Origin of the sequence: Pseudomonas arsenicoxydans (assembly GCF_006438915.1) — a bacterium.
GTDB lineage: Bacteria > Pseudomonadota > Gammaproteobacteria > Pseudomonadales > Pseudomonadaceae > Aquipseudomonas > Aquipseudomonas arsenicoxydans_A.
In genome coordinates, this window is the sequence record NZ_RCZE01000012.1 from 171,854 (window position 1) to 228,452 (window position 56,599).

General features: G+C 52.8%; 56 protein-coding genes, 3 pseudogenes and 1 riboswitch (2 of these 60 cut by a window edge). Of the genes and pseudogenes, 25 read left to right on the top strand and 34 right to left on the bottom strand.

The features are described 5' to 3' along the window. From EAH78_RS23790 to EAH78_RS23800, 3 genes are all read left to right on the top strand, one after another. Nucleotides 1-357: the 3' portion of a VPA1267 family protein gene (locus EAH78_RS23790; protein ID WP_140669699.1), read on the top strand. It extends 84 nt beyond the left edge of the window; 357 of the gene's 441 nt are visible here — the last part of the coding sequence; the start codon falls outside the window, past its left edge; the stop codon is at nucleotides 355-357. A 56-nt stretch (nucleotides 358-413) separates the two neighbouring features. Beyond that, nucleotides 414-2,609, top strand: coding sequence for an AAA family ATPase (locus EAH78_RS23795; RefSeq protein WP_240051926.1), 2,196 nt, complete (start codon nucleotides 414-416; stop codon nucleotides 2,607-2,609). 356 nt (nucleotides 2,610-2,965) lie between these two features. After that, nucleotides 2,966-3,373: a hypothetical protein gene (locus EAH78_RS23800; protein WP_140669701.1), complete on the top strand. Its 408-nt coding sequence runs from the start codon at nucleotides 2,966-2,968 to the stop codon at nucleotides 3,371-3,373. Between the two features lie 18 nt (nucleotides 3,374-3,391). Here EAH78_RS23800 and EAH78_RS23805 read toward each other — a convergent pair whose 3' ends face one another. Beyond that, a complete protein-coding gene (locus EAH78_RS23805; RefSeq protein ID WP_140669702.1) occupies nucleotides 3,392-3,853 on the bottom strand; it encodes an antitoxin Xre/MbcA/ParS toxin-binding domain-containing protein in 462 nt (153 codons plus the stop codon). Between the two features lie 906 nt (nucleotides 3,854-4,759). On the opposite strand from EAH78_RS23805, the gene EAH78_RS23810 reads away from it, so the two are divergent. Then, nucleotides 4,760-5,638, top strand: coding sequence for a hypothetical protein (locus EAH78_RS23810; RefSeq protein ID WP_140669703.1), 879 nt, complete (start codon nucleotides 4,760-4,762; stop codon nucleotides 5,636-5,638). Between the two features lie 76 nt (nucleotides 5,639-5,714). On the opposite strand, the gene EAH78_RS23815 is transcribed toward EAH78_RS23810, so the two are convergent. Then, nucleotides 5,715-6,338: a hypothetical protein gene (locus EAH78_RS23815; RefSeq protein ID WP_140669704.1), complete on the bottom strand. Its 624-nt coding sequence runs from the start codon at nucleotides 6,336-6,338 to the stop codon at nucleotides 5,715-5,717. Nucleotides 6,339-6,666: 328 nt separating this feature from the next. On the opposite strand from EAH78_RS23815, the gene EAH78_RS23820 reads away from it, so the two are divergent. Both EAH78_RS23820 and EAH78_RS23830 read left to right on the top strand, forming a co-directional pair. Then, nucleotides 6,667-7,284 carry a 3'-5' exonuclease gene (locus tag EAH78_RS23820; RefSeq protein ID WP_140669705.1) on the top strand — a complete coding sequence of 206 codons (618 nt, stop codon included), beginning with the start codon at nucleotides 6,667-6,669 and terminating at the stop codon, nucleotides 7,282-7,284. Between the two features lie 1,342 nt (nucleotides 7,285-8,626). After that, the gene (locus tag EAH78_RS23830; RefSeq protein WP_140669707.1) at nucleotides 8,627-9,079 is read left to right on the top strand and encodes a hypothetical protein; all 453 of its coding nucleotides are present in this window, start codon (nucleotides 8,627-8,629) and stop codon (nucleotides 9,077-9,079) included. Between the two features lie 350 nt (nucleotides 9,080-9,429). On the opposite strand, the gene EAH78_RS23835 is transcribed toward EAH78_RS23830, so the two are convergent. Then, entirely contained in the window at nucleotides 9,430-10,584 is a 1,155-nt protein-coding gene (locus tag EAH78_RS23835) for a hypothetical protein (RefSeq protein WP_140669708.1), read from the bottom strand. A 183-nt stretch (nucleotides 10,585-10,767) separates the two neighbouring features. Here EAH78_RS23835 and EAH78_RS23840 point away from each other — a divergent pair, with 183 nt between their 5' ends. Further along, nucleotides 10,768-11,055 (top strand): hypothetical protein, encoded by a 288-nt coding sequence (locus EAH78_RS23840; RefSeq protein WP_140669709.1) that lies wholly within the window; start codon nucleotides 10,768-10,770, stop codon nucleotides 11,053-11,055. A gap of 137 nt (nucleotides 11,056-11,192) precedes the next feature. Here EAH78_RS23840 and EAH78_RS23845 read toward each other — a convergent pair whose 3' ends face one another. The 9 genes and pseudogenes from EAH78_RS23845 to EAH78_RS23885 form a co-directional block, all read right to left on the bottom strand. Further along, a complete protein-coding gene (locus EAH78_RS23845; protein ID WP_240051927.1) occupies nucleotides 11,193-11,723 on the bottom strand; it encodes a GIY-YIG nuclease family protein in 531 nt (176 codons plus the stop codon). A 33-nt stretch (nucleotides 11,724-11,756) separates the two neighbouring features. Then, nucleotides 11,757-12,566, bottom strand: coding sequence for a TIGR02391 family protein (locus EAH78_RS23850; protein ID WP_140669710.1), 810 nt, complete (start codon nucleotides 12,564-12,566; stop codon nucleotides 11,757-11,759). A gap of 95 nt (nucleotides 12,567-12,661) precedes the next feature. Continuing rightward, entirely contained in the window at nucleotides 12,662-13,447 is a 786-nt protein-coding gene (locus EAH78_RS23855) for an aldo/keto reductase (RefSeq protein WP_140669711.1), read from the bottom strand. Continuing rightward, on the bottom strand, nucleotides 13,444-14,028 hold the full coding sequence (locus EAH78_RS23860) for an AAA family ATPase (RefSeq protein ID WP_140669712.1): 585 nt from the start codon (nucleotides 14,026-14,028) through the stop codon (nucleotides 13,444-13,446). Before EAH78_RS23860 ends, EAH78_RS23855 begins: the two co-directional genes overlap by 4 nt. Then, nucleotides 14,022-14,636 carry a 3'-5' exonuclease gene (locus tag EAH78_RS23865; protein ID WP_140669713.1) on the bottom strand — a complete coding sequence of 205 codons (615 nt, stop codon included), beginning with the start codon at nucleotides 14,634-14,636 and terminating at the stop codon, nucleotides 14,022-14,024. Before EAH78_RS23865 ends, EAH78_RS23860 begins: the two co-directional genes overlap by 7 nt. Further along, nucleotides 14,636-15,772, bottom strand: a complete 1,137-nt coding sequence (locus EAH78_RS23870) for a radical SAM protein (RefSeq protein ID WP_140669714.1) — start codon at nucleotides 15,770-15,772, stop codon at nucleotides 14,636-14,638. The genes EAH78_RS23865 and EAH78_RS23870 overlap by 1 nt, the downstream gene beginning before the upstream one ends. Before the next feature lie 258 nt (nucleotides 15,773-16,030). Continuing rightward, nucleotides 16,031-16,208: pseudogene (locus EAH78_RS32435) on the bottom strand (OprD family outer membrane porin); the annotation flags it as partial. Nucleotides 16,209-16,460: 252 nt separating this feature from the next. Further along, entirely contained in the window at nucleotides 16,461-17,039 is a 579-nt protein-coding gene (locus EAH78_RS23880; RefSeq protein ID WP_140669715.1) for a hypothetical protein, read from the bottom strand. Continuing rightward, nucleotides 17,036-17,413, bottom strand: coding sequence for a DUF2513 domain-containing protein (locus EAH78_RS23885; RefSeq protein WP_140669716.1), 378 nt, complete (start codon nucleotides 17,411-17,413; stop codon nucleotides 17,036-17,038). Before EAH78_RS23885 ends, EAH78_RS23880 begins: the two co-directional genes overlap by 4 nt. A gap of 875 nt (nucleotides 17,414-18,288) precedes the next feature. Here EAH78_RS23885 and EAH78_RS23890 point away from each other — a divergent pair. The 5 genes from EAH78_RS23890 (at nucleotide 18,289) to EAH78_RS23910 (ending at nucleotide 26,166) form a co-directional block, all read left to right on the top strand. Then, on the top strand, nucleotides 18,289-19,113 hold the full coding sequence (locus tag EAH78_RS23890; protein WP_140669717.1) for a DUF2971 domain-containing protein: 825 nt from the start codon (nucleotides 18,289-18,291) through the stop codon (nucleotides 19,111-19,113). A gap of 308 nt (nucleotides 19,114-19,421) precedes the next feature. Next, a complete protein-coding gene (locus EAH78_RS23895) occupies nucleotides 19,422-20,039 on the top strand; it encodes a 3'-5' exonuclease (protein WP_140669718.1) in 618 nt (205 codons plus the stop codon). 193 nt (nucleotides 20,040-20,232) lie between these two features. Beyond that, nucleotides 20,233-22,656 carry a TerB N-terminal domain-containing protein gene (locus tag EAH78_RS23900; RefSeq protein ID WP_140669719.1) on the top strand — a complete coding sequence of 808 codons (2,424 nt, stop codon included), beginning with the start codon at nucleotides 20,233-20,235 and terminating at the stop codon, nucleotides 22,654-22,656. After that, nucleotides 22,653-23,948, top strand: coding sequence for an ATP-binding protein (locus EAH78_RS23905; protein ID WP_140669720.1), 1,296 nt, complete (start codon nucleotides 22,653-22,655; stop codon nucleotides 23,946-23,948). The genes EAH78_RS23900 and EAH78_RS23905 overlap by 4 nt, the downstream gene beginning before the upstream one ends. Beyond that, a complete protein-coding gene (locus EAH78_RS23910; RefSeq protein WP_140669721.1) occupies nucleotides 23,923-26,166 on the top strand; it encodes a DEAD/DEAH box helicase in 2,244 nt (747 codons plus the stop codon). The genes EAH78_RS23905 and EAH78_RS23910 overlap by 26 nt, the downstream gene beginning before the upstream one ends. Before the next feature lie 194 nt (nucleotides 26,167-26,360). Here the strand turns inward: EAH78_RS23910 and EAH78_RS23915 are convergent, their stop codons facing one another. From EAH78_RS23915 to EAH78_RS23930, 4 genes are all read right to left on the bottom strand, one after another. Beyond that, the gene (locus EAH78_RS23915) at nucleotides 26,361-28,136 is read right to left on the bottom strand and encodes an ABC-three component system protein (protein WP_140669722.1); all 1,776 of its coding nucleotides are present in this window, start codon (nucleotides 28,134-28,136) and stop codon (nucleotides 26,361-26,363) included. Continuing rightward, entirely contained in the window at nucleotides 28,133-28,381 is a 249-nt protein-coding gene (locus tag EAH78_RS23920) for an ABC-three component system middle component 6 (RefSeq protein WP_140669723.1), read from the bottom strand. Before EAH78_RS23920 ends, EAH78_RS23915 begins: the two co-directional genes overlap by 4 nt. Next, nucleotides 28,378-29,325, bottom strand: a complete 948-nt coding sequence (locus tag EAH78_RS23925) for an ABC-three component system protein (protein ID WP_140669724.1) — start codon at nucleotides 29,323-29,325, stop codon at nucleotides 28,378-28,380. The genes EAH78_RS23920 and EAH78_RS23925 overlap by 4 nt, the downstream gene beginning before the upstream one ends. Nucleotides 29,326-29,919: 594 nt before the next feature. Further along, nucleotides 29,920-30,957, bottom strand: coding sequence for a GGDEF domain-containing protein (locus EAH78_RS23930; RefSeq protein WP_193560099.1), 1,038 nt, complete (start codon nucleotides 30,955-30,957; stop codon nucleotides 29,920-29,922). A gap of 419 nt (nucleotides 30,958-31,376) precedes the next feature. Here EAH78_RS23930 and EAH78_RS23935 point away from each other — a divergent pair, with 419 nt between their 5' ends. Then, a complete protein-coding gene (locus tag EAH78_RS23935; protein WP_140669726.1) occupies nucleotides 31,377-31,688 on the top strand; it encodes a hypothetical protein in 312 nt (103 codons plus the stop codon). 47 nt (nucleotides 31,689-31,735) lie between these two features. Here the strand turns inward: EAH78_RS23935 and EAH78_RS32855 are convergent. From EAH78_RS32855 to EAH78_RS32860, 5 genes and pseudogenes are all read right to left on the bottom strand, one after another. Then, nucleotides 31,736-31,897 (bottom strand): annotated as a pseudogene (locus EAH78_RS32855) (LysE family translocator); the annotation flags it as partial. After that, on the bottom strand, nucleotides 31,898-32,113 hold the full coding sequence (locus EAH78_RS23945; protein WP_123364296.1) for a hypothetical protein: 216 nt from the start codon (nucleotides 32,111-32,113) through the stop codon (nucleotides 31,898-31,900). Between the two features lie 273 nt (nucleotides 32,114-32,386). Beyond that, entirely contained in the window at nucleotides 32,387-32,836 is a 450-nt protein-coding gene (locus EAH78_RS23950) for an antitoxin Xre-like helix-turn-helix domain-containing protein (RefSeq protein WP_140669727.1), read from the bottom strand. Between the two features lie 444 nt (nucleotides 32,837-33,280). Further along, nucleotides 33,281-34,840, bottom strand: a complete 1,560-nt coding sequence (locus EAH78_RS23960) for a GGDEF domain-containing protein (protein ID WP_140669782.1) — start codon at nucleotides 34,838-34,840, stop codon at nucleotides 33,281-33,283. A gap of 205 nt (nucleotides 34,841-35,045) precedes the next feature. Continuing rightward, nucleotides 35,046-35,426 carry a hypothetical protein gene (locus tag EAH78_RS32860; RefSeq protein ID WP_240051929.1) on the bottom strand — a complete coding sequence of 127 codons (381 nt, stop codon included), beginning with the start codon at nucleotides 35,424-35,426 and terminating at the stop codon, nucleotides 35,046-35,048. Between the two features lie 82 nt (nucleotides 35,427-35,508). On the opposite strand from EAH78_RS32860, the pseudogene EAH78_RS32865 reads away from it, so the two are divergent. Continuing rightward, a pseudogene (locus EAH78_RS32865) lies at nucleotides 35,509-35,704 on the top strand (hypothetical protein). 591 nt (nucleotides 35,705-36,295) lie between these two features. On the opposite strand, the gene EAH78_RS23975 reads toward EAH78_RS32865, so the two are convergent. Continuing rightward, a complete protein-coding gene (locus EAH78_RS23975) occupies nucleotides 36,296-36,661 on the bottom strand; it encodes a histone-like nucleoid-structuring protein, MvaT/MvaU family (RefSeq protein ID WP_140669729.1) in 366 nt (121 codons plus the stop codon). A 251-nt stretch (nucleotides 36,662-36,912) separates the two neighbouring features. Between EAH78_RS23975 and EAH78_RS23980 the strand changes: the two genes are divergently transcribed. The 8 genes from EAH78_RS23980 to pstB all read left to right on the top strand — a co-directional run bounded on the left by EAH78_RS23980 (nucleotide 36,913) and on the right by pstB (nucleotide 42,546). Beyond that, nucleotides 36,913-37,239, top strand: coding sequence for an ArsR/SmtB family transcription factor (locus EAH78_RS23980; RefSeq protein WP_140669730.1), 327 nt, complete (start codon nucleotides 36,913-36,915; stop codon nucleotides 37,237-37,239). Beyond that, nucleotides 37,236-37,670 carry a YeeE/YedE family protein gene (locus tag EAH78_RS23985; RefSeq protein WP_140669731.1) on the top strand — a complete coding sequence of 145 codons (435 nt, stop codon included), beginning with the start codon at nucleotides 37,236-37,238 and terminating at the stop codon, nucleotides 37,668-37,670. Before EAH78_RS23980 ends, EAH78_RS23985 begins: the two co-directional genes overlap by 4 nt. Before the next feature lie 2 nt (nucleotides 37,671-37,672). After that, entirely contained in the window at nucleotides 37,673-38,092 is a 420-nt protein-coding gene (locus tag EAH78_RS23990; RefSeq protein WP_140669732.1) for a DUF6691 family protein, read from the top strand. Nucleotides 38,093-38,190: 98 nt separating this feature from the next. Further along, on the top strand, nucleotides 38,191-38,556 hold the full coding sequence (locus EAH78_RS23995; protein ID WP_140669733.1) for a YidH family protein: 366 nt from the start codon (nucleotides 38,191-38,193) through the stop codon (nucleotides 38,554-38,556). Between the two features lie 256 nt (nucleotides 38,557-38,812). Further along, entirely contained in the window at nucleotides 38,813-39,829 is a 1,017-nt protein-coding gene (pstS, locus tag EAH78_RS24000) for a phosphate ABC transporter substrate-binding protein PstS (RefSeq protein WP_170219163.1), read from the top strand. A gap of 73 nt (nucleotides 39,830-39,902) precedes the next feature. Then, nucleotides 39,903-40,898: a phosphate ABC transporter permease subunit PstC gene (pstC, locus tag EAH78_RS24005; protein ID WP_140669784.1), complete on the top strand. Its 996-nt coding sequence runs from the start codon at nucleotides 39,903-39,905 to the stop codon at nucleotides 40,896-40,898. Beyond that, nucleotides 40,895-41,767: a phosphate ABC transporter permease PstA gene (gene pstA, locus EAH78_RS24010; RefSeq protein WP_140669735.1), complete on the top strand. Its 873-nt coding sequence runs from the start codon at nucleotides 40,895-40,897 to the stop codon at nucleotides 41,765-41,767. The genes pstC and pstA overlap by 4 nt, the downstream gene beginning before the upstream one ends. After that, entirely contained in the window at nucleotides 41,767-42,546 is a 780-nt protein-coding gene (gene pstB / locus EAH78_RS24015; protein ID WP_046482243.1) for a phosphate ABC transporter ATP-binding protein PstB, read from the top strand. The genes pstA and pstB overlap by 1 nt, the downstream gene beginning before the upstream one ends. A gap of 858 nt (nucleotides 42,547-43,404) precedes the next feature. Here pstB and EAH78_RS24025 read toward each other — a convergent pair. From EAH78_RS24025 to EAH78_RS24035, 3 genes are all read right to left on the bottom strand, one after another. Then, on the bottom strand, nucleotides 43,405-44,514 hold the full coding sequence (locus EAH78_RS24025) for a D-alanyl-D-alanine carboxypeptidase family protein (RefSeq protein ID WP_140669785.1): 1,110 nt from the start codon (nucleotides 44,512-44,514) through the stop codon (nucleotides 43,405-43,407). 200 nt (nucleotides 44,515-44,714) lie between these two features. Then, nucleotides 44,715-46,115, bottom strand: coding sequence for a sensor histidine kinase (locus tag EAH78_RS24030; RefSeq protein WP_140669736.1), 1,401 nt, complete (start codon nucleotides 46,113-46,115; stop codon nucleotides 44,715-44,717). Further along, nucleotides 46,093-46,770, bottom strand: a complete 678-nt coding sequence (locus tag EAH78_RS24035; protein ID WP_140669737.1) for a response regulator transcription factor — start codon at nucleotides 46,768-46,770, stop codon at nucleotides 46,093-46,095. The genes EAH78_RS24030 and EAH78_RS24035 overlap by 23 nt, the downstream gene beginning before the upstream one ends. Nucleotides 46,771-46,981: 211 nt before the next feature. Here EAH78_RS24035 and EAH78_RS24040 point away from each other — a divergent pair, with 211 nt between their 5' ends. Then, nucleotides 46,982-47,764 (top strand): substrate-binding domain-containing protein, encoded by a 783-nt coding sequence (locus EAH78_RS24040; RefSeq protein WP_140669738.1) that lies wholly within the window; start codon nucleotides 46,982-46,984, stop codon nucleotides 47,762-47,764. A gap of 525 nt (nucleotides 47,765-48,289) precedes the next feature. Here the strand turns inward: EAH78_RS24040 and EAH78_RS24050 are convergent. From EAH78_RS24050 to EAH78_RS24085, 8 genes are all read right to left on the bottom strand, one after another. Further along, nucleotides 48,290-49,426 (bottom strand): nickel/cobalt efflux protein RcnA, encoded by a 1,137-nt coding sequence (locus EAH78_RS24050; protein ID WP_140669740.1) that lies wholly within the window; start codon nucleotides 49,424-49,426, stop codon nucleotides 48,290-48,292. A gap of 7 nt (nucleotides 49,427-49,433) precedes the next feature. Further along, nucleotides 49,434-49,727 (bottom strand): metal-sensing transcriptional repressor, encoded by a 294-nt coding sequence (locus tag EAH78_RS24055; protein ID WP_140669741.1) that lies wholly within the window; start codon nucleotides 49,725-49,727, stop codon nucleotides 49,434-49,436. Nucleotides 49,728-49,887: 160 nt separating this feature from the next. Further along, the gene (gene ppa / locus EAH78_RS24060) at nucleotides 49,888-50,418 is read right to left on the bottom strand and encodes an inorganic diphosphatase (RefSeq protein ID WP_140669742.1); all 531 of its coding nucleotides are present in this window, start codon (nucleotides 50,416-50,418) and stop codon (nucleotides 49,888-49,890) included. Between the two features lie 18 nt (nucleotides 50,419-50,436). Beyond that, nucleotides 50,437-50,775, bottom strand: coding sequence for a DUF190 domain-containing protein (locus tag EAH78_RS24065; protein WP_140669743.1), 339 nt, complete (start codon nucleotides 50,773-50,775; stop codon nucleotides 50,437-50,439). A gap of 10 nt (nucleotides 50,776-50,785) precedes the next feature. Next, on the bottom strand, nucleotides 50,786-51,169 hold the full coding sequence (gene crcB / locus EAH78_RS24070; protein ID WP_140669744.1) for a fluoride efflux transporter CrcB: 384 nt from the start codon (nucleotides 51,167-51,169) through the stop codon (nucleotides 50,786-50,788). 142 nt (nucleotides 51,170-51,311) lie between these two features. Then, nucleotides 51,312-51,373: riboswitch (Fluoride riboswitch) on the bottom strand. A 369-nt stretch (nucleotides 51,374-51,742) separates the two neighbouring features. Further along, the gene (locus tag EAH78_RS24075) at nucleotides 51,743-52,585 is read right to left on the bottom strand and encodes an amidohydrolase family protein (RefSeq protein ID WP_140669745.1); all 843 of its coding nucleotides are present in this window, start codon (nucleotides 52,583-52,585) and stop codon (nucleotides 51,743-51,745) included. Between the two features lie 28 nt (nucleotides 52,586-52,613). After that, complete coding sequence (locus EAH78_RS24080) at nucleotides 52,614-53,903, bottom strand: MFS transporter (RefSeq protein ID WP_140669746.1); 1,290 nt, start codon at nucleotides 53,901-53,903, stop codon at nucleotides 52,614-52,616. Nucleotides 53,904-54,038: 135 nt separating this feature from the next. Beyond that, nucleotides 54,039-54,770, bottom strand: coding sequence for a GntR family transcriptional regulator (locus tag EAH78_RS24085; protein WP_140669747.1), 732 nt, complete (start codon nucleotides 54,768-54,770; stop codon nucleotides 54,039-54,041). Between the two features lie 362 nt (nucleotides 54,771-55,132). Between EAH78_RS24085 and EAH78_RS24090 the strand changes: the two genes are divergently transcribed. Continuing rightward, nucleotides 55,133-55,342, top strand: coding sequence for a hypothetical protein (locus EAH78_RS24090; protein WP_140669748.1), 210 nt, complete (start codon nucleotides 55,133-55,135; stop codon nucleotides 55,340-55,342). A gap of 141 nt (nucleotides 55,343-55,483) precedes the next feature. Here EAH78_RS24090 and EAH78_RS24095 read toward each other — a convergent pair whose 3' ends face one another. Continuing rightward, entirely contained in the window at nucleotides 55,484-55,780 is a 297-nt protein-coding gene (locus EAH78_RS24095) for a hypothetical protein (RefSeq protein ID WP_240051930.1), read from the bottom strand. Nucleotides 55,781-56,208: 428 nt separating this feature from the next. Between EAH78_RS24095 and EAH78_RS24100 the strand changes: the two genes are divergently transcribed. Next, a protein-coding gene (locus tag EAH78_RS24100; RefSeq protein ID WP_140669749.1) for a GGDEF domain-containing protein crosses the window boundary here: on the top strand, nucleotides 56,209-56,599 show its 5' end (the start). It continues 542 nt past the right edge of the window; only the first 391 of its 933 coding nucleotides appear in the window; its start codon is at nucleotides 56,209-56,211; its stop codon lies beyond the right edge, outside the window.

Consider the following 56,599-nt stretch of genomic DNA (forward strand, 5'->3'; position numbering starts at 1 on the left):
AAATATGTTCATAAGTGCAAGCTGAAGAGATCCGAAATAGCGTCAGAATGCCGTTTTGCGCGAAGTGTCCTCATCCAGAATCCTGCGATCAAAAACGCCCTGGAAACGCTTGAGCAACGCTTACGAACGGTCGGGGTATTGCCCCCCACGTCAGAACCCGTTCTCAGACCTCGTACTCCAGCTCCTACCATTCACGATAGGGAGCCCAGTAACCATCAACATGACAGCAAGCGCCTGAGCAGGTTAGAGCAAGAAAATGCTGCGCTGCGGGCGGAGCTGAGCGAAGCGAAGCGGATGCTTGAGCGCTTCAAGCTGATGTCCGAATTCATGGCTGAAACAGGGAGGATGCCACGATGAGCCCTCGAGTACCTCCCCTAGTCAATGCCACAATTCGTATAACCAGCATTCGTTCAATGAACCGCAAAGGGTGTATTGCCTTCGGCCACCGCCTCGATCCAGAGACGGGCGACAATGATCGATGCCATTCACTTGTCGTTAGCTTGTCTGCGTCAATTGCAGAACCATCAATCATCGCGGTGGGATGCATCTACGAAGTCTACGGCGCGGCGGCCACATTTGAGCGCTCTCACGATCAATTCGTCGTCTTCGAGACGCAGGTTGAAGCGCAGAGCATCCGACTTGTAAGGCCGTCTGGAAGCCAAATTATTCAGTGGATGTCTGACAATGCGCGCGGTATCAGTAACGTCAAGGCCACGAGGCTTTGGGACAGCCTAGGAGATCGCCTCTATGAGGTGCTAGACAACAGTGATGATGATGCGCTAAAGGCGATAATTCCTAACCAAGACATGCGCACCGCTCTCTTTAACAAATGGTTCGAAAATGGAGATGCAAGAACTCTACGTTTCGTTCAAGAAAAGAACATTCCGCTTGATCTTGCGAGAAAAGCAATAAAATTTCACAAGGAAAATACAATACAAGCGCTGACTGATGACCCCTACCGATTGTTATCTTTTGAGGGATCTTGGACGCGAGTTGATCAAATATCTCAGGATAATTTTGGGATTGCTTTAGATGATCCGTGCAGATTGGCTGCGGCCCTAGAAGAGGCGCTATACGGAGTCGCTGAAAAAGGTAGTACCTGCGCGACGCTGAATGACATTCAGGCCACAGTCGGGAGGCTCATTAAACCCTCGGTGGTAGTCAAAGCGACTCTGGAAAAGGCGCTGCTCCTTGGCAAAAAAACGGGTCAGTTTGTCAGCCGAGAAGCGAATAATTTTGAGCTGATGCTGCACGCCCCCGGAAGCTACCTGATGGAGCGCCAGTGCGCGGAGTTCATTAAAATACTATTGCGAAGTCCCGTTATTAAAAAGCAACTCTCGACCAATATCGATGCCTTGATTAACGACTTCGAATTTGAGGAGCGCCGGCATCAAAACAGTCCGGCATTTGCGTTGAACGAAGCACAACGGATGGCCGTGAAAACTTCCTGCAGCAATCGATTTTCGATCATTACGGGAGGGGCCGGCGTTGGTAAAACCACCGTTCTGAAAGCACTTTACAGAGTGCTAGATACGCTTGGTAGACCTCATTTTCAGATGGCTTTGTCTGGCCGCGCTACGGCTCGAATGATTGAGGCGACGGAGCAGCCTGCCACTACTATTGCCGGCTTTCTGCAATCCGTCAGCGCAGTAGAAATGGGGCCAACGCCGGTCATCGTCATCGACGAAGCCTCCATGCTCGATTTACTTACCTTCCATCGTCTTGTTTGCAAACTACCAAAGGGTACGCATCTAGTTCTAGTGGGTGACCCGTATCAGCTCCCTCCTATAGGTGCAGGACTAATCCTGCATGTGCTGTGTGACCTGCCAGGCATGCCATCGACGCAACTTACGGAGGCAAAACGCCAGGCGAAGGAATCTGTTATTCCCGCTGCAGCCAAGGCTATACGTACGGGCCAATGGCCGACATTCACCCCGGATGTGAAAGCTGAACTGGTTTTTTTACCCTGTGCCGATGAAGAAATTATTCCTACAGTGATGCGTCTTTACGATGATGGCGGACAAACACAAATTCTAGGTGCAACTCGATCATGTCCATTTGCTGGTGTTAACACGATCAACAGAGCTTGCCACGCGAAATATGCATCACATGCCAAGCCTCTCCTGATCACAAATGCCAAAACCGGCGACTTTGAGGCTACGGGCTTTTGCGAGGGAGATCTGCTTCTCTACACCGCAAATGATTGGCAGCGGAATTTGCAAAACGGATCTCTAGGGCAGCTTATCGAGGTATTTGATGAGCCACGCAAAGTTAATGTGGGTACCGACGGTGCACCCATTATGCGTCAGGCTATTGGTGTGGCGGTCTTTGAGGGCGCTTCTCAATACATACTTGATACAGATGTTGACCTCATCAACTATGCGTACGCTATAACCGTTCACAAAGCCCAAGGCTCACAATTTCAGCGCGTTATCGTTCCGGTTCGCCGCTCACGCATCCTGGATCGAACGCTTGTATATACGGCAGTCACAAGAGCGCAGGTGCAAGTGATCTTAGTAGGCGATGATGCGGCTATCAGGGCTGCGATTAATCAGCCGCCAAAAGCATTTTCGAGAAAAGTGGGGTTGGGCGAAATGCTTATGGCATGAAGCCGAGACTTAATTTGGCGCTCTGAAGAGACTCGCGCCCGTAGCCAATGGTTACTCATTATGCAGGCTGGTAAGTACACAATTACCGATTTTGCTATCGACGAGTGCCTAACACCTAAGGAAGTGAACACGGACAATATGATGTGGTAGCAAATGTCCGCAAACCGGGCCCAAGGGCCCGAAATTACGACGTCTTTAGATAGTTCCAGATCTCCCGCCCTGTCAGTCCACGCAGCGCGACGGAGCTGATCCTGTCGACTTACTATGTACTGGGAGGAATGATCAGCTCGAACAGTTGCACGCTGAATCGTGCGTCGAATGAACGGGCTCACTGGGGCCTGGAATAGTGGGAAATAATGATGATTGACGCGAAATGTCTCTGGCAGCGCGAAAGGAAACGCCGCTACGCCTTGTGGGGTTTAGAACGGCTGCACCCTGGATCTGACCAAGCGATTCAGTACCTGGCGGTTCTTGATGAAATTGAGCGCCAAGATCGGGATGCCCCCATTGGGGATGCTGTCACCATGTCGGTTGAAGAGCTCCAAGAATGTGTTCCAGAAACCGAAATCGTGGAAGTCAGCGGATCCCATTTTGTAGTCGTGCTTGACGAGCACATACCAGAACCCTGGAAGACTCGTTTCGAAGAAGCGAGTACCGGGTCTACCCGTTTACGCCAAGGTTGCTATGCGAGAGATTGGCGTCGGTTTTTACGACTATGGACAGTCGAAATGCAGCACCTCGCGGCACATAGAGAGATGCGTTAAGCGCTGGCCTGACGAGTCTCAAACGAGCACCGCCCTCTCCAGTCGACCGATAAGGTCGATGACGGCCTCCGTTTCCACCCTCGTCCTCATCATATCCAGAGGACGCTTCGAACCAAGCCCACGAACCGGCGTACTCATCCATTCCGTTGCAGCGGCGACATCGTTTTCGAAGAGGGAAAGGGCTTCCTCAAAGACAGCCACCAATGCAACCAGGCGGTCGCTTTCTACGGCGTTGAACCGCCCTGCTTTCGCTCTACGAGCCATCGTTGTGGGAGATACGCATATTGCTTTGGAGACAACCCCTCGCGGCACCAGCAGAAAGCTCGCTATCCGCTCTAGGTATTCGAAAGGCAGTCCTTCGTGAACTAGGTCATGAAGCATGGTGCCGCGTGACGGCAGCCCTAGGGTCATCCAAACGTTCTGTGGGATCTGGGGCCCTGGTTGGTATTCCTTGACTGATAACAGCACTTTCACCTCCATCTGAAAAATCTACCACCAAGCCGGGCCACTAGGCCCGAACCAGCGACATCTCCAACCGTGCAGCAAACCTATAGGTTTATCCAAGTGTTGGGCCTACAAATTCAGGCTGGCAGCAGGTTTTCACCTCCAACCGTGCAATGAACCTACAGGTTTTGCCAGGCAACGGCTCGGTTTACATGGCCTGCAGCCAACCGGAAACGAATATCGAGGGTTTTATCTCCCACCCTATATCAGCAGCATCCCTGGCCCGGTCGGCGTCCGACGAACGAGGATTTCAACAGAGGACACCGGAATTCTTGTGCCCCTACCGGAATTTGCTGAGCGTTTCTTGGCAGCAGCAACCACCGAAATTTGGTGAGCGGCTCGGTTTACATGGGCCCACAGCCGGGCTGAGTCGAATATCGGGGGTTTCATCTCCTACCCTCCATCAACAGGGTCACTGGCACCGTTCGGTGTGCAACCGACCTAGGCACCGGAATCCTGTGTACGCCGAACGGAATTTGGTGAGTGCTTCCTGGCCGGAGCAACCACCGAATTTGGTGTGCGGCCTGGATTACATGGCCTGTAGCCGACGGGACTCGAATATCGGCGGTTTTATCTCCCGCCCTCCATCAGCAGCATATCTAGCACCGGATCGAAATAGGGCACCGGAATCCTGTGTACGCCGACTGGAATTTGGTGAGCGTTTCCTGGTCGGAGCAGCCACCGGAATTTGGTGTACGGCCTGGGTTACGAAGCCAGCAGCCGACCGGAGTCGAATAACGGCGGTTTTATCTCCCACCCTCCATCAGCAGCATCGCTGGCACAACTCGGCGTGCAACAAATCAGGATGTGCACCTCTTCACTCATTTCGGCATTTACACTTGTTGCATGACAAGCGCTCCAAGCGCGGATAGTGTCAGCGCCATGAATGTCCAAAATCCGACCCTCCCCGACTCGATTCCTCCTTTAATACTGGTGAGCGCAGACTTGCTGGTGACGAAGACAGCTTTCCTCGCCGGTCTGGTCGCACCTGAAACCGCTGCGTGCATAAGCAAGCTGCTGATGGACTCTGCCGCCCATTATTCAAGGATCATCGACGGGCACCACACTGAGCCGGGGGTTCTGAAGGATGCCCCCAGTTTGGCGAACATGCAGTCCACGTCGCGGGAAATCACAGAGTTGCGTCGACGTATTCTTGCGGCGCTAGCCCACCACTATCACCTTGTACAAACTCAACCACTATCTGACGGTAATAGGGCTGTGGCGAGGCTGATCGTTCATATACATTTCGCTCAGATCGGATTGCATCCGCAGCTGTGGTCATTATCTCGCGGTATAGCTCGTAGACATGAGGAGTATCACGCTGCGCTGGGCATAACTGGTGGCACGCAGGAGAGACAACTTACTAGTGGATTCCAGCGAACAGACAAAGCCTCTCTCACCTTCATTGAGTTCATGCTTGATGTCTGCCATGAAGAAGTGGACTACATGACTACCGCTCTGAGTCGTCACCAGCTTCGTAAGTCCGTTACCCGTGCGTACAGAACAAACTCGCGATTGACGGAAGCAGGCGTCAGCTCAGAAACGATGCCGGCGCTCTTAGCGCTGTTAATCCAAGGCTCACTACCTCGCACCGAATTCGTAACGTTTACCGGTCTTCCACGTGAAGCAGCGAGCGACCAGCTCAACCGGCTGTTCAACCTCGATCTCGTGGTGAGCCCACCATCTAACCTCCAAAGGCTGGAGGTAGGCTTACCGGCCTGGTTTGCTCAGGTTCTCCTTCCCGATTTTCACTTAGCATAAAATTGACTGTAAGCCGGGCTGATAGCCCGGAGGGGCGATAACGGTCATAGCCTCAACTAGGATTGCCGGGGTTAACCTAACGTTCAAACAAGCCCATGAATTTTAGTACCGCCAGCGGCACGCAGCTCGAGCTGCTCTCACTAGTAGTTTCCAGAACATCCAAAGGCTCACCTCCTGCGGCTTCCATCAAACTGTTAGCTAGCCAAACCGCGTCAAGCATGCTGAACGAATAGCACATGAACTCGAATACAAGCTCTGCTCCACCGTCCTCAACTGTGTAGACGCCCACTTGCTCAGTTGTATCATTCGTATCTGTTGGGAGCTCGACAAAATAGACCGTGCTTTCGGATCCGTGACAACTGAATTTCCCGTCGGCGGTGTAACTCCAATCTCCGGATACTCTTTTATGATATTTGCGCTCAAACATGCTGTCCCGTGCGGCTGGCGTTGGTACAAACCCTGCCAGATTTCCTACGGTAATGAGGACAGCATCGTAAAGACAGCGCGCGATCTCTTCAGCTACGGCGCTGGCGAACACGATTGATACAATATCTAAGTTTAGATTGACAGTATTCTCGCCCTGCCTGGAAACCTGACATGGATATTGGTCGTTGTACTCACGATCGCGCCAGCATGTAAAATCGCGAGCCACGTGAAATATTCGTGACTCCCTTTCATCTTTACCCACAAACACCGCCATAAACTATGATTCTTAAAATCAAATCGGATGGTTTTGGGTCAATCTTTAACGCAGAAGAGAAATAAACTTCCGCGATTGCCACATAAAACTGCTCTCATGGCAGCGTGGTCGGGCCCGAAAGCCCATAAACTTAAGACCTTTATCTCAGGCAGGGACTATCGAGCGCAGACGGATTTCGAGTAATGGAAATGCACGATGAGCGCTATAGATGCATCTAGGCCAACGGTTTGCTCATTGCTCTGTAATTTTTGCTCCTGCACCCCCAATGCTGCGTAGGATCCATGGCTCGGTGTAACCTGACCAAACGCCAAGTAAGGTCTCCCATACTATGAGCATTGTAGCAAAGCTCCTTCATCTCCAAGCCATCCAAAGCCTCCTCGCGCCATACCGCTACCTCTATTGCGTAGACCTTGAGGCAACCTGTGATGAGGTTGAAGAATCAGAATCGCCCAGGCCGCTTGCAGTCGTCCCCGATCAGATGGAAACGATCGAAGTTGGCCTGGTGGTGATCGATCTGGTAACGCTTGAGATCGTCGATGAATTTCAGCGTTTCGTCCGACCTAAAATCAACCCCACTCTTACCGACTTCTGCAAGAAGCTCACATCCATTCAACAAGCAGATGTGAACAGTGCAGGCACCTATGTGGAGGTTGGCCAGGAGCTAGGAGCGTTTATTGCGCAATATCCAAACGCTGCTTGGGCGTCGTGGGGTGACTATGATGCAAGGCAGCTTGAGCGAGACGCAGCGTTTGCTGCGTGCCCTTCCCTACTCGAAGGCTTGCCACATTTCAACGCAAGGAAATGGCATGCAGGCTTATATGACAATCGACCGAAATCCCTTAAACAAACGGTAGAGTCGATGGGGCTGGCTTGGCAGGGTACCTATCACCGAGCGATAGACGATGCCAGGAATGTCGCGGCCATCATTAAGGAGATGCTCGGCTGATTAGGTGAGCCGGGGCGATTCACTCCTCTGCAATAGGCCGATTAGATCGAGTAAAGCGTGCGTCTCCACCCTCGTCCTGAATATCTAAAGTGGGAGCTTTGAACTCAGCCCTCGAGCCGGCGTGCTCATTCATTCCGTTGTAGCGGCGACGTCGCCTTCGAATAGGGAAAAGGCTTCCTCAAAAACAGCAATCAAGCTGTCGCTTTCAGGGAAGTCAAACGTCTAAGACGTTTGAGCGACTGGCACTTGACGTGATGCAAACCAGATCGCTTATAGATAACGTTTCCAAACAGCGCGGCCACAGGGCGACATAGGAACCACAGGTTGAAAACTACCGGCGCCGCAATCGGTCATTCTCATCCAGTACGAACTGTCGCGACCAGATGGCTGCCCAGAATTGTATCGTTAGTATCCATGGTCTGGTCATCACCCAAACCACCGCTCTGCGCCACAAAGACCAAAACGGCGTCTTCGAATACCTTCTGCTGGATAACGGCGTGTAAACAGATCCGCCTCGAGTGGCAAAGCCCCATTTCCAATTAATCTCAATTTCTCGCTTCGCGTAAGTGATCGAATTGCAGTTCCAGAACGCGCCCCACCTGCGATTCCACGTGTCACTTACCAACCAGTTGTGGCTGAGATGCGAGGTGAGTGAATCGAACTCCGGCACCTGACCGTCTTGCAGTGCTACCGAGCATTTACGAAATTGGTAGCTCTCCACGGAAAACCGGATATCACCCTTGAGGTGCGATAGGAAATCTTGCGAAGGAACACGTGTGAGATTGAAAACGACCGGCGAGCGATCTAGGTCATGTACGGTTATCGCGTCTTGATATCGAAGACCTGCACCCTCGGCCTCAAATAAGCAATCTAATTTCACTACCGCAGCATCGACTGCACGGAATGCGATTTTGGAAACCCGAGGTTCAGCGTCGGTCGGCTTCGTTAGATAGAGAGAGTACTCGACGTGTTTTCCTAGCTTTTCCCATCGAGCGCCGAAACCGTTACGTTTCGTCCACCTTCGATGGGCCTCGGAATAGGTTTTATAGAGCAGTGCCCTGGTGACGCGCCGCCAGCACCATGCTCCCGCTTTGAAAATTACACCCCATGGCGTCGGAATCGTCATGTTCGCCCCTCGCAAGCTTGAAGATGTTTGCCTATCCCGAGACCTGAGCGGGCGAGCAGGGTAAACCCTGATGGTTTCAAAAGTGCAGGATCATCAAAAGTAAAGATGCCCTCAATACATACGCTCCTGACTCTGAATTTTTGAGCACCCACTTGGCAAGACAAGGATTGTCACAACTGCCAATATCTCATCACTTATCAAAGCCCTGGAAGCTCTATGCGAAAAATACGGTATCGCCCTCATCCACTGCTAGCCTACCCGACCCAACCAGTTTTTCTGGCGTTGCTCGTCAGCATTCCCTTCCTGATAATGGGAGCTCTCTGGCGCGATGGCTTGCTCAGCACAACCACTGTGGCCGCCGCCTTCGATGGGACTGCTTTACTCTGCTTGGTTATGCCGGTGACATCAGCCTGGAGAGCTGCTGCAATGGAGCGAGAGTACCGTGGTTACCTACAAGTAATCGCCGATGAGCTCTCTGCCCCAAATTTAGATGACAAGCGCCGCCAACAGCTTCTGGTCGAACGTTCAAAGCTGGACGACCAATTTCACTTCGTCCACGACCGGCAGGGGACGCTTCAAAAGGTGAAAGTTATAGGGGTAGGGATGCGCTTAGCTTCCAGATATCTGCGTAAAATCAATAAGTACATCAATTCTTTCCGACTGTTCTAAAAGCTAGCCGACATCGACAAAATTTGGCGGTCAACCAAGCTCGTTCTGTTGGCCCGCCAGCTTACCTTTTTGTTCGTCACATGGGTTTGCGTCAAGTAGCCGTCATTGGCAACCGAAAGACATTGGTTTACCCCCCTCCTGATTGCCCTTCATACGATGCTGTATCAGAAAGAATCGAGGGGGTTTTGATAGCGAATCTGATGCTTTGAATCAGCGTTTTGGCCCAAAACCTTGGAGTAGATCCACCACTGCTTGATGAAGGCCGGAGGCTCCAAGATGGGCTAACGCAACCTTCCAGAGCATTCTCTCCTGGGACAGGTTAAGCCGCCAGCGGGTTGTCGTTACCTCGATCATGGTTGCTCTTTGGCATCCTGACTCTCCTCAGTCGCCGCCCCGGCTGCGACCATAGCCTCTATACCTTGCCGTACCTGGTCTTCACATTTATGGCAGGCGAAATACTTAATTCTCTCCATGTCGCCAGTCACAAATTCCCCGCAGCGCTCACAAGCAACTGCCTGCCACCCTCGATCAAAGCATGAAACGCAGCTCCACAACCCATCGATGTAGAAAACAGAAGGTCGGGGACACTCGCACTCATGGCAAGAAGCGATATGCTCGGCACCCCCCTCCCACCATTGATCCCCCTCATGGATATGAGCAGTGCACAGGTCGATTAGAGCATCTGTATTGAAGGCGAAATGGCACGTAGGACATTCGGTGAATTTTGCATCAAAGAACTCAACGTCTTCATTGCATCCTGGGCAGGGTAATTTGATATCAGCTTTTACCACCGCAGTGTCACTGACGCCGCAGACCAAGCAGCTGTAATCCGTTCCCCAAGGATGCACTTTATTCACCACAGCTGACTTAAGCTCGCAGTGCTCGCATGCAATGATCGTTTTACCTCTTTTCAGCTCTATCTCAATTTTCGGCTTTAGAATCGTGAACCGGGAACTAAGGAAATCGCGTTGCCTCATCATGCGGTGATTAAGCTTCTGGAGCTCAATTTTGTAAGGCTCGAAAACTTCCTTCCACGTATCTGTGAGCATGGCGTACAGGTAGTGCCATGAGGCCCACTGCTCAACGATAACGCCCGCTTGAGTTGCTGCTAGGTCGTCATGCCCTGAATGGGCGAAATGGACGATCTGGTTGCGGTGCTCGCCTAGCGCCTTGAAGTTATCGGAGGCGGCGAGGTCAATTTTCTCTCCAAGAATCGAATTGATCCGCTTCAGGGCATCATCGAGATAAACAGAAAGAAAGTCCCCGACGTATAGATTTTGCAGCTCTGCAGTCTCTGGCTTGGACAGCATAAGCGTCCAGTGTTCCGCCATCAGGCGAGCTTTGAGAAAGAGCTCAATGGCCGTATACAAGTCGACGATAGAGTTCTTGGGTCTCTCCTTAACGTGATCAAGTGACGTCTCAACGAACCCCAGCGCATTCTTCACCAAAGCATCGAACAGCTGTTCCTTTGTCCGTTTTTCCTGCTTGAGCCACTTTCTTGCCATGAGTCCCACCTAAGTCAATGCACGGCCGCTTGATCGCCGATGTGCTTCCTGAGATTTTGACTCAACGGACATGATGGCGCCATAGTGGCTAGGCGACCCTTATCTTTAATAGGTACGCTGCGCTTCACCCTTGGGCGCAAGACCAATCCTGCGCCTCCCTATCGAATCAATCAGGAAGATACGATGTCGCTAAAATTATCCACTTCTAATCTGCAATCCGAAAAATATACCTACACCTGGAAACGCACTGACGGTGATGGAAAATATACTGGCCCCCTAGATCGAGACCGCGTTAGCAAGGTTGAGGGATATGAGGTGTTGGAATTCGTAGAGCAGTTCATGGACAAACACGGGCTCAAAAGCAAAGCGGACTTTCATAAAGTCGAGGATGCGCTTCACAGCCCTAGCCTTAGCAAGGAGATCATGCGCAAAGCGCTCATCTCTGGCGTAGAAAAGATATTGGGGTACTGACAGGGCAGCCTACAAGGCGCTGCCTGGATCGACGGGCGGCGCTTCCACGTCAGTGTGACCGGGCAAGAAACCTAGGCAAAACTCCGAAAGGGTGTGAGATATCGAAACTTGTCTATGCGGCTAAATGTGGGAACCGATCAGTCACACTCATCCCGCGAGAGATCCGAAAAGTCTGTGAGCTCGTCACAATTGATGCAGTGATGCATGCAGGAAGCTTCTTGGTAATGCATGCCACAAAAGCATCCACAGAACGGGCAGCACTCTTGAATTTCTAAATCGCCCCATGCCCAGACGCCCATATATTCCGGTAAAGCATCTCGCCCATACCCTGTGATTTCGAATGCATCTGCATTCTTCGCTATGAACCCATCCGCACCTTCAGCCATTAGGATGGGTAGAACGTCAGCAGGTTCGATTTGGAACCACTCTCCTATCTGCCGCTGTCGCGCGAAATGGATGTGGAGCTTTCGTTCAAGAGCAGCATCATTCTCTGAATGAATCCAACCCATAACCTCCAAAGGAAATGGACTACCGGTCTGGAGCTGACCCCGCCGGCGCGTGATGTCGCTGGCGCGCCCAATTTTGATGTGGATGCAATTGTTGGCCTGCACCTGACCAATGAAATAGACCGGCATCGCATTTTTCTCGATTGAGGTGAGTCGGGACAAAGTAGCTGAAACCGTTGACCAGTCTTGCTGAATCTAGGGATTTATCTTTCGGGTAACATCAAGCTTACGATGCATGAGCGATACCATCGTGAGAATGTCCAAGGCATCTTGCTCGGACATAGGCCAGTCTATCTTCGTCGCATGCGCCATAGGATTACGGACAGCCCCGAACAATCCGATTAGCAGATTCGCAAATCCCTTCTGCTCACTTTTCTCAGACTCGGTGGTCAGGGGCCCCAAGGCAAGCATTGGGCTTTGTCCGAGGAAAGCCTTGGTCACCAGATCGGCGCCATCGCCATTCAAGCCCGACAGGTTTCGGATCCGTGCAGCAATCCCCTTTGTGGCCTCAAATACTGCGTGGAAGTAATTTTCGCTCAACAGTTCTGCCCGACAGTATTTGAAAACCTCCTCATGTACTGCTCGTGCTTCTAGCGCTGCTTTGAGCCGGCCTACACGCGCGCGAGCTACATCCAGGGTAGTTGCCTTGTCCGCACGCCCTACTCTTCCATCATCGCGCACGTAGAATCCCGAGAAAGCGAGGACAACGTTGAGCTCATCCCTACGCCAACTGAAGGCCTCACGATCCCGGGCGTAACTCACAGGATTCATAGCGCAGTTGATGAAAAGGATGAGATGGTTCCCAACCTGATGCTGGTTCTGCATTTGTGCCAACGCATTGAATAAGCGTTTCCACTTGGTGTTACTGGGATCGGCATCCGGAACGCGAATGTCTTGGAGAAGATATCCAATTTGAGTGCCGCTCAAGCCACGTTCGGTATCAGCGAGAACACGACATGCAGCTTCTAAGTGCTGCGAACTAAAGGGTGCGATGCGGGTACTCAAAGCCAATCTCCAACGGTAAACACTAAAGTGCCGCATGCGCACCGGGAAAAAACAATCCTTGGGCCCATGTGCCGAACGAGATAGCACACGGGGTACTAGCCCTCAAAATCCGATCTGAGGTTTTCCTCCAGATGCTCAACTCTAGATGTGCCCGGAATTGGGAACATGATCGGCGAGTAGTTCAGAAGCCATTTCAATGCATGGGTTGCCAAGGTGGGCTGGTCTCGAACCTCACTTGTTGCAAAACACTTTCCGGCGCTCAGAGGTGCGTAGGGAACGAACGCTATTTCATTCTGCTCACACCAAAGGATCACATCCTCGGAATGGTTGTCCAGAAAGCTAAATTGATTCTGAACAGCGGCGATTGGAGCAATCGTCATCGCCTGCGTGAGTTGAGGAATATCGACTTTCGACAAACCCAGAGATTTGATCTTCCCTTCCTGACGCATCTTCTCAAGCTCCCCGACCTGGTCGGCCAAAGGGACATTTGGATCGACACGGTGCAGGTAATACAGATCAATTGCTTCAACGCTAAGTTGTCTGAGGCTCATCTCGACGCACTGGCGCAAATACGCCGGATAGCCGCAGGGTGTCCACTTGCCCGGGCCTTGGCGGGTAAAGCCACCTTTGGTAGCAATGACCAGATCGTCTGTATAGGGGAACAACGCTTTGCGAATTAGCCCCTCGGCCACATTTGGCCCATAAGCGTCGGCGGTGTCGATGTGTTGCACACCCGAGTCCACGGCTCTGCGCAGGAGTTGAATGGCCTCAGATTCTGAGGCCGGTGGGCCCCATATACCAGGCCCCGTGAGCCTCATTGTGCCGAAGCCAAGACGCCTCACCTGCCTTCCTGCCAAGAGTCCTGTCCGGGGGGCAATCATGAACGCTCCAACTTGTGAAGAATTTCGGTGTGTAAGCTATCGAGTAGAGCACCACGTACATGAGGAACAAGCATCTGATGCTGGATCCCGAAGTGGTTCAAGATCTGATGTAAGTGGGTGTCGACGGACTGCCTGAAAACCAAATTGGTATCGCGTCCTGGGCCAAGAGCGATGGAGCTATCAAGTCGAGTAGCAACGATGGTTGTGTAGCCGGGAAGCTGGCTGGTGATCAGTGCGTTAATCGCGTCGATCTGATGCATAGGTGCAGGTGTACCTCGATGCTCGACGGCGGCATTCCAATACGCCACAGCATCCATGATCGGTCGATCGACCAGTATCACCTCAGCATTATCAGCGGCTGTTCGTTGCGCTTCGAGCGTCCGATCGATAAACCACATCGTGGAGTCATAGGTATGTTGAGTCAGCAGCGGAATGCCCTGTTGTACTGCCAGCCTCCCAAACGAGGGGATGGTGGCGACACTGATGCCTTTGCACTCAAGTGAAACTTTGAGCTCATCACAGAAGGTAGACTTCCCCGTGGAATGGGTACCAGTAACACCTAAAAGAACAGGCTTCACCATAGGTTTCCTTGCTCTGGGGGAGGTGATTGCTCGTCAGGTTGCGTTTTGAGCTGCGCGATCTTGCAGATGTCCTGCCAAGTTCTGGCGCCCGACTTTTCGATGAGATGATCGAGTAATAAGGCTGTTGCGTAAGCATCATCTGCGGCGCGGTGGAGCTGGTCGGCGACCTTATCGCGCAGCCCTGTGTCAACGAGCAATGACTCAAGCCGATGGCTCTTGGCGCTAGGGTAAACGTGACGAGCAAGTTTCAATGTATCGATGACCCCCACTGGAGACCATTCGGGCAAGTGACGCTTCATCACGCCATAGTCGACCGACGCATTGTGCGCGACGAACCATCGGTTCCGGAGATGCTGTTCTACGTCGTCCATGATCTCAGCCCAGGATGGGCAATTTTCCAGCTCCGCGTTTTTAATGCCGTGGATACGCTGAGCCTGCCAAGTGATCCGGTTGACGGGCTTGATTAACCAAGACAGTAGTTCGTGGATTTCCACGGGTGGAAAAGGGGCGATCCCTACTTCGACCAAGTCCGGTGGCGTATGCCCATTGCCTTCAACGTCTACGATGATGATTGGTTCAGAGGGCCATGCGAAGTCTGTTTTCAACATCAGAGATTCCTTGTTGCCTCGGCGCGGCCATGGCGCGCGTAGTGATGGGGTTTGTCAGCGTCATGTACCTGATAGCCTAAAGAGTGCTGCAGATAGTAACGACGCTGTTCATCAAGACCGCGAACAACAATCGCACGGTCGTTCACCTGCGGATCTCCCACAGCACCCAGCTCGTGGCACATTCGATTCAGAACCTGTTGATCCGGCTTCTTCCATGCTGCTTTGCAGATGGCGAATTGGGAGGTCGGGCAGGTTTCGCACAGTTCGGTGATACCGAAGTGTCCGTTGTAATCGGCCTGGTGATGCGCAAAGGCGACTCCACAAGAGGTTTTGTGGAAGATCGGTGTCACCTGATTCTGTTCCCCATACAACCTGAGCAGCCTCTGCTCATCCTCCAGCGGGAGGAGCTTTCGCCTAGCCGTCATTTTGTATGGCTCAGGGATTCCTTGGCTCTGGTAAAACTCGGCTATCTCCTTGCGATAGAACAGCCCGCTGAATACGGTCGCATGGGCATGATTGGCAAGCGCTGCGGCCCTTGTAATGTGCTCTGGTGAGTCGTTTAGCCCTGGAACGATTGGGCGCCAATACAGCACCACTTTGTACTGCCTAGCGTGGCGGAACAACATCTTCAGGCTGTTGGCAGCGATCGAAGACTTTATGGGTTCGATCTTCGGATCATCAATTCCTGAGTAGGTAACCAGCACTGTCAGCTTGAGGTTTCGGAGCGTATTGAAGCGCTCGCAATCGTCCTGCGATATACGCCATCGAGTGATCACTAGCACATTGTTGGTTAGCCCGGCCTCATCGAGCATACGCAACAGATTGTGTGTATGAGTCTTGACCTCGGGGAGCATCGGGTCGGTGGCCCGGTTGAACAGCTGAATAGGTGTGATGTGAGGCTGGAAATACCGGTGAGTGATAAATCGCTGGAAGGCGTCCTCATCGCTCATCAGTGCCTGCGGCGTGCGCTGATCGAAATTTCCATAGAGGTGACGAACGCAGTAGCTGCAATCGAGTGGACAGCCAATGATGTGATTCAAGCTGAGCCCGCTTTTGCGGTACCCGACAGGATCTACCAGATTCGGGTTGGCGTTTTGTAACTGCGTCGAGTCGATGATTCTGACTTGGGATCTCACTGCGATTCTCCTTGCTTGCCGCCGGATCATCAGATGGAGTGAGCGCCCGTTTAGGGTGCCTACCCGCCCATCCTGGTAGGTAATGGTAATGGCCAGATGATAGCTTGATATCTGGATTGGCTGGTAAATCAGCCCTCTATGGCTGAGCCAATAAGTTTGCTGTCCACATTCCTCATCGCTCCAGCGCCATCAGGACGGATCCCAAAATTATTTCCGCGGCGCACATCCAACTAGGGGCGCCCGAAAAAAGACAACGCTTCAAAACAGCGGCAATGAGTAGCTGACAGTCAGGCGGTTTTCGTCTTGGTTACGCTGACCTGGAATGCCATTGCGCCACATTGCGTTTTTCCCAATTGAAACCCAAGTTTTTCAGCGCGCCTTGCTGAATAACGTAAGCCACACTCATGTTGCGTTCCCACTCACTCGCGCCAGTAGAGACATGATAGATAGCAGCTGCCACCCCATTGTGGTGATTGCCCGAGAGACGGGCTTCGGAGACAGCGAAAGGATGAGACAGGCTTTCCTGCGAGCATTTAGCCAGTCCCCACAGGCAATCCAGCGCATGGCCACCTCGGCTCGTAGGCACGAAGATTTGAGCTGAACATTAAGGCGAAGCCGCCCAATCAGGAACTTAGCGGCTTCCGCGATGCCGTGACCGCTTTTTTATGTTGCGGGCCTATTGTCTGGCTCAGTTTCTCGCTTGCGCGCGTGCGACTTGAGCCTGGTGAGCTGCAGTTTCCTGACGCTGCTGGTGGCGTTTATTGTCTTCTGCTGTAATCGCAGCTGATTCGGGGACACAGTGACGCTGTAACCACTCAGGGCTGAGCTTCCCGGTTAGGTGGAGCGCAATCAGGGGCTTCACGTCGCACTGGTTGTACAAAACGGCAAGCAACTCTCCGCTTGGAGCATAGATGTAAGGGCGATAGGGGGAACGAGTCGGCCTTCCGTTAAGACCACGGTCTAATTGAAAGGCCCCGATGCGATATCCCACCGACATTCTTTTTCGAGCTAGGTCGTTGGCATGAGCCAATTGCTGGCCGCCGTAGACGATAGCGTACAAGGGGAAGACAGCCACGGCAGAAATAGTGGACAACACCCATGAAGGAACATGACTGGTGCATAGCACTAGAAATAAGACCAGGAAAAAACAGGCGTTCGATGCGATGAGAAAACCGCCCAGGCGCTTCAATAACCCAGCTCGTCCTTCGTCTTCGACAAGCTTTTTGAGGATGTCGTTGCCGTTGTAATTGATGTCCATGTCACTCATGGCAGCTCAATTCCCAACCGATCCTTGAGCACCTGCTTACCGTATGCTTTGCCGATTTCTAACATCACAGCCAGGCTCACCCCTCCAGCTTTTTCAGCGCCTGCTTTCGTTAAACGCCAAACTTCACGATCTCGAATGGTGTCGAGAAACTCGTGCCCCTTGATGGTCATGCGTTTTGGCCGCCAATCAAAATCATTCATTGAGCAAAGGTCTTGCGCCACTACGAACCCAGCCTCGTGCAGCAGCATGACGTGATAGGAGACTTCATCCTCGCTATGACTTTCGATGGTGAGATCGATCCAGGAATCAGGGGTTTTGTCGCTGGCCTCAATGGCCAACAGGATCTCGCGTACTAAATCTTTGTCGAGTTTCATCGAAGTGTCCGTCCTGGATGTGATGAGGACATTATCACGCAGGGAAAGGCTGTTCGTGCAAAACTCAAAAGTGGAGCGAATAGCCGTGAGGACATCGTGACGATGTAACCGTATACGATCCATAAAGACCTTCCGTGCACCGTAGACGCTCCAATCGAAACGTCTTAGTGCTGAGGCTTCGGGGGTCAGCGCGCCGGTGACGTAATACGCCTCATACTCTGACGAGTCGTTAACTTGGCGCTCGATGTTGTCAAACAGCTCGGCCAGCTGGGGCTGGCCGGCACGACTTGCCTCGACGAATTTGAGCAGCTACAGGGAAAGCTCGGTGCGCATCTGCAGGTCGCGTTACACATTCACCGAGAGTCACTTCCAAGTGTGATGGCTGGTGCCTCAACCTACCGCGACACGGCTCTTGCGGCCAGCTGCGCGCCACCAAAAACTCGTCGACGCGCCGGCGCCGGCATATCCCCTAAATCCCCACCACCCCAGCCGCCGCTTACCGTCGTTGCGCAACTCGCATTGGGATCGCTACGCTCCCCTCGCTAGTTGCTCCGGGCCACCTCGACACCGGGCAAAACCCAATTACACACCCATAAACACACCCAATTACACCCAATTAGCGCCTGTCAGGGCTCACCGCCAAAAGCTGTTTTTGACACCAAAAAAGCTCTCCCCCAAACCGCATCCAGCCTCGACGCATCATCACCAGGCCGAAACGCGAAAAAGAAAAAAACCGCCGGGCTTTGCCCGGCATGGCCTTCGGTCTAGCCGCCCTGATGCGCTCGGCGAAAAAAAATCTAATCCAAGCTCGGCGCCGACCGCAGCGGCCAGTAATGCGGTAAATTTCGCGCCTGATCCTCAAGAAGAAAGACCGCATGATTCTTTATAAATATTTCGCTTTCTCAGGCGGTACCAGGGCTATCAAAAGCCGACAGCTTGGCTTCCGTACCCCGACCTATTTCAACGATCCATTCGAGTTGTCAGGTCTTTCGAACATCTCGGACTACCCAACGATCCAAACGCAGATTGAGTGGCTGCAAGACTTTGGTGTTCTCTGCCTTACCAAGTCCCCCATGAATCCATTGATGTGGGCGCATTATGGCGATCAACACAAAGGCTTTGTCGTGGGGTACGACGTATCGGTGCCGTTTTTGAATGATCCGAAGTTCAACATCATCTCTGCCATGGATGGGAATGTGTTTTACACCAGCCAGAAGGAGAACACCGTGCTAAGCCCCGACATGCGCGCGCAGCTCCTTCGTGAACTTCAGGGCTCCGCAATGGGTGGCGATGGTTCCGGAAGCTCCACCCAGCTAATAAAGCGTATTTTGCTGCAGAAGCATTTGTGCTGGGCCTATGAGGAGGAGGTTCGTGTCGTCAAACGGGTAGTTTGTGGTTTGGGGCAATCAGTGGACGAGTTTTACGAGTCGCCCGAAAATATTTTTCAAACTTTTTATGAGCCGATCTCAGGGACAGATGACTATCACGTTCAAGCAAAGCCTGGATGCGAAGGTTTCTACCTATCCGAAGAGAAGGTTCCAATAAAAGAGGTGTATCTAGGGTTGCGCTGCGCCGATGCGCTGGATGAAGAAACGATAAAATCTCTTGAAGAAGTTCCTTCCCTGTTTCAAGTGACCATGGCTGGAGATTCGTGGAATCTGCAAGCCAGTCAAATTGAAGCCAGTAGCCTGCGCCAGTGATATGCGGGAGCGACGTTCCTGCAATTAGCATTAAAGGGAAAGGCCGAGCAATACCTCGGCCTTTCCCTCATCCTAGAACCATCAGGCCGGCAAGGGGAACGACTGGGCAAGAGCACAGCACGTAAAGACGTTATGCGGAGCCGGGCTTAAGCCCAAAAAATGGATAGGCTAAATAGCTTTGCAGCCCAAACCAATGAGTAGCCTAGCCTCTACGCCGGAACAGAAGCAGCACGCCCTCTAATCACTCCGTCAGGACGTGGCTGCATGTCGATGTATCTTGGACAGATCAAAGTTAGGACATCCTTGCCATGAGCATTGAAGCAAAGGTGCTTCACCTTCAAGCCATTCAAAACCTGCTAGCGCCATACCGCTATCTTTATTGCGTTGACCTTGAGGCGACCTGTGATGAGGTTGGCGAGTCGGAATCACCAAGGACGCTCGCAGTCGTCCCAGCTCAGATGGAAACGATTGAGATTGGCTTGGTGGTGATCGATCTGGAAACGCGTGAGATCGTCGATGAGTTCCAGCGTTTCGTTCGATCGCAGATCAATCCCATCCTCACCGACTTCTGCAAAAAGCTCACATCCATCCAACAAGCGGACGTGGACAGTGCAGGAACCTATGAGGAGCTTGGCCAGGAGCTAGGAGTGTTTGTTGCGCGATATCCAAATGCGGCTTGGGCGTCGTGGGGTGACTATGATGCGAGACAGCTAGAGCGAGATGCAGGGTTTGTTGCATGCCCTTCCCTGCTCGCCGGTCTGCAGCACTTCAATGCGAGGAAATGGCATAAAGGCCTATACGACATTCAGCCGAAGGAGCTTAGGCAAACGGTAGAGTCGATGGGTTTGGTTTGGCAGGGTACCTATCACCGAGGGAAAGACGATGCTCGCAATGTTGCTTCCATTATAAAAGAGATGCTCGGCTGAATACGTGAGCCGGCCCTCAACGGCCCGAAGTAGCGACTCCCCCATTTACCGCTATACCTCTCTCAACCCTCAGTTGTTCTACAAAGCAGTGCGTTTTTCCGATCAATAGCTCTCCTCAGCCCATGGCTCTAGCAAGGCGATTATCAGATACTGCCATTGCGCCAGTACCCATCATTCAAGGTTGAAACGACTCATGGCAAGGAAGAAGGCAAAAAACTCCACCAGTAACGGCATCCTAATTATTTTTGCGCTGGCCTTCGGCGCATTCGCATCGATCCCGAAGAATGCTTGGATTGCCATTGGCGTTATTGCTTGCATCGGAGCGTCCCTTTGGCTGCTGGTTCGTCGCGCAAAGCGACAGCGCGAGCAAATGTCAGCGCCAACTTTAGGGACTGCGCATCTGCGAGAGCATCAAGGAGCGGGCCTGACTTTCTCTATACGTGAGGTTTCGACGAGCCGTACGGACACTGAGGATGTCTCCGATTTTTATACTGTCCAACTCGGCTCGACGTCCTCAAAGTCGTTCAAAATTCCAGATGCAAGCGCGCAGAAAGCTGATGTTCGCTGGGTGCCCGCAGGCGAATCTGTCACTGTTTCTGGTTTTTCGCTTCCCGGTGGCATGTTCTATGTAGGCAGCGTACTGGGTGGCCGACACGATGCTGAAGAACCCTCGCTGATTAACCCCAAACTCCGTATCGCGAAGACACAGGTCGATATAGAAGAGCGACTGATGTCCTACTGGCCAAGTTTTCACTCCATCTCATCGGAGGCTCGGCGCGGATACCTCCAATGGCTGGAAGGTGGTCGCAGTTACCCACTGGCAGACGCCGGCTACGTCTTTTTGTACTTCTATGGACTGGAACGCCGGGCCCTCGCTGATGCTGTAAACGATCCAACGGTGAAGACTGAGATTCCTTTGATCGTCGAAGAAATCCACCGCCTATTAAGTATTTATGGGGGAAACAGGTCGTTCAGGGGGTATGCGGAAGGTTTCCTGGATTACCTCAGCAACACCACGGTTGATCCAAACCTCTACCTTGGCCCACCTCCCAACGTTGCTGCTTACAGCTTCGAAATGCCACTGCCGCTGCGCGTAGGTCTGGGGCAACACGCCTCAAACAAGCGACCACTCGATGCCGATTGGGCATTAGCATGGGCGTTAGCTGACCCCAACATCAGTAAGCGTACGCCAGTCACACGCTGTAGAGATGTCTTTTCGAGACTGTTCAAGCTCAAATACACAAGTGCCCATCCAACGGGTCTTATCCTGGCGCAAAACAAGACCAAGCTTAAGACCAGCTATCGGCCGGCCTCTGCAGTCCTAATGGCGCCCACACTTAGCTTGGGTGATCTTCCTGATGTCATGGCCACCTCCGGAACACGTAAATGCCTGCAGTTGCTAGTTGAGCTATGCACCAGCGAGCTTGAACCCTATAGCCGATATTTGGGCCGAAACCCTGAAAGCGCAGAAGCCCTTGAAGGTCTTTTACAGCTTCCTGTCACTCTCTGGCCGGCGGCAGCTCGTACAGAATTGGACGAGCTTCAATTCAGAATCGGCGACGACCTTATTGTCATGAGCTTTGGCGAACTCGCAGGTCGATTCAAGAGCGCTGGAGCCTTGTCCCGCGACAAGGTACTCGCGCTTGCTCGCGCACTGGAATCGCTTAACATCGGTATGGAACCTGATGTACTGGCTGGCAGCAAGACACCGAAAGCTGAAGATCGTATCGCGCTATTCGTGACCCAGCCCGAAGACGGATCACTACGGGCCTCAGCGGCCTACAACGCGGCCTCAGTCACGCTTGATCTGGCCAGTGCAGTAGCATCTGCCGATGGCGACACCTCCAATGAAGAGGTCACATTGCTTGCTCAGCACATCGATTCCTGGAGTCACCTGAGTGTGGCCCATCGCAAACGCCTCAAAGCGCACCTGCGAATCCAGATCCAGCAACCACCAACGCTGGCCAGTCTGAAGAAAAAACTCGATCCATTAACGGTCGAAGCCAAGCGCACGATTGCCAGCTTCCTGTCCCATTTGGCGCAAGCTGATGGCATCGTCAGCCCAGCGGAAGTGAAACTTCTTGAGCGCGTTTACAAAGCGCTGCAGCTGGATAGTCAGTTGCTGTACAGCGATCTTCACGGGGCGGCATCTGGAGCGAGTATTGCGTCCGTTAAACCAGCAGCCAGCACTCCTCGCTCCGAGCCTGGCACCCCGATCACAGCCACTGCGAATCAAGGCTTCGTGCTCGATCACGACCGGATTGCAGAGTTGCAACGAGAAACAGCTGAGGTCTCCGCCCTCCTTGCCCAAGTCTTCAATGATGACCAGGTTGAGGAACCGGAAGAGTTGGTTGAAGCGGCAGAATCGTCCCCAGAATCGAGTGCGGACGTTGACGGTCTCGATTTGGAACACTCTGCATTCCTTCGTTTGCTGATCTCACGCCCTGAGTGGAGCCGCTCCGAACTTGAAGCCGCCGCCAGCGACATGGAACTGATGCTTGATGGAGCGCTGGAGCAAATCAACGACATGGCTTTTGAACGATTCGACATGCCCGTCACCGAAGGTGATGACCCCATCGAGATCAATACAGACATTCTGGAAGAGTTAGCCCTATGAGCACTATCAGAGCCAAGGATCGCGATGCGGTCATCCAGTCGCTGCGCGCCGGCGTTGTTCCTCGTGTGGGCCAACACCTGATTCAGGTCGGCCGGGTAGGCGAACTTGATGCTCTGATCAAGGACGTCAATCGCCTGGTCGAAAGCGGATCGGCATTTCGAATCGTGATTGGTGAGTACGGTGCAGGCAAAACGTTCTTTCTGAACTTGGTACGAGCCATCGCCATGGAGCGTAAACTCGTGACCATGCATGCCGACCTGAACCCTGATCGCAGACTGCATGCCACTGGAGGACAAGCGCGTTCGCTTTACTCCGAGTTGGCCAAGAACATGTCGACGCGTACAAAACCCGACGGCGGGGCCATGCAAGGCATTGTTGAGAAATTTATCTCGCAAGCCAAAACCGAAGCCAAGGCCGCAGGTACTGACAGCGAGACCGTCATTCGTGCTCACTTGGCCGAGCTGACCGAGATGGTCAACGGCTATGATTTCGCTGAGGTGATCGCCGCGTATTGCCGGGGTTTCGAGGAAGGCAACGAGCAGCTCAAGGCCGACGCCATTCGTTGGTTGCGTGGCGAGTTCACCACCAAAACCGATGCCCGTGCGGCGTTGGGCGTACGAACGATCATTGATGATGCATCCGTCTACGATCAGCTCAAGCTATTGTCGAGATTCGTCAGGCTCGCAGGTTTCGGCGGTCTGATGATCTGCCTCGATGAACTGGTCAACCTCTACAAGCTGGCCAATACGCAGGCGCGCAATGCTAACTACGAGCAGATCCTGCGCATCCTCAATGACTCGTTACAGGGATCGTCTGAGGGCCTGGGCTTCGTTCTGGGTGGCACCCCCGAGTTTCTGATGGACACTCGCCGAGGGCTCTTCAGCTACCCTGCCCTGCAATCGCGACTGGCCGAGAACTCGTTTGCGAAATCAGGATTGGTGGATCTGTCGGGGCCGGTCATTCGCCTCACCAGTCTTACCCCGGAGGATTTCTACGTATTGCTTCAGAAGCTTCGTCACGTGTACGCAGGCGGTGATGCTGAGAAGTATTTATTGCCTGACGAGGCGCTCCCATTGTTCATGGCGCACTGCAACCAGCGCTTGGGTGAGGCCTATTTCCGTACACCTCGCACGACGATCACCGCCTTCATCAACCTGCTGGCCATCCTGGAGCAAAACCCGGGTGCTGATTGGCGCGCACTGCTTGGCGCCGTAGAAGTAGCCAAGGACTTGGGTGGCGAAGACGATACGAAAGTCGAAGCGGATGATGAACTTGCCACCTTCACACTCTGAATCTTCAGGCTTCGACCAGCTAGAGCCCCGAATCCAGCGATGGATCTGGGCTGAAGGCTGGACGTCTTTGCGCGACGCCCAGGAAAGGGCTGTGCAGGTGCTGATGGCAGCGGATCAGGATGTCATCATCGCCGCAGCAACAGCGGCAGGGAAAACCGAGGCCGCCTTCCTCCCCATACTCACCCATTTACTGAACAGCAACGATCCGCCCGGTTCGGTGTTGTACATCAGCCCGCTCAAGGCCTTGATCAATGACCAATGGGACAGATTAGGCCGCCTCTGTGAGCAACTTGAAATTCCCGTAGTGGCTTGGCATGGGGACATTTCATCGAGCAAAAAGCATCGCTTTCTGAAGTCACCCGAAGGGGTGCTTCTGATAACGCCTGAATCCCTTGAGGCACTATTCGTCAATCGAGGCTCCAGCCTTGCGGGGGTGTTCCAGAATCTACGCTATATCGTCGTGGACGAACTGCATGCGTTCATTGGAAGTGAGCGAGGCAAACAGCTTCAGTCCCTGATGCACCGTGTAGAGCTCGTCGCCGGGCGTCGAGTCCCCAGGGTCGGGCTTTCGGCCACACTCGGCGATATGACGTTGGCATCAGAGTTTCTGCGCTCAGGAGGCGTCGACGGAGTGACCGTCATTGAGTCCAAAAACTCAAACCAGACACTCCAGGTGCAAATTCGCGGCTACATCCAACCGCCGATGAACGAGCTCAAAAAGCCTTCCGTCCAGCCCTCTAATCAGGAAGGCGATGACGACGAGACGGAAAACAAAGCAAGCCCAGACTTCGCAATCGCTGATCATATCTACAAGGTGTTACGCGGAAGCAATAATCTGATTTTCCCAAACAGCCGGCAGCAGGTTGAATGGTATGCAGACCAATTGCGCCGGCGCTGTGAGAAGGATGCTGTACCCAACGAATTCTGGCCTCATCACGGCAACCTTTCGAAAGACCTGCGAGAGCAAGCTGAACACGCCCTGAAGGCAGGTAATCAAGCGGCATCGGCCATATGCACTACGACGCTTGAGCTCGGAATAGACATCGGTAGCATCAAGACAGTGGTACAGATTGGTGCTCCGCCATCAGTGGCGAGCCTGCGCCAGAGACTGGGTCGTTCGGGCAGACGCCCGGGGGAAAACGCGATCTTGCGCGTTTACTGCAAAGAGTCGCCACTCAAAGATGGATCGAGCCTTTCGGATCAGCTGCGCCAGGGATTGGTTCAGACAATTGCCATGGTGCGCCTTTTAATTGGGGGATGGTTTGAACCTCCCCGGGCTCAGGGTATTCATGCGTCCACTCTCGTTCAGCAATGCCTCTCCATAATTGCTCAGTGCGGCGGCGCTTCCGCTGCTGATCTTTGGAAAAGCCTTATCGCTGAAGGAGCATTCCAAAACGTCGAGAAGTCAGACTTCGTCAAGCTGCTCAAGTCGCTAGGGGAGCATGAACTCATCGTTCAGGACAGCTCAGGATTGTTGCTTCCAGGGACAGTTGGAGAGCGCCTGATCAACCACTATGAGTTCTACAGCGCATTCACCAGTGATGAGGAGTTTCGCCTGGTGTGCGACGGTAAAGTACTGGGTTCAGTACCCGTAAGCCGGCCGCTGACCAAGGATCAACGCATCATATTCGGAGGCCGAAGGTGGCAGGTTCGTGATGTTGATCTCCAAGCCAAGGTCATCATTGTTTCCGCCGCACGCGGTGGTGCCCCTCCTCAGTTCGATGGTCTGGGCGCCATGGTGCATGACAACGTGCGTAAAGAAATGCGAGCTGTCCTGGCAGACCCAGCCCCCTGCCCATTCATTGATCGCGATGCCCAAGCATTGCTCGACGAGGCTCGCAAGACATTTAACGCATTAGGCCTTGATGAACGCTACGTCATTGAGTCCGGAGGTAAATGCTATCTAATCAGCTGGCTGGGTGATTACGCCAACGATGCATTACGCCTGTTACTCAATCATGTGGGCCTTTCGTGTGATAACGCAGGCTTGGCGATTGAGGTTGACGCCGACATCCATCGGACTCTGACGGCACTAAAGAATGTAGGTGACCTGGACGCAAGCGATCTCGATTCGATTCTCGCAGATGTAGAGAATATGCTGCGGGAAAAATGGGATTGGGCATTGCCGGAGTCATTATTGATGAAGTCGTTTGCCTCAATATCACTGGATATCTCTACCGCAATCAATTTTGCACAGAGTCTGACTTTGGCTAAGTAAATTGATAGTCATTGAAGGTATGGGGGCGACTGCCGGGTATGTAGCATCGCGGCTATATGGCACTCTCAAGCTTGTGGTTTGACCTTCTAAAGGCGTTCGTCGAGCCGGGCACAGCCCGAAGCGACGTTAAATGCCCCTCGCTCGACAGCCTGCATATGCAGGCGCCTGGCTGAATATGATTCTGTCCAATCTAGCTAGCCGAAGCGGAACCCAAAAAGCCCTCCGCCCTCCCCTATGTCAGATAGACGAGTTTTTAAAACTACATCATTAAGATTAAATCCTTTCAGCATAGGGAGTCGCGCATAAATATCCGAATTCATCGTGACGATGTACTGCAAACGCTTGCCTTTAGTCGCCTCATATCCAAGTTGCAGTGCGCAAGCAATTTGCCGCTCGTCGACTCCATCGAATAGATGGCTATCGTGCAGCAGAAATCCCGGGCCTCCATATCGGGCAGTCACCACGTTGAACAGAGCAAGGTCAAAGCAAAAGATTTCGACATTTGATATTCCACCACCCCGGTCACCTTCGATGGAAATGCGAAATTCTGGGCCGTTGTCAGTCGCGTCGACTACGAATCTGCCGGCCCTATCGTCATATAGGCGCGAGATGGCGTCGGCAATATTGAGAATCGCTTGTGTAAGGGCTTCTGCGCGGATGTGATGATCCTGCTGCAACCTTCGTTGCAAGTTGGCACGGTCAATATCGAGCTTGGTGGACTCGCCTTCCAGCGCCTCTGCTGCCTTGAATCGCTCACGTAAGGCTGCCGCTTGGGCGTCAGAACCCGCAAGCTGCCGCTGCATATCCAGAAAGTCATCCAATGCTCCTCGTCCTTCGAGACCTTGCAGCGTAGTGCTTCGCTCTTGATCCAGACGGCTGACCTCTGCTTCGTCGTCCGCAATTCGCGCTCTCAGACTGGTGATTTCGTTTTCCAAGTGAACACGACGATTGACGACTACCGACTCATAGAACGAACTCACTTCATCAAATCTACGCAAGACAACTCCTGGAAGTTCGATGCCAGCGGCAACGTACAGCTGCTCAATATCGGAGCGCTGCGGCGCCATCTCTGACTTTAAAGCGAATTCAAGGTGTTCTAGATTTTCGTTCATGGATACGGTGTGACGAACAATCGCTTGCATCTCCGATTTAGCAGACGCAGCACGACGCGATAGTTCTTTGTAGCTCTCATGAACTTCAAAATTCTTAAGAGCGTGGCGTAACCTATCAGCCCTCGCCTCTGCAATCGTGACCTGTGGACGCAACTCCGCCACTGTGCCGACGACCTGACCTAGAGCCCCCGCCTTAACCGCTTTGCGAAGCTCTTCCAGCGTTTTTTCGCGGAGCCGGATCTTTCCGAATTCAAACGGAATCTGCCAGTCCAGACCCAAAAGGTAAGAAAGATTTACCTGCCAGTCAGAACGCTGTTGTTTTTCGGCTTGTCGTTGCGGTGTTAAGAATCCGCCTGAATCTCGTCTACGGACAAAATACGACAACATCGATCGAAAACTTGGCGTGTAGGATTCCTCAAACGCAGTACCGCGCACATCCAACGGTAGCCCAAACATGCTGTGCCCGAGAAACACCTTCCAATTAGTATTGGATATGAAGAAACGCTCGGTTGCCTTGTCGAGCTTTTTAGGCAAGTCCTTCCGCGCCTCTCCACCTGTCAACAGAAATATTTTAGAAGGGGCTGCGCCGCCTCGCTCGACTGTAAACACCTCACCACCGATGCAAAAACGCCCCTTGAACGTATGTGAAACAAGTTCAGGCAATCGAAATAAGGAGTCCTTGTCGCAGTCCGCACCGAGTAAGAAATGGATTATCTCAACCAAACTGGTTTTGCCCGCACTGTTACGAGTCTGCTTCTCAGTAGACAATTCGTTTTTGTCAGAAAGTAGGACATTAAGTCCATCATGAAACGTGACTGGTTTGAACGTAATTATGGAACTCTCAATGCTTAATATCATTCCGCGCCCCCTCGACGAACAATACCTTGGCCATACTCAATCGCGGATATGGCGTAAAGAAGATTTAAAGCCAAAACAAACCAGTCAAAGGAAAGCGGTGTCGCAGTTGGCCGCATTTCACGGTCTTCACGAACGCACTCCCACAGCTCTGAAACCGAGCGTGGCTCTTTCAGTTGATTCAATATCTCTGCCCCGACACCGATCAATGCACGATCATGCGGAAGGTACTTGGTAGGCAGAATCATGACACGGCCATCTGAGGTTCACGTTCAAAGATGTCGCAATTCTCAAATAGATATGCCAGCAATGCCTGTGCTACCACCTGCTGTTGGGGAAGTACGTAACCTATGCCCGTCACGAGTTCGAGTAGCGCGGCCATGATTTCTGCAGGTGGCAGATTTTGCGCCTTGTAGTACACATACTTCGTCCTGAATATCGCGGCGATCCTGTCTCCAGTAAGTGGGTCGGGATGGCGCTCAAAATAACTGGCTACGACGGGTGCATTCGTCCATCCACCGGCGATCAACATTTTCCAATGATTAGGAAGCTGGTTGTAAGAAAGCTTGTTGACCGGCACCGGCCTCAGATCGCCGGTCTCTAATTGAGGGGCTTCCGCCGCCGCCGCGAGCTCATTCACAAGCTTGCGTAAGATCGCAACATCGAGGTTCTTTGTGTCATCCTCTGACGCGGTAGGCCCGAGTAATGCAGCGATCCGTTCGGGGCTTAGCCTAAAGACCCGCTCAGCGACCCCTTCAAAACCAATGAAGCCAAATTTGATTTTGGGGTTTGCCTTCTCAAGCCCCTTTAATGTGGTAACGGCTTCGATCGGCATGCCCTCAATAAGATTATGCACCATGTGCCATTCCAGCATTATGACCTCCAACTTCGCAAAAGCCGTGGCGAAGTCATCGCTCATTTTCTTCGTTATCTTCGCTACTTGTTTGGTCTCGCCGTTCAGCGCTCCGTAGCATTGAAAGAGTTGCCCTGAGGAATTTAGGTAGCCGTCACAACCCTTGTCGCCGAGCTGACCGAAGGGGCGCACGCGAACAAAGTCGTCCCCGTGCAAATGTCCCATAATGTCTGAAAAAAAGTCCTGAAACGCACCGCTGTTGCACTGGCGAAGTCGCAACTCTAATGCGATGCGCCACCAGTAACGCTGCTGAATGGAAACCGCAGGGTCGAAGTGCATAGCTTTTGTGTTCCTTCCTTGAAGTCAGCCCTGGATCGCGGACTGGGGCCTATAGCTATTTTCGCCACTAGCGGCAGATCGCCAGTTGATTCGATCTTCTTCGCACACAGCGAGCAATGGATCAACATACTCATCTGTAACGCTAGCTACTTAATGAACAGCAGGGAATCCGGTTTTATCCCTCTTTCGAGCTCGCCAAGTAGTTCCCAACAGAGATGGACGGGCAACGGTTGCTCCATCCCCTGAACATTGAAAATGTCGAAGCAGCATCGAGCTGACCTGCGTCATAGCATCGGCTTTGGAAACTGCAGAATCGGGCTTGACGAAGAATTTGACAATGATTTTCTCGCGCGAGAAATCGCGACATAGAACAGTTAGGCTGACGCAAAACGTTCGCTCAGAAAATGATTCGCGCCTGGTATGAGCACGTGATCAAACTCCAACCGCAACAATCCAATCACTCATCATTCTGCTTTGTCGCAAGAAAGCAAATGCCTAGCCGGGCCCAGTCGGCCCGAAGGAGCGACCTATCCAGAATCGAATCACCATATCCTGTGGAGCTATGTAATGGCAGCTAGAGTCCGAACGCCAGTTTCAGCTCACTCGGTTGCGCCCGCTGCGCTTGGCTAGATAGAGGGCATCATCGGCACGAGTCAGAAGGCTTTCCACATCGTCACCAGCTTTGGCGAGGGCGACACCAAGGGACGCAGTTACGGTGTCTAGCACCTCATCCGTGCCACGAACTTTGATCCGCAGCGCCTGAATTTTTAGGCGCAGCTGCTCAGCAAAAGTATGAGCACTGGTGAGATCAAAACACTCTTGCAGGACTACACAGAACTCTTCACCACCATAGCGTGCCGCCAGGGCCTGAGGCGGGATTGAGTTCCGTAACACCTGACCAACATGCTCAAGTACGCGGTCGCCCAAAGGATGGCCATACCGGTCATTGAACTGCTTGAAATGATCGATATCCAACATGACCAATGCCACTCCATGAGGAGCGTTGATCAATGCATGCTCCAGCAAGCGAGTGAAGGTAGCTCGGTTCAACACCTTAGTCAGACCATCCAAAGATGCAGCCAGTTGGGCTCGCTCGAGCTTGTCTCTCAGACTCTTAATTTCATTTTGCGCTGAGTGCAGCTGGGAGAGGAAAAGCTCTTGCTGATCCTGCATGACCTGGGTGCTCTGTTGCAGCTCACTCAGAATGGCGGGCAACCTCTTGTCGACCGGCTCCGCGAGCATTTCCATGCAATGGCCAAGACTGGCTTGAAAGTTGGCACTGCCATTCACGCTACGCGAGACATTACGCTCCATGTCGTCAACCAGATTGATCGCTTGTTGCTGCCCTGCGCGCGCCTCCTCCAATTCGTCACGAATGATGTAGTCGCGAAAAAGCTTCGTAGCGAATTCAGGAGGGAAACAGTCGAAGTCTTTGACCACCCTGTCCAGATGGCGATTAAGCTCTGGCTCCTGACCTTTGCTGTAGGTGTACCAGAGAGCATAGTGGACGGGATTTGGTGGAATGTTGTGACGCACCATCAGTGGTACAGCCTGCTTCAACAGAGCCGCCGCCTCGCGGGAGTCCTCTGGATACAGCGTTAGGGCAGTCGCACGCGTCTCTGATTGGCTCATAACGTCACTGTGGTTGGTTTTTATTGGCATATATGAAGTCGGGGGCAGCATATCCTTACGTACACCAAGAGGCCATACATAATGTATGCCTACTACCTGTTGGACTAGCATAGGCCGAACTCGACTACAGCAATTTGCTGATGAAATAGACCCAGCTATCACCTCACGCCATCGGTTGGTTTGCTTTGTACTCTCTCACTGCCTGCGTTCTTATCGACGACGGAATCATCCCAGGCATGTACCAAATTTGACACGTTCGCCCTGTTGGAAGAAATTGATGATTCGCCTCTTCTCTTCGACCTGAAATCCTGTGGCTTTATCTGCAGCCCAAATTTTCAACACGATCGATTGGATGTTCCCCAATCGACCACTGACCCAGTCGATTACTGGGTGCCTGGTCTTCTAATAGGAGTGACAAATTGCTGAATCGGCCCGACAAAGATGCGCTACGTGCGATGCTGGAATCGCAAGTTCAAGAAAAGCTACAACACGACCCTGATGCAGTAACGACTTATGCAGCACAGCCTGAACCTGAACGAAAGCCATACACGAGCAAGCCCACGGTTCAGGACAAGGCATTTCACAGAGAGCTCGATCAGATGCGTGCGGATGCTGAAGCGGGAGTGATTCATAAGCCGTTATCCGACACGACTGAAGATGGCAAACCCAGCCTTGCGCTCGATGATTACCCTGGCTTGAAAGAGGCAGGCTCTGCATCAAATCAGTGGTGATGTTTTGGCGCCTGTGCTGCGGTAATCGGCACCTAGCCGCCCTCCTCTTATGCAGCCTGTCGACGCATGGTCAGGATGGCTGCTCCGAAGCAGATGAACGTCGACCCAACTACCTGGCTGACCCACCGGGATAGCTCTGGACGGGTCAACACGCCCTTAGCCCAAGAGACCAGTGCGGCATACAGACTAAGAGACGTCACCGAGACCGATCAAGCGAGCCTTATAGCTCCGCCCTGGATATCGTCACGCGCCATTCGTAAGTCAATAGCGTCCTGGTTGAGTCGGTGAATCATGTTGAGCAACCGTTGGCGTAGCACTTCGTCTTGAAGCTGCTCTACTGCGCGCATCATATCGAGCGCCGCTACCTCATTGTTAGTGGCGACGGAGTCGAGCAGTTTGCGCATGCTTCTTGATGGTCGATTCATCTCCAACTCCCTGGATTTCAGTGACGCGAATCATATGGCCAGAATGTTTCGTCAGTATTTCAGCTGCACGAACTGGTTTTGAATCACCAGCTCGGGCTGATTTGACGCTAGCTGGAGGGGTGCCCCATGAGGTGTCAATTACGCTTGTCGCGCCATTCCGTGATGTAGCTAAATCGCTACCATTAAGCCGGGCCTTGCCCGAATGAGCGATTACAACAATCAACATCAGGTGCTACCGCTGAATGAGGCACGTGACGAAATTTAAACGAGCACTCATCTCTCCAGTCGACCGATAAGATCGAGGACAGCGTTCGTTTCCACCCTCGTGCACAACATGTCGATTGGACGCCTCGAACCAAGTCCACGAACCGGCGAGCACATCCATTTCGTCGCAGCGGAAACGTCCTCTTCGAACGAGGACAGAGCTTGCCCAAAGACAGCAATCAATCCGACCAAGCGGTCGCTTTCTACGGTGTTCAAGCGGCCTGTTTTTGCTCTACGCGCCAATGATGCAGGGGATACGCCGATGGCCTGAGAAATGACTTTTCGCTCGACCTGCAGGATGCTCGCTATCAGATTGAAATACTCGTAAGGAAGGCCTCGGTGTATGACGTCATGAAGGGTTGTGCCGCGCGAGGGCAGTCCTAAGGTTGACCAAATATTTCCAGGAGTTGGTGGGCCCGGCAGGCACTCTTGGATCGATGACAGCATCTGTGCCTCCATCAGAAACCTAAAGCTAGCCGGGCCCTGCTGGCCCGAAGCATCGACTATAGGAAAAATGGCTCAACACGCTACCTACTGCTAACCGTGCTTCATGCGATGAGAAGCATGGTGCACCGTCATAAATTGTCTCAGCTTCAGCCCGTCCCGTTCTTGAAGTCGTCTCCTTTTGCCGGTACTTGTAGGGCACCAATCTTCAGCAGGGAACGCACCATGCACCCAAGACTCAGAGTCATCGAGACCACCGGCATGGAAGATGGCGCTAAGCGATACAGAGTCGTTGATCTCGTCGAAGGAGGCTCAGCTAGCAAGCACGGTGTCTTCAAAATCAGGACGGATGCGGAGGCTGTTTGTTCGCTCCTGAATGCCGAGCATCCTCATCAGAGTGGTGTAACTCATAAGTCGCTGAGTCTTTGACCCACTTGTCCATTCAAAACAGCACAAGTCTCATGCAGCAGGGGATTCAGTCACCCCTACGCCCCTCCGCCCAAGTTGCTTGACGCCATACATGGCCTGATCCGCCGCTTTCAGCAATGCGTCGAGACTTTGGCCATGAATAGGACACAGCGAAACTCCGACACTGCACGAGACCGATAGCTCTCCTGCACTGGTCACGACTGTCTGCGCGATGGTTTCGAACACCCTCAACGCCTGCGACTCAGCACTCTCGGGGTCAGAAAGATTGGAGATCAGCATCACGAATTCGTCGCCGCCGTACCGGGCAACGGTGTCACATAAGCGGGTGGCTTGAAGCATGCGGTGTGCGACCGCTCGCAGAACCTGGTCGCCTACCTCATGGCCGTACTTGTCGTTGATTTCCTTAAAATGATCCAAGTCGATCAAAAGCACAGCAAACGGAATCCCTTTCGCTTCCCAATCCGAGAAGGCTTGGGCAAAACGCTCGGCGAATAGGTAACGATTAGGCAGCTGCGTGAGCACGTCATGTGTTGCGAGGTAGGCGGAGCGTTCGTGTTCGACTTCTGCCCTTTCTATAGCCTTGAAGTGCCGAATCAATACCATAGGCATCAACACCAGTGCTCCGGCGAGGACTAAAAGAATCATCAACATTTCTTCGGTGAGGACATCCCCGAGACGGAGTTGCCGCTCGAACACCAACGTCATGGGCTGCGATGTACTGCGGATCTCGACCCGGTCAGCCAATTGCGGCAAAAAGAGGCGATCTAGAAAACCTGCTTGTTGAACCTGCGTTGAAAACACATTGCTTTCAGTCCCTGCAGCGGTTTTCAGGACTGCACTTATGTGAACCAGGGGATCCACGTTTGCATTATTCACCGCATCCAGTAGCGCGCCCGTCTTGATCAATAGCAAGGACACCATCGTGCTGCCAAAAAAATTGGGGCGGGTGTTCTCTCGCGCCTGTTCAGGTCTACTGACTGACTGCATCAGAATGTAAGCGTTGCCACCCTCATACATTGCAAAAACGGGTGATACAACGGGCCTCTGATTATTCTGAGTTCGAGCCAGTGCATAGGAGAGATAGGCGACGGTTTCTAGCCTGACGCCATAGATCGAACTGGACTCCGGGAGTACCGGGTACATGAACAACACAGGCCAAGTCTCGCTGAGATAGATCTGATGTTGGGCAGGTTGGTGAGTGAGACTCGGGAAATCCTTGAGTTCAAAGTCTGGCCGCCAGGTACGGCGCAAAAGAACTTCAAAGGCAGCCTGCTCAGCAATGGGTACAGCCCTCGCCGCCTCGAGCATGTAAATATGAGGGTAAGCCGATAAAACGGCTGCCGCATAACGTGACGCAGCTTCCGTATCGCTCTGATCGACGGCTTGGAGAAATGCTGAGAAACCCGCCAACACAGCTTCATTAGTATCAAGCTGATTGCGCACGATGCTGGAAATATTCTGCACGTATTCCGAGAAACGCGTTTCTCTGCGTTGAGTCTCGGACTTCAGCAGCAACAAAGCCGAAAAACCCACCAGGCCGACTGCCAAAATAATGAAACCCACCAAGGAGCTGCGCCGTTTAGTCAACATCATCCTGATTTTCCAATGCGCAGAGCGTGCAAAATGCCTTGGCCAGCCCCTTTGAAATCAGCTGGTTTTGGCGCCGGGTTCGGATTGAGAGAGTTGAAGCAGACACCCGATATTCAGAGCCCAACTTCGGCAAGATTATAGGCGGTCGAATGGTGTTTTGGATTTTATGCAGTGTTAGCGTGAGGTCAATATCATTGATGAATGCCTACAGATTAGGCATGAATTCTCGCTCTGAAAGGACACTTTGTAGCCGGTCTAGATTAAGACGTTGGCACTCACCTTCAGCTTCTCCTCGGGTCTGATAGGTAGCCTTCAGGCGCGCTTTTTCCTCGTTGTCATAAATGTTGAAACCTATAGGCGCGGTTTCGCAGTAGAAGCGCGTTCCGTTACGCATGGATCCCGTTTCCGTGGGGATTGCAGGAACAACAATAAATCTGGAAATCATCTTCACGCCCTCTTCAAGCACACTGTAACTATTAGCGGCTATCAGCCACCATAGCAAGCGACCCTCTTCAGTTTCCGATGAGAAGCACGGGCGGCCTAGAGCCGGTTTGCTGTATCGCAAAAGGCATGTGTAATACGCCATGGCACCCTCTCCTGACTGGAAAGACCATCCATTCCTTAGAGCTCTACTGCTGGTACGCTGACCTCTCCATGGAGGAATCACAATGCCTAATTCAGGCCTGCTCCCACCCCTACTATTCAAGATCAATCAGAACCAACTCGCACTTGAGTGTTTGACGCTTTGGGTTGAGCAGCGCGGATCCGCTGAAGTCGCCGACAACGTTCGTTGAGTGCTGGACGCGATCAATAAAAATGAGGAGTTCATCAAAATGACTCGCAGGGCTGATGGCTCCGGAGTGATCTTATCCAAAGGTTGCAGAAACGAGTAGATAGACGGCTAAAAAGCTAAAAGCAGACGGTCATTTGAACTGCTGGATTTCACCCTTGTCATTCGAACAGTGTGTAGGATATTCAGCACACTCGCCTGAGAGCGTTGTCCCAATGACACCGACAGAAAAACTTCTGCAATGGCATTCAAGCTGGACGATTAATCAAGGCATTGTCAGGTGCAAGACTTGCCATGCTGAGCAAGCTGAACTGAGCAGGGGCAAAACATTTCTTCATGGGCCAGGCTGCGCGAAGGCTTCTCTAAGGATCCTCCCATGGCAGGCCTCAGATGATATCCAAAACTCATTCTCAAGTGGCCAAAAGCACGACTAGCGTAATTAGCCTCCGAAAGTATGAGGAATCCAATTTTCAACACCGCTTAGCGCCAGGCGGGGCCTTGCCTTGAGTAGCTGAGGTAGTCGTTGGTTTTATGATTGCTGTAGCGACGTATCGAATCACTCCCGCCGCCTTGAGCGAAGGCAACACCGAACTTGGTGCCCAACCATGACTCACCCTCCTAGCCAATAAAAAGGGCCACATAGGGCCCTTCAAATCAAACCGACTTTATTGAGTACGCCACGACTCGACAACGTCTGCGCCAAACTCGGTTTTCCATTCCTTTAGCTGACGGTGGTTGCCACCCTTGGTTTCAATCAGCTCACCCGAATTCGGGTTCTTGTAAATCTTCACCTCGCGCGCCTTACGGACTGCCTTCGGTGCGGCAGTAGCTATTGCGCGACGACCCGCTTGCGGGTCAAGGAGGCTGATCACGTCTTTCAGGCTGTAGCTGTACTCACCCAGCAATGCGCGGAGTTTGCTCTCAAATGCCATTTCGGCCTTGAGGCCAGAATCGCCTTTCATCGATTCGAGCTCTGCGAGCTGTTCGGCCAGTTGTTGTTCAAGCTTGCGAAACTCAGCCAAACGAGACATGGGATACTTTCCCCTTAAAGGTTTAGAACGGCACGGAATGCACATTACTCATGCTAAGTGATGATTCAACTTTCGTCATCCATAACTGTTTTTCTGTTACTTGGTCGTTGTGAGCTCTCCTTCAAGATTTCATCTCATTCACATTAAATTTTTCAGGCCGGCACGTCGGTGGTATCCGTTCAGCAATCTCTGCTCTAGCCAAACACTATATAAATATATATATTGTTTTATTCGCAAATGAGTAGCCTGTGATGATCCAATCTGAAAACAAGCTCGATATCCAGCAGCTGCGGGCTAATGCTGATGCCGCTGGCGAGCTACTAAAAGCGCTAGCGAATCCTGATCGATTGCTCCTTCTCTGCCAATTGTCGCAAGGTGAGCTTAACGTGAGCGATCTAGAGGCCTTGTCAGGTATTCAGCAACCTACGTTATCTCAGCAACTCGCGGTGTTACGTCGAAAGAAGATGGTGGAAACACGACGAATGGGGAAGCAAGTCTATTACCGAATCAGTAGTTCTGCCGCGCTCTCGGTGATCCATGTCCTTTACCAGCACTTCTGTGCAGGAGATGCAAAATGAGCATTGATTGGGTCAACTTCACACCTTGGTCTTCGCTGGGCGGCGGGGCCCTGATAGGGCTAGCGGTTAGCTTGTTTGTTCTCGCAAATGGCCGTATTGCCGGTATCAGCGGCTTGCTTGGAAGTGTGATGCAATTTGATAGTGAAGGCTGTAGCGAAAAAGCCCTGTTTCTTCTTGGGCTTTTGATTGCTCCTTTATGCTGGGGGATGTTTGCAGCATTGCCGGAAATCGAGATCGAGACAGAGTGGCCGGCCCTGATTATTGCGGGTCTGCTCGTCGGCGCGGGAACTCGCTACGGCTCCGGCTGTACCAGTGGTCACGGGGTTTGTGGGATTTCTCGATTATCACCTCGCTCCATCGTGGCAACTGTGTGTTTTATGACGGCAGGGTTCGCAACGGTGTATGCCACTCGTCATGTATTGGGGATTTAAAGATGACCAAGCTGAGTGCACTTATTGCCGGACTGATCTTTGGGCTCGGTTTACTCTTGGCTGGTATGGCGAATCCTGCCAAGGTTTTGGCTTTTCTTGATTTGGCCGGTGCCTGGGATCCGTCACTTGCTCTGGTCATGGGAGGTGCCATCGCGGTGGCGGTTATCCCCCTGAATTGGGCTCGTAAGAAGAAGCTGTCCTTGCTGGGTGCCCGTATGCAGATACCCAAGAAGCGGGAGCTAGACATCCGATTGATTGGTGGCAGTCTTGTGTTTGGTGTTGGTTGGGGAGTAGCTGGAATATGTCCTGGGCCGGCGGTAGTTCTTCTACTCACAGCTCATTGGCAAATCATTGTTTTCGTACTGGCAATGTTGGTCGGAATGTATGTGTTCTCTGTACTAGAAAGCCGACGCACGTGTTAATCAGGTGATAGCCATGAAAGCGAATGACAGAAACACTGACCGATTTCTGCTCCATTTGACCAATCCAATTTCAATCATTACTGGGCCAGGAGTATTTAATGTCCGACCTAAACGATCCACGCGTGTTCTTTGCCGCTGAGCGAACGCTGCTGGCCTGGAACCGAACCAGCCTTTCGCTGATGGCGTTTGGCTTTGTGATTGAACGATCCGGACTGCTTCTGCAAATGCTAAAGCCAGGTGTTTTGGGCCCTCCTGGAAAACATTTTTCTTTCTGGATCGGACTCGCTTTTCTGATGCTGGGCTCATGGGTTGCCTGTTGGTCATCCTGGCAATACAAAAAGGTGGTACAGACCCTCAAACCCGTTGAGATCCCACTTGGCTACAGCGTCAATGCTGGCCCTAGCATTAATGTCATCACAGCAATCCTAGGCGTTTTGCTCATGGCGTATTTGTCCATTATGTGAGCAAGGCAGACCTTCGTTCGGCTTCCCGACATCGCCTCCGCATAAGAGGGTCAAACGGCAGCCCCAGGGCTTTATACCGATGCAGTCGAGCATTTTCGACGAGCAAACCAGCGAACGCTATCGACTCACACATATTTCAAAATATTTCTGAAAATGCCGAAACTGTCATCGGATAGAAATATTTAAAGAATTAAATCGTCACTTCTCCGATAGGTGGATACCTCCACTTAACTCCTTTCATTGAGGTGTTGTCGTGATGTTGCTGACTAAAAAAAGCCTGTCTGTCCTGCTGGCTTCCCTCTGCATGAGTGGCCTTGCTCATGCGACCGATGTTACCGGTGCGGGCTCCAGCTTTGTCTATCCGGTTTTGTCCAAGTGGTCGCAGGACTACAGCAAAAGCTCCAGCAACCGTATCAATTACCAGTCGATTGGATCGGGTGGCGGTATCGCTCAGATCAAAGCGGCAACAGTGGATTTTGGTGCGTCTGACGCACCGTTGTCTGCCGATGATCTCAAGGCCGGTGGCCTGGGCCAATTTCCCAGTGTGATTGGCGGCATCGTGCCGGTGATGAACATTGAGGGTATAGCGCCGGGCCAATTGAAGCTCGATGGTGAGACCCTGGCGAAAATCTTCTTGGGTGAGATTACAGTCTGGAACGATCCGGCCATCGTCGCCCTGAACCAAGGCATGAAACTACCAGACAGTAAAGTCACCGTCGTCCACCGTTCTGACGGCTCTGGCACCTCATACAATTTCACCAACTACCTCTCCAAAGTGAGTGATGGCTGGAAATCGAAAATCGGTTTCGGCACGACTGTGCCTTGGCCGGTTGGTGTGGGTGGTAAAGGCAACGAAGGTGTCTCGGCTTACGTAAAGCAGATCAAAAACTCAATCGGTTATGTTGAGTACGCCTATGCCTTGCAAAACAAGATGACGCACGCACAGCTGAAGAACGCCTCCGGGAAATTCATTCAGCCCAATGCCAAAGCCTTCCAAGCAGCTGCCGACACTGCGGACTGGGCTAACGCCAAAGACTTCAACCTGATCATGACCAACGCGCCTGGCGATAGCGCTTGGCCGATCACGGCGACCACCTGGATCATCATGTACAAACAGCCGAAGAATGCCGAGCAAAGCCAAGCGGCCTTCAACTTCTTCAAATGGTCGTTGGAGAAAGGCCAGCAACAGGCCTCGGCGCTGGACTATGTAGCCCTGCCTGACTCTCTGGTGAAGCGTATCGAAGGTTACTGGAAGTCTGACTTCGCACATTGATTCAGCAACACTTAAACCCCTTCCTCGAGCAAGTTTTGCCTGACGAAGGGGTTTGTTTGTGAGTAGACGTATGATGAACGACACAGTCCAACCTTTGACCATGACCCTCCACACTGGCGACGTTACGAGTGATAAGCGTGCGGCTCGCGATCAGCGTCATGATCTCTGGTTCAAGCGTTCAATGCTGGGCGCCGCAATGCTAGTGCTGTTGCTACTGGTGAGCATCGCCGCCTCGACACTTTGGGGCGGTGGTCTCGCATTCAAGACTTTCGGTCTCGACTTTCTGACAAGCACTGAGTGGGATGCTGTCAACAACCACTTCGGTGCTTTGGTTCCGATTTACGGCACCTTGGTGACCTCTTTACTGGCGCTGCTGATTGCGGTTCCTGTCAGCTTTGGCATTGCGATTTTTCTCACTGAAGTAGCTCCGCCCTGGTTGCGGATGCCCGTCGCCTCGGCGGTTGAATTGCTCGCGGGAATTCCATCGATTATCTATGGCATGTGGGGGCTGTTTGTATTCGGCCCGTTCATGGCAGAGCATCTATCGCCTTGGATCAATGACTATCTGGGTGAGCTTCCTTTGGTGGGTTCGCTGTTTCAGGGCCCACCCTTAGGGATTGGCATGCTGACAGCGGGTATTGTGCTGGCAATCATGATCATGCCCTTCATCACCTCTGTCATGCATGAGGTGTTCCGTAGTGTTCCCACAACCCTCAAGGAGTCTGCTTACGCGCTAGGTAGCACTACTTGGGAAGTGGTCTGGGACATTGTTCTGCCTTACACGCGGTCTGCGGTTGTCGGGGGAATTTTTCTGGGGCTCGGACGGGCATTAGGCGAGACCATGGCGGTGACTTTCGTGCTGGGTAATGCTCAACAGTTCTCTGCCTCATTGCTAATGCCAAGCAGCTCCATCGCGTCAGTCATCGCCAACGAGTTCAGCGAAGCCTATACCGACCTGCATCGCTCCGCGCTCATCGCGCTGGGTTTCCTGCTGTTTGTCGTCACCTTTATTGTGCTGGCGTTAGCAAGACTCCTGCTGATGCGGCTGTCACGCAAGGAGGGTCTATGACTGGTAACGAACGTCTCTACCAAATCCGAGCCTTCAAAAATCGACTTGCAATGGTGCTCAGTTGCGGCGCCACAGCTTTCGGCCTCATTTGGTTGGTCTGGATTCTGTTGACCACGGTAATCAACGGATTTCAGGCGCTCAATCTTCGTCTCTTTACACAGATGACACCGCCGCCCGGCACGGAAGGTGGCCTGGCAAACGCGTTCTATGGCAGTGCCCTGATGTCCGCTATCGCCCTGCTTATCGGTACGCCAATTGGCTTGATGGCGGGAATCTGGCTAGCGGAATTCGCACGACACTCGCGTCTGGGCACCACAGTCCGTTTTATTAACGACATTCTACTTTCGGCACCGTCCATTGTGCTGGGTCTGTTCATCTACACCGGCGTCATCCTGCCGTTGAACATACTGACTAACCACCAAGTCGGCTTCTCCGCTATCGCCGGCGCTCTGGCACTGGCGCTATTGGTGATTCCAGTGGTGGTGAGAACCACTGACGAGATGCTTCAACTGCAACCGTCAACCATGCGGGAAGCCGCGCTGGCACTAGGCGTCCCGCAATGGAAACTGACTCTGCAAATCGTATTACGAGCTGCAAAAGCGGGCGTAGTGACCGGGGTGCTACTTGCACTGGCCAGAATCACCGGTGAAACAGCGCCGTTACTGTTTACAGCGTTCGGCAACCAGTTCTGGAGCAGCAATCTTCTGAAACCGATTGCCAGTGTGCCCGTAGTGGTTTTCCAGTACGCCATGAGCCCATTCGATGACTGGCACTCCCTGGCCTGGGCTGGAGCATTGGTGCTGACCTTGTTTGTACTGGTACTCAGTTTACTGTCCCGCTTGATCCTTTTACGCAATAGGTTGACCTGATGAATAGCCGTGACCTTGCCGACGAAAGAACTAAAATTCGCGTTCGTGGCCTGGAGTTTTTTTACAATAACCAGCGGTCTCTGAACTCCATCGATATGGATATTCCAGAGAAACGTATCACTGCGATCATTGGGCCTTCAGGTTGCGGGAAGTCGACGTTATTGCGGGTGTTCAACCGTATCTACGCCATGTACCCGAAGCAGGAGGCGCGGGGCGAGGTGTTGCTCAACGGAGAGAATATTCTCGCACCTGGTTACTCGATGAACCGCCTGCGTAGCCATATCGGCATGGTCTTCCAGAAACCCGTACCGTTTCCCATGTCCATTTACGACAACGTCGCTTACGCCGTGCGTCACCATGAACAACTCTCTCGTCGTGAGATGGATGAACGCGTAGAGCAAGCCTTAAATGGAGCAGCGCTTTGGGACGAGGTAAAGGACAAGCTCAAACAAAGCGCTCAGAGCCTGTCGGGGGGGCAACAACAGCGCCTGTGCATAGCGCGCACCATCGCTTTGCGCCCACAAGTATTGCTTTTGGATGAGCCGACATCCGCGCTTGACCCAATCTCCACTGGGCGCATAGAGCAGTTGATTACTGAGTTAAAAGAGCAATATACCGTCATCATCGTGACCCACAACATGCAGCAAGCGGCTCGGGTTTCGGACTACACCGCCTTTATGTTTATGGGCGAATTGATTGAGCATGATGTGACCGACACGATCTTCACCAAACCAAAAATGAAGCAGACGGAAGACTACATTACAGGTCGCTTTGGATAACCAATCCCTTTCCTTCCGTACATAAGCTTCCAGCCCCTAAAGCTGCAAGGAGTTCGTTAGCTTGGTGAGAACATTAGTTGCCATCGCCATAAGCGCATCGCTTGGAGGGTGGCTACGCAGTATTTTAGGGGCAAAGCTCAAGAACTTGTTTCCGAGCATGCCTGCGGGAACGCTCGTAGCGAATTTTGGCCGGGGGGTACTTGATTGGCCTGACCATCGGCTTTTGGGTGGATTCGCCGCTGCTCTTCCCTCGCTGGCACCTTGCGATCATCACAAGCTTTTGCATAGGGCTCGCGGTCTTCTCACTAGCCTCGGCAGGATCGGCCACGTTAAGCCACAAAGAACGGTTCATTCCTGCAATTGGGGCTATCTCGCTTCATGTCATAGCGTCGCTTGCCATGACTGCATTAGGAGCGCTCACGTTCCAGTGGGTAGACGACATCTAGTAAGTTTTGACCATAGACTGATATGAAATTTGGTTTGTGATTTCAGCCCAGGCTAAAGCCTTGCGCAGAATGACAGAAACAAAAAGCCCGGCGCGAAGCCGGGCTTTTTGTATTTCGGATGGGGCTGATCCTTCAGCAGGTTCGAGTGTAATTCAGGGAGATCTATGGTGCAGCTAACACGTTCTCTTAGGTCGGTATCAGATATGAATTGCATGGAAGCGACAACCCATTGAGCATTCTCCTGTGATGACTGACATTACGAGCCGACGCTAAAGCGTCATTGAGGCAAATGTCCTTGGGCATCGAGGATGCTGACTCAACTGGATGGTTTCGCCCCTGCCACGTCAGATCAGTGGGAATCATTTGAGGTTGTCAGTGAGGTAAGTCATGGCTGGATATCATCCATCCAGATTCAGGCCTTTACCTCTCCCGTGTCGTCCTTCACATCAAACAAGCCTGCAAAAAAAAGATGGAATGCATCCCAGGTTCGCGTCCACCAACCACCTGCTTCTCCCGCTTCTAATGCGATGAGAGAGCGTGTCGCAAGTTTATTCTCGCCGTCATACAACTCGTAGCTTCCGACTATGTCACCGACGGTAATAGGAGCTTCCAGTGCGTTATTGATGTGAAGGCGGCTTTCCACCTTGCGATTACTATTCTTGGGCAGCGTCAATGTCACATCATCGAGCAACCCAACAGAAATTACGTTTTTCTCGCCTTTCCACAGTCGTGGTTGAGCTAACACCTGGCCGCCTTTCTGATAGGTCTTCGTCTCAAAAAAGCGGAAGCCGTAGTTCAGGATTTTTTGAGCATCTTCTGCACGATTGTTCATCGTGGTAGAGCCAAATACCGCACTGATAAGACGCCGCCCATCACGAAGAGCAGAGGTCACCATGCAGTAGCCGGCCTCTTCGGTGTGGCCAGTTTTTAGCCCGTCAACACTTGGGTCGCGCCAGAGGAGAAGATTGCGATTGGGTTGGCGAATGTTGTTCCAGGTGAAATATTTGTGCGCGTATAGCGGGTAGTAAGCGGACTCATCATTGATAATTGCCCGCGCAAGCCGGGCCATATCATGAGCAGAGGAGTAGTGCCCAGGTGCCGGCAAGCCTGTAGGGTTCATGAAGTGAGTGTCAGTCAGCCCAAGTTTATTTGCAGTGACATTCATCAACCCGGCAAATGCATCTTCGCTACCCGCTATGTGCTCCGATAGAGCCACACTGGCGTCGTTGCCAGAGTCGATCACCACGCCACGGAGCAGGTCATGCACAGGGACAACGGCGCCAGGATCAAGAAACATCCTGGAACCACCGGTTCTCCATGCGTTTTCACTGACGGTAACCGGATCGTCGACCTTGAGGCGTCCCGCCTGTATCTCATTGGTAGCCACATACACCGTCATCAACTTAGTCAAGCTAGCCGGCGGCAAATGCATATCAGCGTTTTGACTGCTAATAATCGAGCCTGTCGCGGCATCCATAAGTACCCAGGATTTCGCGCTCAGTTGCGGTGGTGCTGGGATCATCGCTCGGGCAGTTGGTGAGGCAGGACTTGGGGTGGGTATTGGAGCCGCCCAAACTGGTGTCAGAAAAGAACACGCAAGAATGAGTGTAAGCCGCAATTTAGGGTGTTTCACAAGCGCCAGCCTCGGATTCGCAGAAAGACGCGCCAAGCTAGATGAGGAGCTGAGAGGGCTCAAATTAACCCGGATTAATATTAATTTAATTAGCCGTTGGAGACGACCATCTCGGGCAATGGACAGATAATCGAGACTGAGGCTCCACCACCACGCGGCGATTCCTGGATATGCAGTACAAACCCGTGCAACCGAACAATTGCGGACACCAGAGAAAGCCCCAGTCCATGCCCAGGTTGCTGACGGGTGGTGTCTCCGCGATAAAGCCTGCGGATCACGCTGTCACGCTCTGCCTCGGGTATTCCAGGGCCGCTGTCCGAAACCTCTATATTGAACGAGTTATGCGTCAGAGAGCCGCTCAAGTGAATCACACCGCCCTTGGGTGTGAACTTGATAGCGTTATCTAAAAGATTAACCAGCGCCTCGAACAGAAGAGAAACATCACCAGATAACTTCGGATGGTCTTCAGAGAGGTCGAGGAGTAGCGTCAGTCCTTGCTCTTGTGCCAAGGGCAAAAAAAACTCGTGCGCTTGCGTCAGCAGCGATGCTGGTTGGAACGATTCAAAACCTGATCGTCTCCTTGTATCTTCAAGTTCAGATATTCGCAGCAGCCCTTGGAAGCGCAGCATGATGGATTCGCTTTCTTCCAGCGCCATGTTCAATGTCTCTGCATGAGAGCTATCCAGGGGTAACTGCTGTAGCTGGTCAAGATGGGCGCGCAGGCGAGTCAGGGGAGTACGCAGATCGTGCGCAATACCGTCACATGCCCCCTTCACCTCATGCATAAGCTGCTCTATATGCTCGAGCATGACGTTGACAGCATTGGCCAACATGTCGAGCTCATCGCGGCGTGGAGACAGCGGCAGGCGTTCGCCGAGATTGCCCGATACGATACTTTCGGTGCAGCTTTGAAGTCGCTGCACTCTGCGTAAAGGCCTTCGCCTCAGGAGCCACCAACCGATCAACCCAGGGATAAGGGTAAGAGAAAAGCCCCAAATTAATGCCTGCTCGATGATGCCGCCGACTGCGGAGATAGATCCTCCATCACGCGACAAGATCAAAATTCGACCATCACGCCGATGTTGCATTAACGCATGGCTGCTTCGGGTTTGCTCGCGTGGCAATGCGATGCTCAAGCCTCGCTCCAGATAATGTACCTGGCCATCATCTGGGAGACTTGCTCGTAACCGGAGAAGGTCACCGGCGATATGGGTGCCGTCAGCTTTGAACAAACCGTAGGCGTCGATCCCTGAAGTCGAATACACCTCACTGGCAGCCAGTTCACCCTCCAGACTGGCATCATCGATTTTTTGATAATAGTGGGCGCGCTGCATCAATGTTCGCTCGGCAACAGCCCCGAGATAGGTTGAGATTTTCCAATAAAGCACCCCCGTGAAAACGGCTCCCCAAGCGATAAAAAACAAGGCGTAAAGCCCGAGAAGGCGACTATTGGAAGAACGCCAGCGCTCACTCCTGGGAAGCAAGAACATAACCAGAACCGCGAATTGTTTGAATGACAGGGGAACCGCTCCCCTCGATTTTTTTCCGCAGCCGACCGATATGAACATCAATAATGTTCGTGCCAGGATCGAAGTGATATCCCCAAACCGCCTGAAAAAGCATGGTTCTAGTGACCAACTGACCCGCGTTGCGCATGAAATAAGTGAGCAGTTTGAATTCGGTTGGGAGAAGCGGAATGTGCACGTTCGAACGACTGAGTGAGTGTTCAATGAGATCGATATGGAGGTTACCAAAGCTCAAATGACGCTCACTTTCACCTGCGGTTGGGCGCCTCAGCAGCACCTCCACCCTGGCGATCATTTCAACCGTAGAGAACGGTTTGATCAGGTAATCATCGCCCCCCGAACGAAGCCCTTTCACCCGCTCATCGACATCAGACAATGCGCTGATCATCAGGACTGGCTTATGAATACCGAGGCTTCTCAACGTACTGATTATCGTTAAGCCATCAAAATCAGGCAACATCCGGTCAAGCGTTATCACATCATGGTCGCCAGAAATGGCCGCTGATAATCCATCACGACCGCTAGCCGCCCACTGAACATCGAATCCATGGGAGGTAAGCGTGTTAACAATAGCCTTGGCTGTAACCTCATCGTCCTCAATAACTAGCGCGCGATTCATTTTTACTCCACACAACGATTGCAAACCTTAGACTCAAGCAGGCTCCAAGCGCCGTAGATCTCAAGATTGATGCAGCCTAGGTAGGGGGCATCGGACGGTAAACTAAATTTTTCTTAACCCGTCTTAATTTCAGTATTGCTTGAAACGTGACTATTTTTTCGCGCCCCCACTGCTAAACCTCATATCTACGCTGGATTCAGGATACTCCGTCATGACGAAGACCTTACTGAGGCTCGCATTGGCCTGCTTGTTTTTCTTGGCAGATGGCATTGAGGCACAGGATGCCACCTCCACCAAAACGCTTACCCTATTTGTGTCTGGAGGCTTCATCGCGGCGATTCAATCCTTAGCTCCCGTTTATGAAAAAGAGACGGGATTCAGCCTGGTCATCAAAGAGTCCCCACCTACCGGCAATACCCCAATTGCAATCACTAATCGGCTCTCGCGCGGTGAAAATGCAGATGTCGTAATCATGGAGGATTGGGAGCTTCGAAATCTGATAGATCAAGGGCAGTTGCAAAAAACGAGTCGAATCGACCTTGGCAAGTCGTTCATTGCCATGGCCGTCCAAAAAGGTGCTAAAAAACCCGATATAAGCAACATGAAGAGCTTCAAGAAAACGTTACTCAACGCAAAGTCTCTGGCTCTGTCGGATACGCCCAGCGGAACATACCTGTCACGTATTCTCTTCCCTCAAATGCACATCTCAGAAAGGTTGAGGATCAAGACCCGAACGATTTCCGCCGAGCCCGTCGGAGAAGCAGTCGCCCGTGGCGATGCAGAGATAGGCTTCCAACAGCTGAGTGAACTGATGCACACGGAAGGCATCGATGTGATTGGGCTTATTCCAGATCAGGTGCAGAAAATGACGATGTATTCAGCGGCCACCACTGGTGGCGGACAGCAAGAGGAGGCGGCAGCGCTGTTGAAGTTCCTGAGCTCAAAGGCCGCTAGGACTGCCATCAAGGTAAGTGGATTAATACCCGTGAGATGAGTTTTCCAGGCATGCGGATGGCTCAGCTGCTACATCTGCAGCATCTGTAGGCTTGGCTATTGAGACACCGCCAGAATTGCAGCTGCTTTATGGTTGGTCATTTGAGGGGCCGATTTCGTTGGCTGACTCAAGCTTAAGCCATCGAGTTCTTGAGGGCTTAACGGGGCCCCTCCGCCAGCCAGAATCAAGGCGAGAACTAGAATGGTAAAGCCTACTAAAACTGGAAATGAGCCCAACCAGAATTGGATGCGTCGGCGGCGCTGGTATGCGTCCATCTTTACTAGCCCCTGTCGGCGTTGGCGAGTATTTCTCGCTTACTTATAGTTCTGTCGCTCAATGTAATTTCTAGCACCGATTATTACCAGCCCTCGAAAAATAGCCTGGATGCAGTATCCGCTCTGACTAACCGATGACATATGGTCTGCAGGGGTTAAGCGACATTCAGGAGCCTATGCCGCGTGGAGCACCGAATGCCGCGATGAAAAGGCCAACGTAACTGGTGAGCTCAAACACTAAAGCGTCGTCTCAAGCGTTCAGGCCGATCCAGCCATGAAAGCCCACGTACAGACCAACACCGATTATCAAGACACTGGACAGGTAGGGCGCACGACGCGCAACGGTGCCCAGCCATGGCCAACGGTTGGAAGCCTGCTTGGCACCAATAGCGGCTGCAGCACCGACGGTCACCAGTGTGAGTGCCAGACCAATGCTAAAACACAGGACTAGCACGCCACCCAAGGCGACCTCTTTGACCTGGAGACATAGCAAGAGAACGGTGATGGCAGCCGGACAAGGAATCAAACCACCAGTCAGACCGAACATGACGATTTGGCCGGTGGTGACTTCGCGGTTAGTGAAGCGGTTACGGATATCGTTGGCATGAGCACGTTCGTGCGCATCCTGATAGCCGTCAATCGACAACTCTAGGCCTTCCAGTTCGGAATGCGCATGGCCGTGATTATGCTCCTGGTAGTCCAAGTCATAATCATGGGAGTGCCCCGCGTGCCCAAGACTCAAGCGAGCACTGAATCCATGAGGCTCGGGGATATCGACTGCCGATTCCAGGAAGCCCTCGCGCTCGACGAAGGTGAACGACTGGGCGCTGCCGTCTGGACGAGTCGTCATCAGACGAACATTCGAGGCTGCCCAAGCGTGCCCGGTCAATGTCTTCAGGCGCCAGTGCGGTGGCACACCGTCTTCGAAGATCGACAGCTCAACACGGCCATGGCCAGTATCGATTCGGTGGGTCTCATCATGATGGCCGTGGTCATGCTCGCCATGGTGGTGATCATCACCTTGCTCGAACTTGAACATCTGCTCACCGCGCCAGGTACGCCACAGCATCCACAGCGCAATTCCGATGATCAGGGCGGAGGATGCAAGCTGGAAGTATGGCTCAGTGGTTTGAGCGTCCAGGCCTTTGCCCAGATACATGCCGCCGATGGCGACCAGCCATACTACGGCGGTGTGCGATAGCGTTGCAGCCAGCCCCAGCAATACAGCCTGTTTTACCGAGCCACGGATGGCCACGATAAATGCCGCCATCATGGTTTTTGAATGGCCCGGTTCAAGCCCATGCAAAGCACCGAGCAGAATGGCGCTCGGGAAGTACAGCCAGGCGTGCGAAACACCCTGTTGCAGGAGTTCAGCGAAGTCGGGCATATCAGACCTAGAGGTACTTGGTGATTTGTTTGAAAGCTTCCAGCGGTGCACGCTCGCCATTGCCCAGCGCCGAAACGGTGTCCTCAAGGCAGTGATCAATGTGATCTTGGATGAGCGTTCGTTTTGCCTGACATATGGCTTTCTCAACTGCATGCAACTGCTGAGCAATGTCCACGCACTCACGACCCTCTTCGATCATGGTGATGATCCCGCGTAAATGGCCGTCCGCTCGTTTGAGACGCTTGATGATCGCCTCATGACTTTGGTGGGTATGGGGATGACTGTGTTCGTGCTCACTCATGACTTGAGCCTCAGGCCTCAATGAATTACGCCTGCATCCTATCCCCCCCAGGGGGATATGGTCAAACACATCGCGACCCCAACATACGAGTTAGAAGCCCGGAATCCGGGGCGACTCAGACAATAGTGGACTTGCCCCCCTTGAGTTCCCGAGAAGAAGACTATTTTTGGAAATGAGCAGCCACTGATTTGCGAATCTCTTCCCGCGCTTCATCTGCGCTCCCCCAACGCCCCATCTTCACCCACTTACCCGGCTCCAATGCCTTGTAGTTTTCGAAGAAGTGCTGGATCTGTGCGAGGAGTAACGCAGGGAGGTCAGAGCATTCCTTTACGTTGGTGTACATAGGGCTGAGTTTTTCGTGAGGCACCGCGATCACCTTGGCATCCGCTCCAGCTTCGTCGGTCATGTACATCACACCAACCGGGCGACTGCGAATGACAACGCCAGGCGATACCGGGTAAGGGCAAATCACCAGGACGTCCAAAGGATCGCCGTCATCGCTCAGCGTGTTAGGGATAAACACGTAGTTGGCCGGATAGAACATCGGCGTACTGAGGAATCGGTCAACGAAGATCTGTCCACTTGGTTTGTCCACTTCGTACTTGATCGGAGCGTGGTTTGCCGGGATCTCGATAACAGTGAAAAAGTCATCGGGGATCGCATTACCAGCAGGAATGTCCGCATAGCTCATAGTCTTGTCTCCAGGGGGTCAGGAAAGGTTCGGGGGATTGGCCTTTTTGCCGACGGTGCCCATCTCGACGGGAGTTTTTATGTAGAACACAGAGATTTCTTCAGCTTCCAATCGCTTGAATAACCTTTCGGACTCCTCCTCGGTGATAGCCATTCGAATCTCCGTCGGCTGATCTGCCAGCTCAAAAAAGTGCGAGGAATGCAGCCGACCGGTGTGACCAAAACCCTCGATACCTGTGGAGAGGGTCGCGCCACGCAGGCCCATTTCTTTGGCTAAATCAACGATCCAGTCGCCGAGCATCTTTCCTTGATAGCGACGGTTCTGTTGGGTAAAGAAAATCACCAGAAAACCTTTCATCTTCATCTCCTCAGCGCGTGCCAATCATTTGATAGGACAGAAGCCCGAAAGCCGTCATCGCCAACGAGCCCAATACGTGCAATGAAATCGAGCCGAGTGCCCACAGCAATCTGCCTTCCTGAATCAGGGCGACTGTTTCGGCTGAAAAAGTGGAAAAGGTGGTAAGTCCCCCACAGAAACCCGTGATGATCAGCAGGCGCCATTCAGGGCTTAGGGAGGGGGATGCGGCCAAAAACGCTATGGCGAGGCCAATGATGTAGCCCCCGACCATATTGGCGACCACAGTACCTGGGGGGATTGTCGGGAACAGGGCGTTGAGCTTCATGCCCAAGATCCAGCGCAACCAGGCACCAAGGGATGCGCCGATGGCGATAACTAGAAGTGATTTCAGCATGGTTGCAAGTCTCCTCTGGGCTCGTAGAGCCGAGGAGGTGCTGATAACCGCAGATTACGAGAGGGAGCTGATATAAGATTTTGAGTCACGATCCTGTCCTAAATTGGAGGACAGGGAGACACACCTACGCACCCTGTCCAGGGTTCACGTAGGCATCATCAGCACGAAGGCGGTTAAAGGAGGAATGCCATCTCCTGATCTGATCCTAAAGCATATTTGCCGAAGACATCAACAACCTCATTTGCCCAGCGGTATCGCTATGCGAAACAGCAGATTCCTAGCGAAATTCTAGCGATGGTATAAAATTGGATCCTACCCCTCATGACCTTTTATAACCCGCCCCCCCTTGGCGGGTTTTTTTATCTCATCGCCACTGCTCCTCAGGCCCGACTTAACTTCGTAGGTTGAGGATTTGGTCGCTGACTTCGATAAACTGCAAATAAAAAGGGCCTTCAAAGGCCCTTTTGTACTCAAACCAAATTCACTTGGTCAGCCAGATCTCATCGAATGCTTCTCGATTGTGGCTAGGCTTGTTGTGCCCGCGTTATCGATGACTCCTTACACCTTTGTCAGCTAGCGGCCACAAGCAAACCCCAATAACGCTTGAGGCGCATCCACTAGCAACGACCGCATAAGCTGAGTCGAACACTCCAGCGCTTGAAGCTGCTCCACCACAGTATTGAAACCGACGCTTTCTTCATGTTGTGTATGCGGCCAGTCGCTGCCCCATACCAACCGGCGATGGCCGAAGCTCTGCTCCAGCAGTGGCAATGCAGTCTGGGCAAACTCGAGGTTCTGTTGTGGCGTATCTGCCAAGCGATAGATGCCCGAGACTTTCATCCACACTTGCCCGCTCAGCCCCAGTTCCAGCAGCTCGGGAAAGCCTGGTTGATCGACGCTCAAACGCGCATCCGGACGACCGAAGTGATCGATGACGAGTTTGATGCCGAACGGCATCAGTTGATGAATCAGCTCCGGCAAATCCTCCACGTGGCGGTGCAACTCGACATGCCAGTCCAGTTCAGCGATGTGGCCGAAGAAGTCTTTCCAGGCTGCGTCGCGAAAGTCAGGTAAGGCTTTGCCCATCAGGTTCAAGCGAACGCCGACAACGCCCAGTCGAGCCATGTCGTTTAACATGACGCGGCTGACGTCTCGCTCCACTACCACGACCCCTCGCAATTGCTCCGGCGCCTGCTTAAGCGCCGCCAGCAGATAGCTATTGTCGCTGCCGAGAAAGCTCGGCTGCACCAACACACCATGACTCAGGCCATGGGTTTGCAAGTGCTTCAAATACTGCGCAAGCGTGGCGTCGTAGCCAGGGGTATAGCGCCGTGCAGCGGCCAGGTTCAGCTTGCGGCTAAACACATGAGCATGGGAGTCGATGCCGGTGATCGGCGCAGGACAGGTATCAGGCATGGATTTCATCTATCGAAGGTAATGGACATCAGGCCCGGGCGCTCTCGTTGCCGTTGGCCGTGGTTTGCAATGATGCATTCGAGGCTTCGAGGGTGCGACCACGGGTTTCCGGCAGGCAAAGTGCCGCGATCACCGCCACGCCGTACGCGATCCCTGCGTCGATGCCAATCGCAGAACCCAAGGACATGGAGTCGCTCATGTGGCCGACCAGGAATGGGAATACTGCGGAGAGCACTCGGCCAAAGTTGTAGCAGAAACCGACACCGGCGCCGCGCACGTCCGCTGGGTACAGCTCGTTGAACAGTGCCCCAAGGCTCGCCGGAATACCGGCTGCGAAGAAGCCGAGGGGGAATCCCAGGAACAGCATCTGGGTATTGGTCAGCGGCAGGAACACATAGCACTGCACGGTGACGACACAGGCCAGCGCGAACAGCACGATGTTTTTACGACGACCAATACGGTCGATCAGAAATCCGCTGACCACACACCCACACCAGAAGGCGAAGATGATCACCGCCAGGTAGCCGCCCGAGTTCAGCACCGACAGGTTACGCTCGGTTTTGAGGAACGTTGGCAGCCACGTCATCACCGCGTGATAACCACCGTGCGCCCCCAGGCCCAACAGACCACCGAACAACGTCACGCGGATCAGTTCGGGACGGAATATGCCAGACAGGGATTTAAAGAAACTTTGCGGGATTGCGTTTTCTTTTTGCAGGCGCTGGAAGCTGTCGGGCTCCTCGACATTACGCCGTACCCAGATGATCAGGAACGATGGCAGCAAACCAACGATAAACATCACACGCCAGGCCATGTCTTGCGGCACGAACGAATAAATCAGCGCAAATACTCCAACCGCCACGCCCCAACCCACGGCCCAAGCGCTTTGCACTGTGCCCATCACCTTGCCACGAAATTTAGGGTTGATCGTCTCGGCCATCAGTACTGCGCCAGCGGCCCATTCGCCACCGATACCGAAGCCTTGCAGTGCTTTGACGATCAGCAACTGATGGAACCCGGTGACAAACGCCGACAGAAAGGTGAAGAACGAGAACCACAAGATCATCCATTGCAGCGTGCGTACCCGGCCATAACGGTCGGACAACGTCCCCCCTACCCAACCGCCGATGGCCGAGGTGACCAGCGTGACTCCGCTGATCAACCCTGCATCACCCTTGGTCAGGGCGAATGCGGCGATCAGCGCCGGAATCGCCAAGCCAAACATTTGTACTTCCAGCGCGTCGAGCGACCATCCGCCGAAGCAGGCCCAAAACGTTTTGCGCTCCCGAGGAGTGACTTGGCGATACCAGCTAAACATGATTCTTATCCTTATAGGTGGAACGTGAGGCAGCCGAGAGCGAACCGCGCCGCTACGGGGCCAGTCATGTGAAACAAGACAATGAAACCAGCGGCGAGCGCCTCGCCGCTTGACGATCCGCTACCCAGGCACGGGTTAGCGAATATCCACGCTGTAACGGAAGTGCTCGGCATGCCCGCGAGAACGACGCCACTCCAGCGGCGTACCGGCGTAATCACGCGCCAGCCTCTCGATCACCACCACCGGGCTGTTGATCGGGAGTTGCAGCAATCGCGCGTGCACGTCATTCACCGATTCAGCGGTAAGCGTTTCTTCGGCCGAGGCGACGACCTGACCGCAGACCTCTTCATAGATCGGATACAACAGCGGCCCTTTGCGACTAAGGTCGATCTCCAGCAGCGGCTGAAAGCGGTTGCGGGGCAACCAGATTTCTTCGGCGAGCACTGGCTTAACATCAAGCAGACGTACACGGACAATGCGAATCACCGGTGCATCGGGTGACAAACCTAACGCTTGGGCTACCGCCGATGGGGCCTCCACCGGCTCGATCGACAGAATGCGACTTTCTGGTACCTGGCGTTCGCCGGCAGCGGTTTGAAAACGGAAGAAACGGAACAGCGAAGATTGGAATTGAGGACGACGAATGAAAGTGCCTCGACCTTGCTGACGCTCCAGAATGCCCTCACTGACCAGCGCGTCGACTGCTTTGCGAACGGTGCCAGTGGACAATTGGTATTCCGCTGAAAGCGCGGCTTCGGTCGGAATGGCCTCCCCCGGGCGCCAGCGATTGTTGGCGATCTGTTCAGCCAACTGGTCACGCAAGCGTTGGTAAAGCGGCAGTCGGACATCACTGGATAGAGAATTCATCGACTTTATTCACCTTGTTATCTAGTCATCTATATGAATACTGAGTCGAGTATTTCCCCAGACGACATGGTTGTCAAGGAGGGGCACGGCCCCTTGCTGACGAATGGTGAACCATCGCCCAGGCAAGCCTACGTCAAGCCAGCTCTGTGATTCGCAATGTCGACTTTCCCAATCCCTTCAAAATCCCAAGCAGATTTTCCTGCAGTGAAATGCCATTAACTATGGGCAATAAAAAGGGCCCTTTCAGGGCCCATTTGTACTCAAACCAAACTCACTTGGTCAGCCAAGACTCGACGGTGTCGGAGCCGCGTCCGGCTTCCCAGACCTTTTGCTACGCTGACCTCTTTCATGGAGGATTCGCGATGCCAAATTCAGACCTGCTCCCTTCACTACTATTCAAGATCAATCAAAACCAGCTCGCCCTTGAGGCCGCCATCATGGAGCTCTCAAATTGGGTCGAGCAGCGTGAATCTGCGGATGTCGCCGACAACGTGCGTGGAGCCCTGACCACAATCGATAAAAACGAAGAGTTCGTCAAAATGACGCTCGCGGTATTGATGGCACCGGAGTGAATCCCCCGATGCATCGAAGAAGCCTGTTGAGTAACTGGATTTGTGCCTTGGTAGACGCCGGCCATACGCGCTTTGATTCGCTGCGACCATTAAAAGCGAATGCGCTCCAGGGGGCATCCATATCGCTCAGATAAAACCAATTCACGGCAACAGTAGCGCATCGTGGATCTCAATAGCTGGAATGGCTACTTCCTTGCCTTTGCTGGCAAGCCAAATCCTCGTTTTGCTAACATCGAAAATCCGCCCCTGCTCCATCTGCGTCAATACGAGCGCATCTGAAACTCGATAGCGACCACAGGCCGGACAATCTCTCTCCTCCCACGTGCCATGGCACTGAATGCGTTCAGCGACACCGGCACAAATAAGACAGCTCATGTGATCACCATTGCTTTTTTTATAGTCTGTACCTGATCCGTCGTATTTCCAGCCGCTTTCCATCCGATAACACCGCGAGTCCAAATTACCCGCGCTCCTAGTCATGGATTGATATCCATTGGGTATAGCAGCCTCAATCAAGGCACATCAGTGACCACGGCGCGATCAATTGCTGCCCTTAGTGATAGGCAGTAATCAGCCAAAACCGCCTGCCATCAAATGGTCGCACGAAACGCTTATACCCATTTACGAATCCAGTACGGGCGCGCGCCCCCCAAGCTGCGTCATTTCTGAGCCTTTTGACGCCGCGCAACTATCATCTTTCGACGAGGTACCTTCGACCGCAATCAATTGCCTTTGCTATCGAAAGCATAGAAAAAACGACCTTTATTATTTTCAGCTACTACACTTCAAAAATTTGAGGATTGTGTCATCTTGGCGTACACCTCCGACAACAAACCTTATTCTCTGCTCCAACAAGCGAGCTCTATATGAATCTTGAAATACTTAAACAGGCCGTCATGGACTCAAGAGACGGAATTACTATCTCCGATAACAGCTTGCACGATAACCCATTAGTTTTTGTAAATCCTGCATTTGAGCGCATGACCGGCTACTCATCCGAAGAAATCACAAATATCAACTGTCGATATCTACAGAACAACGACCGAGAGCAATCCGAGCTGGACATAATCCATAGTGCAATTGAAAAAGGAGAGTACTGTCTTGTAACCTTGCGAAACTATCGCAAAGACGGAACGATGTTTTGGAACGAGCTAAGCATTTCGCCAATTCATGACAAGAATGGGATCGTAACTAATTTCATTGGAATTCAAAAAGACGTAACGCCTAGAGTGATAATACAGCAGCAGTTACGTGAGA

Bases quoted from the DNA above. Each gene is read 5' to 3' on its own strand.
- EAH78_RS23835 (WP_140669708.1), bottom strand. From the start codon at position 10,584: ATGGCAAGAAAGTGGCTCAAGCAGGAAAAACGGACAAAGGAACAGCTG.
- EAH78_RS23820 (WP_140669705.1), top strand. From the start codon at position 6,667: ATGAGCATTGTAGCAAAGCTCCTTCATCTCCAAGCCATCCAAAGCCTC.
- EAH78_RS23900 (WP_140669719.1), top strand. From the start codon at position 20,233: ATGGCAAGGAAGAAGGCAAAAAACTCCACCAGTAACGGCATCCTAATT.
- EAH78_RS24075 (WP_140669745.1), bottom strand. From the start codon at position 52,585: ATGCCTGATACCTGTCCTGCGCCGATCACCGGCATCGACTCCCATGCT.
- EAH78_RS23985 (WP_140669731.1), top strand. From the start codon at position 37,236: ATGAGCATTGATTGGGTCAACTTCACACCTTGGTCTTCGCTGGGCGGC.
- pstS (WP_170219163.1), top strand. From the start codon at position 38,813: ATGTTGCTGACTAAAAAAAGCCTGTCTGTCCTGCTGGCTTCCCTCTGC.
- EAH78_RS23865 (WP_140669713.1), bottom strand. From the start codon at position 14,636: ATGTTGAAAACAGACTTCGCATGGCCCTCTGAACCAATCATCATCGTA.
- EAH78_RS23990 (WP_140669732.1), top strand. From the start codon at position 37,673: ATGACCAAGCTGAGTGCACTTATTGCCGGACTGATCTTTGGGCTCGGT.
- EAH78_RS24095 (WP_240051930.1), bottom strand. From the start codon at position 55,780: ATGGAAAGCGGCTGGAAATACGACGGATCAGGTACAGACTATAAAAAA.
- EAH78_RS23815 (WP_140669704.1), bottom strand. From the start codon at position 6,338: ATGGCGGTGTTTGTGGGTAAAGATGAAAGGGAGTCACGAATATTTCAC.
- EAH78_RS23980 (WP_140669730.1), top strand. From the start codon at position 36,913: ATGATCCAATCTGAAAACAAGCTCGATATCCAGCAGCTGCGGGCTAAT.
- EAH78_RS23895 (WP_140669718.1), top strand. From the start codon at position 19,422: ATGAGCATTGAAGCAAAGGTGCTTCACCTTCAAGCCATTCAAAACCTG.
- EAH78_RS24040 (WP_140669738.1), top strand. From the start codon at position 46,982: ATGACGAAGACCTTACTGAGGCTCGCATTGGCCTGCTTGTTTTTCTTG.
- EAH78_RS23945 (WP_123364296.1), bottom strand. From the start codon at position 32,113: ATGAATCGACCATCAAGAAGCATGCGCAAACTGCTCGACTCCGTCGCC.
- ppa (WP_140669742.1), bottom strand. From the start codon at position 50,418: ATGAGCTATGCGGACATTCCTGCTGGTAATGCGATCCCCGATGACTTT.
- EAH78_RS23840 (WP_140669709.1), top strand. From the start codon at position 10,768: ATGTCGCTAAAATTATCCACTTCTAATCTGCAATCCGAAAAATATACC.
- EAH78_RS24055 (WP_140669741.1), bottom strand. From the start codon at position 49,727: ATGAGTGAGCACGAACACAGTCATCCCCATACCCACCAAAGTCATGAG.
- crcB (WP_140669744.1), bottom strand. From the start codon at position 51,169: ATGCTGAAATCACTTCTAGTTATCGCCATCGGCGCATCCCTTGGTGCC.
- EAH78_RS23960 (WP_140669782.1), bottom strand. From the start codon at position 34,840: ATGTTGACTAAACGGCGCAGCTCCTTGGTGGGTTTCATTATTTTGGCA.
- EAH78_RS23975 (WP_140669729.1), bottom strand. From the start codon at position 36,661: ATGTCTCGTTTGGCTGAGTTTCGCAAGCTTGAACAACAACTGGCCGAA.
- EAH78_RS23805 (WP_140669702.1), bottom strand. From the start codon at position 3,853: ATGGAGGTGAAAGTGCTGTTATCAGTCAAGGAATACCAACCAGGGCCC.
- pstA (WP_140669735.1), top strand. From the start codon at position 40,895: ATGACTGGTAACGAACGTCTCTACCAAATCCGAGCCTTCAAAAATCGA.
- EAH78_RS24025 (WP_140669785.1), bottom strand. From the start codon at position 44,514: ATGATCCCAGCACCACCGCAACTGAGCGCGAAATCCTGGGTACTTATG.
- EAH78_RS23995 (WP_140669733.1), top strand. From the start codon at position 38,191: ATGTCCGACCTAAACGATCCACGCGTGTTCTTTGCCGCTGAGCGAACG.
- EAH78_RS23800 (WP_140669701.1), top strand. From the start codon at position 2,966: ATGATGATTGACGCGAAATGTCTCTGGCAGCGCGAAAGGAAACGCCGC.
- EAH78_RS23950 (WP_140669727.1), bottom strand. From the start codon at position 32,836: ATGGAGGCACAGATGCTGTCATCGATCCAAGAGTGCCTGCCGGGCCCA.
- EAH78_RS24080 (WP_140669746.1), bottom strand. From the start codon at position 53,903: ATGTTTAGCTGGTATCGCCAAGTCACTCCTCGGGAGCGCAAAACGTTT.
- EAH78_RS23920 (WP_140669723.1), bottom strand. From the start codon at position 28,381: ATGATTCTGCCTACCAAGTACCTTCCGCATGATCGTGCATTGATCGGT.
- EAH78_RS23860 (WP_140669712.1), bottom strand. From the start codon at position 14,028: ATGGTGAAGCCTGTTCTTTTAGGTGTTACTGGTACCCATTCCACGGGG.
- EAH78_RS24085 (WP_140669747.1), bottom strand. From the start codon at position 54,770: ATGAATTCTCTATCCAGTGATGTCCGACTGCCGCTTTACCAACGCTTG.
- pstB (WP_046482243.1), top strand. From the start codon at position 41,767: ATGAATAGCCGTGACCTTGCCGACGAAAGAACTAAAATTCGCGTTCGT.
- EAH78_RS23905 (WP_140669720.1), top strand. From the start codon at position 22,653: ATGAGCACTATCAGAGCCAAGGATCGCGATGCGGTCATCCAGTCGCTG.
- EAH78_RS24050 (WP_140669740.1), bottom strand. From the start codon at position 49,426: ATGCCCGACTTCGCTGAACTCCTGCAACAGGGTGTTTCGCACGCCTGG.
- EAH78_RS23930 (WP_193560099.1), bottom strand. From the start codon at position 30,957: ATGAGCCAATCAGAGACGCGTGCGACTGCCCTAACGCTGTATCCAGAG.
- pstC (WP_140669784.1), top strand. From the start codon at position 39,903: ATGAACGACACAGTCCAACCTTTGACCATGACCCTCCACACTGGCGAC.
- EAH78_RS23890 (WP_140669717.1), top strand. From the start codon at position 18,289: ATGATTCTTTATAAATATTTCGCTTTCTCAGGCGGTACCAGGGCTATC.
- EAH78_RS23880 (WP_140669715.1), bottom strand. From the start codon at position 17,039: ATGAGTGACATGGACATCAATTACAACGGCAACGACATCCTCAAAAAG.
- EAH78_RS23910 (WP_140669721.1), top strand. From the start codon at position 23,923: ATGAACTTGCCACCTTCACACTCTGAATCTTCAGGCTTCGACCAGCTA.
- EAH78_RS32860 (WP_240051929.1), bottom strand. From the start codon at position 35,426: ATGGCGTATTACACATGCCTTTTGCGATACAGCAAACCGGCTCTAGGC.
- EAH78_RS24090 (WP_140669748.1), top strand. From the start codon at position 55,133: ATGCCAAATTCAGACCTGCTCCCTTCACTACTATTCAAGATCAATCAA.
- EAH78_RS23925 (WP_140669724.1), bottom strand. From the start codon at position 29,325: ATGCACTTCGACCCTGCGGTTTCCATTCAGCAGCGTTACTGGTGGCGC.
- EAH78_RS24065 (WP_140669743.1), bottom strand. From the start codon at position 50,775: ATGAAAGGTTTTCTGGTGATTTTCTTTACCCAACAGAACCGTCGCTAT.
- EAH78_RS24035 (WP_140669737.1), bottom strand. From the start codon at position 46,770: ATGAATCGCGCGCTAGTTATTGAGGACGATGAGGTTACAGCCAAGGCT.
- EAH78_RS23810 (WP_140669703.1), top strand. From the start codon at position 4,760: ATGAATGTCCAAAATCCGACCCTCCCCGACTCGATTCCTCCTTTAATA.
- EAH78_RS23915 (WP_140669722.1), bottom strand. From the start codon at position 28,136: ATGATATTAAGCATTGAGAGTTCCATAATTACGTTCAAACCAGTCACG.
- EAH78_RS24030 (WP_140669736.1), bottom strand. From the start codon at position 46,115: ATGTTCTTGCTTCCCAGGAGTGAGCGCTGGCGTTCTTCCAATAGTCGC.
- EAH78_RS23885 (WP_140669716.1), bottom strand. From the start codon at position 17,413: ATGAAACTCGACAAAGATTTAGTACGCGAGATCCTGTTGGCCATTGAG.
- EAH78_RS23795 (WP_240051926.1), top strand. From the start codon at position 414: ATGAACCGCAAAGGGTGTATTGCCTTCGGCCACCGCCTCGATCCAGAG.
- EAH78_RS23855 (WP_140669711.1), bottom strand. From the start codon at position 13,447: ATGATTGCCCCCCGGACAGGACTCTTGGCAGGAAGGCAGGTGAGGCGT.
- EAH78_RS23830 (WP_140669707.1), top strand. From the start codon at position 8,627: ATGCGAAAAATACGGTATCGCCCTCATCCACTGCTAGCCTACCCGACC.